Consider the following 57,671-nt stretch of genomic DNA (forward strand, 5'->3'; position numbering starts at 1 on the left):
AAAGTTAGTGTTTTAAGGGGTGGGAAACTTTAGTTATTTATTATAATCGTATCAAGACGAAGACTCCAATGAGCGTAGAAGTATTGGATACCGCTAAAGATATGATTTATCAGCTCCGGAACAGGCAACCTTCGCTGCGGGACTGTCCTGATTATCTGTTTGGTATCTTGAGTGGTGATAAAAAACGGAAGGATGAAGATGCTTATCGCGAATATCAGTCTGCTCTCCGAAAATTCAATAACCAGTTGAGAGGACTTGCAAAAGCTTTGCACCTGACCTCTCCTGTCACTTCGTATACGATTCGCCATTCATGGGCTACTACTGCGAAATATCGCGGAGTTCCTATTGAAATGATCAGCGAATCGTTAGGGCACAAATCAATCAAAACAACACAAATCTACCTTAAAGGCTTTGCTTTGAAAGAACGTACTGAAGTTAATAAAATGAATTTATCTTACGTAAAGAATTGCTTTGCAAAACGGAGTAATGATACAAAGTACTGATAACCAGTGTGTGTAAGTAGGAGTTACTTCTTAGGTAACGGAAATAATAATGACGCAAAGATAGACAAAAAAATAAATAACAAGCAAGTAAACTATCCTTTTTTTCTTTTTTGATTAAAAAATAAGATAAAAATAGTCCGGAATATGAAAGAACTCTTTTTTCATATTCTAAGATATTTACGTCCTATAATCAAAGAAATTTCACCCTACACCTAGGCTGAGCCTTCTTTGGTAGTCAGATATGTCCTTTTTTTCGTGTTTTTAGAGATTTTTCCCCTTTCCCTGCTTTTTCCGTTACCTAAGAAGTAACAGAAAAAAGAATGGTAAAAATAGAGGATTTATGAATTAAATTGGGGTAAGATCTCTATTTAGGAATACACATAGATAAAAAATGAAACAAATTGAAGCAATTTTGGGGGATATGCTATTTATTCCGTTAAAGGGTGTTGTATTAATTCTGATTCTAATCTTGACAACAAGCCAGATTCATGCACAATATGCTCTTGGGGCAACTGGGCAGATGATGATACCTACAGCCGAGATGCAGGAAACAGGAACCTTTATGGGAAGTGCAAACTTCCTTCCTGAAGAGGTTACACCCCATAAATTTAATTATCCTACCATGAACTATTCTGTTGATATGTCATTATTCTCTTTTGTAGAACTGACTTACCGTATGACATTACTCAAGATGCGAACGTATAATGGCAGAGTTGGTTATCATAATCAAGATCGCTCTAATACTATCCGTATCCGTCCATTGAAAGAAAGCCGTTATTTCCCTGCTGTGGTTATTGGTGCCGATGACCTTTTTACAGAAAAGGCGACTCAGTATTGGGGAGATTATTATGGTGTATTAACTAAGACATTCGGTTTCTGTAAAGGACATCAGTTGGCTGTTACGGCAGGCTGGTATTTTCATCAAGGCAATCAGCCTGCATTCAATAAAGGACCTTTTGGTGGTATCCGTTATACTCCCGCTTTTTGCCGTGAGTTAAAGCTTATGGCAGAATATGATACTCATGGCTGGAATCTTGGAGGAGCAATACGCCTTTGGAAACATTTGTCTATCCATGTGTTTACCCGCGAATTTACTTGTGTTTCTGCGGGCTTGCGTTATGAATGTACTTTAATACATTAAGAAGATGAAAAGAGTATTTAGTATATTATATATTATCTGTTGCTGCACATTGGAAAGTGTAAATGCACAGGCTGTACGGGTATCTGGAGTCTTGAAAGATTTGCAAATGGAAAATATCTCTGTAATACAGAAGCAGGATACGATTACGGCGGCATTTGAAACTTCCGTATATAGGGGATCTTATAATGGTATAGGTATCGCAATACGTCATTTGATAGCTGTTTCGGAGAATTCTACATTGCAGTTAGTTATATTGGATAATGCGCTGCCCCAACTTTGTATCACCTTACCTGCAAAACTGATCGAGGATTATCAATCGGGAAAGTGTGATTTGAATGAGGTGTATCGTACTATGCAGATGACTACTTCTACCCAAACTGCAATGGATGACTTGAAAGGGATAAAACGTGAGTCTACTACTTTTGGTAAGGTGGATTTAGTCGTTTATCCGGGGGTGATGTTGGTTAATAATGTTACTTACAAACTATATAAGGCTGCTTTTGAATTGCAACCGGCGGTAGAAATGCAACTTTGGAAGGGTGCTTCATTAAGGTTACAAGTTTGCTTGCCTGTCATTAACAATGAGCCGGGTAAATGGGATTGTATCCGACCGGGGTATTTGACATTGCGACAGGAATTTCGCTTGGATAATCATTGGAAAGGATACTTGACTGGTGGGAATTTCTCGGATGATCGCCAGGGGCTTGCTGCCGGTATCGGTTATTTCTCATCTGACGGTCGTTGGACAGTGGAAGGAGAAGGCGGTATAACCGGTTCCTCTCATTTATATGGCAGAGACTGGAGAATGAGTAAATGGAAGAGAGTCAATGGACAGTTTAGTGTGGGGTATTATATTCCACAAATGAATACACAGTTAAAGGTCAGTGGAGGCCGGTTTATATATGGAGATTATGGAGTATGCGGAACTCTTTCCCGCTATTTCGGTGAATATATTGTAGGGCTTTATGGTATGTACACAGATGGGGAAACAAATGCCGGATTTCATTTCTCGATTCCTTTGCCGGGCAAGAAGCGCAACCGTCATGCAGTACGTGTAATGCTTCCGGATCATTTTGCTTTTCAGTATGATATGCGTAGCGGGAATGAGTTTGCCCGCCGTGCTTTGGGAGTCAGCTATAGAACAGAACCGAAATCAGCCGAGAATAGCCGTTTCTGGCAACCGGATTATATTCGTTATTATTTGATTCGTACCAATGATAAGACAAAATTTAAATAAGAGTTGATATTAGTAATTTAAACAAAAAATGAACAATTATGAGAAATTTAAAATGGTTGTATGCATGCTCTTTGGCGATAGCCTTCGGTGTGCTGTCTTTCACTGCAGTTTCATGTCATGATGATGACGATGAACCCAAACAGGAACCGGGTGAAGAAATCGTAACTCCCGATCCGGTTGTTGAGTACTATATTATGGGTACTGTGACAGATGCTGGTAAAGGACTGTCTAATGTGGATGTGAAAATTGGTTCTGAAACAATTAAAACAGACAAAGATGGTAAGTTTTCTGTAACTGAGAAGAATACAGGCAAGTACTCAGTTGAAGTTGCCCCTAAAGGTTATCTTGCTCAGAATACATCTGTGGAAATTGCTGCTAATGCGGAGAACCGTAGTGTGGTAACAGTGGCTGTGGCTCTGACAAAGCAAAGTGAACCGAAAAAAGTGGAAGTTGGCGAAGAGGGTAATAAGGAAGATGTAAAAGTAGAGGATAAGAGTACTTCAAATCAGGACGTTAAGGACCCGGGTACAGTTGAACCGGAGGATGTGAAGGAAGATCTTCCTCTTGTAACACCTGAATTGGATATTCCGGCTGGAGCGATTCAGACAGAAGGCAATGAAGATGTTTTAAAAGACGGTAATGCTGAAGTCAGTGTAACGACCTATGTTCCTGCTCCTGAAGAGGTAACTACGGAAGTGAAGAAAGAAGAAGAAAATAAGGAAGTTGAAAAAACGATTCCTTTGGCAGCTGCCCATTTTGAACCTAGTGGTTTGCAATTTACAGAACCTGTGACTATTTCTATTCCTAATCCTATTCCGGGTGTAACTTTTGCTCAGGATATAGAACTTACTTATCTGAAAGATGGAAAGTGGGTTCCACAAACAGAGGACATAAACAAAGTTGTTTACGATGAAAAATCAGGTAGCTACACGACTAAGGTTAAACACTTCTCTTCTTATGCAATGGAAAATAAAGTGACTAGCAAAGTTAGCTCTGAAACTGTGGTGAAGAGTGAGATTCTGGGACAGGCTAGTCGTGACAATAGCGAAAACCCTAAAGCTGTGACCGGTATTGCGCTGACTTATAAAGAAAAGGCTGGTTGGGAATGTAAAGATGCTGATATTAAAGCAGCTGTAACTAAAGCCTTGTCGGGTGCAAAAAATGAGACAGTGAATGCTATGGTAGCTTTTTTCAAAACTCGTTTGTACTCGTTGATGGGATCTGCATCTGGTATTACAGAAACAACCCGTACTTATAATACCGTAAACGTAAACGGTTATACAACAATGAATTATACTTGCTATGCCAAGACTCGTACTACTACATTGTCAACTACAGTGAAGTATAATGGTAAAGATGTGAAAATCTCAGTAACAGCAACACGCTATACCGGAACTGATCATCAGTATAAGACAGTTACTACTAATCCTACTCATAGTGGTGGTAAGGGTGGAAGTAACTAATAAATAATTCAGATCATAAAAATAACCCTTTTTTAATAAAACCCTTTTTTATAAACCCTGTTGGGTGATAATCATATGGGATATGAGGAGGAGGAAGTCACTGTGAAGTGGTTTTCTCCTTTTCGTTTTCATGTCTATGGATGTTTGAAGAGCGTTCTTTTTAGACAGAATTCTACTAATATAAGTTAATGTTTATAATTATGATTTGTTTCATGTAAATAAAGCCTATCTTTATCACCCAATACAACATAGGACAAATAAAATGTCATGAGCATAATTATTAAGAACCTTAATAAGATTTATCCCAACGGAAATCATGCTTTGAAAGATATCAATCTGGAGATTCCTGCAGGGATGTTTGGCTTATTAGGACCCAATGGCGCCGGCAAATCTACTTTGATGCGTATTCTAGTAGCCCTCATGGAACCAACTTCCGGGCAAGTAGAAATTTGCGGTTATGATTTGATGAAACAGCGGAAAGAAATACGCGGTATTCTGGGGTATCTCCCTCAGGACTTTCGTTTCTTTGCCAAATACAAAACGTATGAGTTTCTTGATTATGCGGCACGCTTATCCGGAATGACTCATAGCAGGCAGAGGAAACAGGCGGTAGATGAAATGCTCGAAAACGTTGGCTTGTTTGATGTTCGTGAACGATATGCCAATAAATTATCGGGAGGTATGAAGCGGCGGTTAGGAATCGCACAAGCGCTGATACATCATCCTAAAGTAATCATTGTTGATGAACCTACTACCGGACTTGACCCCGAGGAACGTATCCGTTTCCGCAACCTTCTTTCGGAGGTCAGCGAGAATGATGTGACTATTATTTTGTCTACTCACATTGTCGGTGATATTTCCAGTACCTGTAACAATATGGCGTTAATGAATAGGGGACAAGTTTCCTTCAACGGTTCTCCCCAGGATATGTTGAAATTAGCCGAAGGTAAGGTGTGGAGAATCAGGGCTGCCGGTGACCAGTTACATGAAATCGATAAAAAATATCCGGTAATCTCTACTATTCCATCGGGGACAATCTGGGAGGTACAAGTGGTTGCCGATAAAGTGGAGGGATACGAAGCGGAACCATTTCCTCCTAATCTGGAACACGCCTATGTATATTACATGGAGAATCAATTAAACCTTTGGACAAACGACTAAACACGATATGCTGATATGACCTTTATATCTAATATACAATCGGTAGCAAAATATGAAAGCAAATTATTAATAAGAAGCTGGTTCTTCAGAGTATTCACGGTGCTCGCCGTAGCTATCATTACTTTTTTTAATTTCATGTTATTCGTATCGGAGGATAGCGGAGGTATTTGGATTGCAACAGCCATTCCATCCAATATTCCTTATCTAATCTTGTTATTGCTTAATACAGGACAGGCAGTTATAGCTATTTTTCTGGCCTCCGACTTTCTGAAAAGAGATAAAAAACTGGATACATCGGAAGTCTTTTATGTCCGTCCGTTGAGCAATGCTGAATATGTCATAGGTAAAATATGGGGAAACCTGCGTGTCTTTTTGCTGCTGAATCTTATTATTATGGCTATTACGGCAGCATTCAACCTGACATTGGGAGAAGTAGACTGGGTGGCTTATCTGCTTTATTTTTTCCTGATCAGTGTACCTACGTTGATTTTTATCATCGGATTGGCTATCTTTTTGATGCTGGTGCTTAAAAATCAGGCATTGACATTTGTATTGCTGCTGGGATATATCGGCTTGACGGTTTTCTATATTGAAGATAAGTTTTATTATCTTTTCGATTATATGGCCTATAGTCTTCCTTTGGTAAAGTCCAGTATTGTCGGCTTTTCCAACTGGGAAGTGATCTTGAATCATCGTGGCATTTACTTACTTGCCGGATTAGCGTTTGTCTTTTTCACTATTTCTCTGTTTCGGCGCCTTCCGAACTCATCGCGTAGTAATTATCCGTGGTTAGTTCTCTCTTTCTGTACTCTTATGTTAGCCTTCGTATGTGGTTACTGGCATATACATTCAATTTTGTATCAGAGTGATATACGGGCTACATATACGAAGATCAACAATCAATATGTTTCTACTCCGAAGATGTTCATTCATGAATATGATCTTTCAGTAGAACAGCATTCAGATGATTTTCTGTCGGAAGTAACAGTAAAAGGCGTGGCATTGGATTCATCTGCCGTATTCACTTTCTGTTTGAATCCGGGATTAACCGTGCATTCCGTCCGGTCGGGAGAACAACCGCTCAATTTTAAACGTGACAAGCAAATTGTGTTAGTGGATTTCGGAACAAACCTTGCCAAAGGAGATACGGTTTCTGTAACCTTCAGGTATGACGGGCAAATAGATAATTCATTCTGCTATCTGGATATTCCCCCCGAAGTATTGCAAGCCTCCAATAAGAAGTTTCTGTTTAACATAGACAAACAGTATAGTTTTCAGACAAAAGATTATCTGATGCTTACTCCTGAGACTTATTGGTATCCCCGTGCAGGAACAAGCTATAGTGACAAAAATCCTGATTGGCAACAAACTTATTTCAGTAATTATCGGTTGAAAGTCAAGCCTCTTCCGGGATTAGTGCCTATTTCCCAAGGTGAAGGAAAATGTGATGAGGAAGGAGTTTATTCGTTTAAAGGAGATTTTCCGTCTCAGACATTATCTTTATTAATAGGTGATTATCAGCAAAAAAGTGTCTATGCGGACAGTATTCTTTATAGTGTGTGGCACCTGAAGGATCACGACTATTTTACAGCGTCGTTCGATTCCATTCACGATACTATTCCCTGGCTTATACGTAATGTTAAAGATCAGTTGGCACGGCAATATAAACTGGATTATCCTTTTAAGCGATTCTCTATCATAGAAGTTCCGGTACAGTTTGCCAGCTATGAACGTGCCTGGTCTCAGGCCCAGGAAACGGTTCAGCCGGAAATGGTATTGTTCCCTGAAAAAGGAGCCATATTCTGGGAACTGGATGTAAAAAGGCAGGTTAAGAATCAGATCCGGTGGTCGGGAGAGAATGAGATCACTGTACAGGAAGCCCAGATGCGTACATTTAGTAATTTTGCCTGGATGTTTATGCGGACAGAAGGTGATTATAACTTTTCAACAGGTAGTAGGGGACGGGGAAATCTTTCGTCTGTGGCAAATCCTTATTTCCTTTTCCCGCAGATTTATAATTTCCGGTACAATATTTATTCCTCGGAATGGCCTGTAGCCAATCGTGCCATTGAGTTGTATCTGCAAAAGAAGTCAGAAAATGAAGGATGGGAGCGCCAGATAAATGGACTTAGTAATAACGAGAAGGCCAATCTTCTGCTGGAAAAACATACATTCAAGGAGTTGCTGGCTGATGTGGAACAGCGTAATCTGCAAAATAATATCGTAGGACTGGAGGCGAGCCGTATTTTCGCCCGATCAGAAATCAATATGGGGGTCGATGCTTTCAGAGATTCATTGTATGCGATGCTGAAGCGTAATACTTTTCTGAATATTAAGTTCGAAAATATGCTGGATACGCTAGGACAAATGAGTCGCACGGATATCTATTCCTCTTTGAAAGAATGGGAACAACTGACTCCTCTTCCTTTTTATTCGATCGGAGAGCCCGAGTTGACCAAAGTTGTCAATAAGGGGGGAGAAGAATTCTTTGTATTGAAAGTGCTGGTGAGCAATAACTCTGATTACGACGGAATAATACAGATGAATGTTCTTCAGAATGGCTGGTGGTACCAACCTCTGGAAGATCCCAGAGCCAGAAAAAAGGTTGAGATAGCTGCCCATACAACTAAAGAGTTTGTATCTGTCTGGGAAGAACAAATCCGTGAGGTAGAGGTCAACACGATGATTTCCGGAAATCTTCCTTATATGATCCGGCAATCCATAGGCAACGTAAAACAAGAACGAAATAAAATAGTCAAGGACAGTATCTATACACTACCGGAGTCGTCATTAGAAATGCCGGGAGAGATTATTGTGGATAATGAAGATTCTACTCTCTTTGTACTTTCTACTCCTCCTGTTGTAGGGCTTCTTCCTAAATGGCTGGATGAAGTAGAGGAAACTCCTTTTAAATATTCGGGTATATCCTGGTGGCGTGCGCCTTTACAATGGACGGCTACTACCAATGCTAAATATTATGGTAAATATATCCGTTCGGCTTATGTGATAAAGAGTGGAGACGGTAGTCAGACGGCTACATGGAAAATACCTGTGCCGGAAGCCGGTCAGTACGAACTCTATTATTATGTATTCAAGAACGATGAGCTGAGATGGAATGACCGCCTTCAAGGTGAATATCATTTTAGGGTGGCGTATGACAGTGAGGTAGAAGATGCCTATATCAACCTGAGAAAAGCCAATGAAGGTTGGGAACAGCTTGGTACTTATTATTTTAGTGCCGATACGGTTCGTGTCGTATTGACAGATGAATGTAAACTGCGGTCTGTGACGGCTGATGCAGTGAAAATAGTGAAACGATAATTATTAAAACAGCAAACTATATGCAAAGTGACTTACTACTATTTAAAAGAGTGCTGCTGACAATCGTAACTTTTACCGGGATTGCCCTGACATCGCAGGGGCAAATTCCCTTGACGATTGACAAGGCAATGGAGATTGCGCAGGAGAATAGTCCTTCTCTTCGCCGTTCCTATATGAATCTGGAGAGATATAAGCAGAATCTGCTGGCGCAGAAGGCTTCTTTAAAATCTCGATTTTCATTAAATTTGAATCCGGTGGACTATAACAAGAACAGGCGTTTTGATAATCGTTTGTCACAATGGTACACGAACGAAACATTCAACACCAGTGGAACTTTTCAGGTTGATCAGCCTATTTTATGGACAGACGGTACTATTTCTTTAATAAATCGTTTCGGATGGCAGGACAATAGTTCCATCATAGAAGGCGATAAGACCAGTAACCGTGCATTCAGCAATGACCTTTATCTGCAGTTGACTCAGCCTATTTTCACTTACAACAAGCGTAAAATGGAATTGAAGCAGATAGAGTATGATTATGAAAATGCCAATATTAGTTATGCTTTACAACAGCTGAATACGGAAAAAAGTATAACCGATCAGTTTTATTCGGTTTATATGGCACAAAGTAACCTGGAAATCAGTCGCGAAGAATTGGTCAATGCCCAGCAGAGTTATGATATTATAAAAAATAAAGTAGAAGCGGATTTGGCAGCTAAAGACGAACTCTTTCAGGCCGAACTGAATCTTGCTACGGCTCGTTCGTCTGTAGACGAAAGTCAGGTGAATCTGGAGAATGCGAAAGACAAACTCAAACAGACTCTCGGAATGAGGCTGGATGAAGATATTCTCGTATTTGCGGAAGTGGAGATTAAACCGATTCAGGTAAATCTGGACCAGGCCATATCGCATGGATTGGGTTCGCGTCTGGAACTTCGTCAACGTGAAATAGAGAGCAAGGAACTTGAGTTCGATATGATTAAGACAAAAGCGCTGAACGAGTTTAAAGGAGATGTATCTATCTCTTTCGGATTGATAGGAGATAATAGCCACCTGAATAAAGTTTATAATAATCCGACACAGAATCCGAGGGTTTCTATCAGCTTTGCTGTTCCTATTTTCGACTGGGGTGAAAAGAAAGCAAGGATTAAAGCACAAAAGATGGCCCAACGGATTAATGAACTCGAGTTTCAAGAGGATAAAGTGGATATCGAGCTGAATATTCGTCAGGTATGGCGTAACCTCGAAAACCTCCGGACTCAGATTAAAATCGCCGAGCAAAATGTACAGAATGCACAGTTGACCTATGATCTGAATCAGACTCGTTATCGGGAAGGTGACATAACCGGTATGGAAATGAGCCAGTTCCAGACTCAGCTTTCGAATAAGAAGATTACTTATACGCAGGCGTTGATTAATTACAGAATAGAATTACTTAATCTTAAAATCCTTTCATTGTATGATTTCGACAAGAATATCCCTCTTGTTCCTATGAAAGACATTATTGATAAAAAATAAGCAGACCATGAAACAGTATCAAATTTTTATTGCATCTTCTTTGTTAACAACCTTATTGTTAACCGGCTGTGGCAACAAACCACAAAACGCACCCAATAATATTGCAACTCCGGTATCTGTCGTGGAGCTGAAGAAAGGTTCTATCAGTAAATTAATAAATACAACAGGAACAGTGCAGCCGACTTACGGTGCATCTCAGAATGCGGAAATGAGCGGATTTTATAAACTTCAGACTAATCCGAGAACCGGAAAACCTTTCAAAATGGGAGACAGGGTAAGTAAGGGGGAACTGATAATCCGTCTGGAAGACAAGGAGTATGAAAACGGAATCGCTATTGACGCTAAAAAACTAAGTCTTGAAATTGCCGAACAGGAACAGTCAAAGCAGAAAGCTCTCTATGAAAAAGGAGGGGTGACGATGAGTGAAATGCGGAATACGGAAGTAAAAGTAACGAATGCCCGTTACGATTATGAAAACGCAAAACTCAATCTGGAGAAGATGAAAGTGAAAGCTCCGTTTGATGGTGTGATTGTTGATTTGCCTCACTATACGGCCGATACAAGAGTGGAACAGGGAAAGGCTATGGTGAGTCTGATGGCTTATGATAAAATGTATATGGATATCAATCTGCCGGAAAGCAGCATTCGTTATGTCAAGGAAGCGCAACCAGTATATATTACTCATTATACCATCCCCGGGGATACTTTAAAAGCGAGAGTCGGTGAGTTGTCTCCTGCAATCAGTACGGAGACACGTACTTTTAAAGGAAAGATTCTGATTGATAATGACCAACTGAAGTTGCGTCCGGGTATGTTCGCCAAAGCAGATATTATCGTTGACAGAGCTGATAGTTCTATCATTATACCTAAAGACGTAATCTTGTCCAATCGTCGCCGGAAATACGTATATATCGTCGAAAAGAATACGGCAAAGATACGCAATCTGCAAACAGGTCTGGAGGATGAATATAATATCGAAATTCTATCCGGACTTAATGTAAATGACAATTTGGTAGTGAAGGGTTTTGAAACACTGAAAGAAGACGCCAAAGTCAAAATCCAAAAGTAAATCATGGATGCGATATATGACCGCATCTTTTGAAAATAGGAAATACTTATGAAGAATATAATCAAATTTGCAGTAGGCAATCCGGTTACGATTTGTATGGTAGTATTTGCCCTCTTATTGCTGGGAAAAGTATCATACGATCAGTTGAGTGTGGATTTATTGCCCGATCTGAATAATCCCCGCCTGTTTATTGAATTAAAGGCGGGTGAACGCCCTCCCGAGGAGATCGAAAAGCAATTCGTTAAAAATATGGAGTCTATGGCGATCCGGCAGAGTGATGTTACTCAGGTCTCTTCTGTGATTAAAGCCGGGACGGCACGAATTACTGTAGAGTATACCTGGACAAAGGACATGGATGAGGCTTTTCTTGATTTGCAGAAAGCCATGAATCCGTTTGCCCAGAACAAGGATATCACTGAACTGAAGATTACGCAGCATGATGCGAACTTGTCTCCGGTAGTTTTGGTGGGAATGTCTCATCAGAGTATTACAGATATGGCGGAATTGAGGAAAATTGCCGAAAGCTATATCCGTAATGAGTTGATTCGTCTGGAAGGTGTGGCTGAAGTTACGCTTTCGGGAGAAGAAGTCAGCACTCTTACCATTCAGACTGATCCTTATAAACTGGATGCTTTTCAACTGAAAATAGAAGATATCGCTTCGCGCATCGAATCGAACAATCAAAGCATATCTGGGGGACGGGTCAGTGAACTGGGATTACAATATCTGGTGAAAAGTTCGAGCTTGTTTGCTTCAGAAGATGATTTTGAGAATCTGATTGTCGGATACAAAGCGATACAACAAGAGGAAGCATCTGGAAACAATGCTACGGGTACAGCAACCGCCAACAGTAATAAAGCTCCTGTTTTTTTGAAGGAAGTGGCTACTGTGCAGTTTTTGAACGCTCGTCCGGAGAACATTGTACGGATTAACGGGAAGCGTAGTATCGGACTGTCTATTTATAAGGAGATGCGTTTTAATACTGTAAAAGTGGTGGATGAGGTAACCCGCCAATTGGCAGTGATAGAGAATGCATTGCCCGGTTATCATTTTCAGGTGATTTCGAATCAGGGTACTTTTATAAAAAGTGCGATCGGAGAAGTAAAGAGCAGTGCTGTTTTGGGTGTTATCCTCGCTATTGTAGTCTTGTTTGTATTCCTTCGCCGGATGGGGACAACACTGATTGTCAGCCTTGCTATTCCAATCTCCATTGTAGCTACTTTCAATCTGATGTTCTTTAATGGGCTGACGCTGAATATTATGACATTAGGAGGACTGGCGCTCGGGGCGGGTATGCTGGTGGATAATGCGATTGTCGTCATAGAAAGTATCTTCCGAAATCAGGAAAAAGGATTGAGTATCAAAGAGGCTGCTATTAACGGGACAGCAGAAGTTGCCAATGCGGTAATTGCTTCTACTCTGACTACTATTGTCGTCTTCCTGCCGATTGTTTATCTTCACGGAGCTTCGGGCGAACTGTTTAAAGATCAGGCATGGACGGTAACTTTCTCACTGGTCTCTTCTTTGTTTGTGGCTATTCTGGTGATTCCGATGTTATATATCCAGCTTTCCGGCAAGAAGATTAAGCTGGAAGAAGTGAAGTCCATTCGTATTGCGGGATATAGCAGAGTGCTTCGCAGGCTGATTCAGCGACGTTGGCTGGTGATCGGTATGGCAGTGTTGCTTCTTATCGTGACTGGGTTACTGACTCCGTTTATCGGAACTGAGTTTATGCCCCGTGCGGAAAGCAAGACGTTTACGGCTGTAGTCAAAATGCCCGAAGGTACACAGATGGAACGTACTTCCGCTGCTGTAGGCAATTTGGAAGAATTGTTATATACCATTGTTGGCGGTGATTCTTTATGTACGGTATACAGCCATATCGGAGAGGGAAGTGGTTCGGAAAATGCGATATTTGAAGGAGAAAATACAGCAATGATGAAAGTGATCCTTTCACCGGAATGTACACTTTCACCGGAAAAGGTGATTGCGTCTTTCGTGGAATCGGCCAAGAATCCTGACGGACTGGAACTGACGATTCAGCAGGATGAGAATTCTCTGAGTTCACTGTTAGGAAGCGAAGGAGCTCCTATTGTTGTGGAGGTCAAAGGAGAGGAGTTGGATGAGATTGCTCAGTTGACTGAAGAGGTGAAGGAACGGATGATTGGCGTAAATGGAATCTATGATGTTATTACTTCCGTGGAAGACGGTGCTCCAGAAGTTGTGATCTCGATTGACCGTACGATAGCCGGTATCAATAATCTGAGTGTGGCTATGGTAATTGAACAACTGAAGCAGCAACTGAGTGGCAAGGAAGTCGGCAAAATGGAATATCGTGGTGAAATGCGTGATATTGTAATTAAAGTACCGGATATACCATTGAGTTCTCTAGGCTCTCTTGTGATCAAAAGTGGAACACAGGAATTTGTACTGCAGGAGATTGCTACTATTACTCATGGACAAGCTCCCAAAGAAATTCTGCGTCGCAATCAAAGCCGTATCGGTAAAGTGATGGCTAATATGGATACCGGAAAGTCATTGGATAAAGTAGCGGCCGAAGTGCGTGAAACGGTGAAAGGTATTGCATTGCCTGCTAACTACAGTATCACAGTGACAGGAGAAGAAGAAAAACGACAAGAATCAATGAACAGTCTGTTGTTTGCTCTGATGCTTTCTGTTGTACTTGTCTATATGGTGATGGCTTCCCAGTTTGAATCCTTGCTGCATCCGTTTACGATCTTGCTGACTATTCCTCTGGCTGTAGTAGGTGCTATCTTACTTTTCTTCATTACTGGAACCACTATCAATATGATGGGAGTCATCGGTATTGTCATGCTGGGAGGTATTGCCGTCAATAACTCTATCATTCTGGTAGACCGTATCAATCAGCTTAGTCAGGCGGGAATGGAGTTGACTGATGTCATTGTAGAAGCAGGGCAACAGCGTATCCGTCCGATCATCATGACTACTTTGACTACGATTCTGGCCATGCTTCCGATGACATTCAGTTTTGGTGAAGGTGCTTCTTTACGTTCACCAATGGCTATAGCTGTGATCGGAGGATTGATAACTTCTACTCTGATGAGTTTGATGGTTATTCCTTGTGTCTATTATGTGTTGGAGAATATCAAAAGACGTATAAATCGCCGAACTAAAAACAGCTGAAGATGAACTTTTTACTAAATAGGAGAATAACGATTTGTATGCTGTTTATTGCACTCAGCCTGCTGGGCTATGTGTCGTATAAACAACTTCCGGTGGAGTTGCTGCCCAACGCAGAACTTCCGGTTCTGTTTGTCCAGGTGTCGTCACAGCAGGATATGGACCCTTCGTATGTAGAGTCGGAAGTGATTATTCCACTCGAAGGAGCGGTCAGTGCGATAGGTGGAGTAGACAAACTGCAATCCTACATTGACAGGAGGCAGTCCAGCATACAGATTGACTTTAAAAAGAATATCAACTTCAAGATGACCAGTCTTAAACTGCAGGAGAAAGTGAATGAAATCGCAGCCTCCCTGCCGACCGGTTTTACTGTACAGGTACAGAAAGTGGATATTGCTCAGATGAATAATAACTTCATGGTGCTTCAAGTGCGTGGTACGGGAGGAACTGACCGTGTCCGGAGTCTGGTAGACGAGGATGTTCGTTCTGATCTGGAGAACATAGATGGAGTAGCTTCCGTCAATATCTACGGAGGACGGCAGAAAGCCATTGAAGTGCGTCTGAATCCGGAGGCTTGCAAAGCTCTGAACCTCACAGCTTCCAAAATAAGCGGTTTGCTTTCGCAGAATACCCAGGAAAAGACATTTGTAGGCTTCGCAGATGAACCCGACAGCAAGAATTTTGTCCATGTCAATGCGATGTATACCAAAGTCTCTGATTTGGAGAATATAGTTGTCGCTCCCGGTCCTATTCTGCTGAAAGACGTGGCAACCGTCTTTTTTGACTTGAAAGATGAAACCACTTATAGTCGTGTGAATGGAAAAGAAGCCGTCTCGGTTGCTTTGATCAATGATTCACAGGCTAATCTGATTGAACTTTCACACCGTGTATCCGATGTGATTGAAAAGCTGAATGAGAAACTGGCTCCGCTCGAACTGGAAATTGTCATTCAGGAGAACAAGGCTGAAACCATGGAAAATAATATCAACCAGATTATTAATCTGGCATTGGTAGGGGGATTATTGGCTGTGTTCGTTCTTTGGCTTTTCCTGAAGAATATGCGGCTGGTGTTTTTTATCGCACTTTCCATACCGATTTCTGTCTATACGGCTTTCAACTTCTTCTACGCTTTTGGTATTACTATCAATAGTCTTACCTTGGTAGGAATGGCGTTGGCCATCGGAATGCTGCTGGATAATAGTGTCGTGGTGCTTGAGAATATTTATCGTTTGTCGGGAAACGGCTATACGCCCGAACGTTCGGTAACGCAGGGAACAAAAGAAGTGTGGCGCTCCATTGTGGCGGCTACCCTGACTACCATTACTGTATTCCTGCCGTTCGTTTTTTCTGATAATTTCCTGATAAAACTGATCGGGCACCATATCGGAGTATCCATTATATCAACTTTGACGATCTCGCTGTTTGTAGCTTTACTTTTTATACCGATGATTACTTACCTTCTTTTGAAGAGTAAGAGTGGGAACAGTGTCGTTTATGAAAAAGTATCGATCGTTCAGCGTCCGATGCAGGTCTATCTGGTCTTATTGAAGACTTGTATGCGTAATCCGGGAGTGACAGTCTTTGGAGCTGTGATCTTGCTTTTTGCAACGTTGATTTTGTCATTGACCTTGAATGTGCAACAGATGAAAGAAGTTGCTTCAGACCGGTTCAACATCAGTGTCGTGATGCCTACCGGAAGTACGCTTGAAAATACGGATAAGATTGTAAAGGTACTGGAAGAACGTCTGGAGGATTTTCCGGAAAAGAAAGATCTGATTTGCCGTATTCGGGAAAAAGAGGCGACTCTGACACTCGTTTTGCAGGAAGATTACACAAAGATCGCCAAACGGAAAATAGCTGATATAAAAGCGGATGTGCAGACTAAAGTTGCCAATATCAATGGTGCGGAAATCTATGTTTCTGATGCTATGGGAGGCGGAGGAGATAACTCGGCTCTGAGCAGTCTGGGCGGATTCATGCGTTTGTTGGGCATAGGTGACAACAGTGAACGGGTGGTGATCAGGGGATCTGATTTCGAAATGATGCAGATGGTGGCAGAGGAAGTGCGTTATTTGTTGGACGAACAGGATTTTGTACAGCATACTCATGTTTCGTATACTCCCCGTCAGGCGGAAATAAATCTGAACTTTGACCCTATTCTGCTGACTGCCTATGATATTAACCGTGGCAATATTACCACCGGATTAACTGCGCTTAATAATGAATACTCTTCCGAAGCTACTTTCAAGGTGGGAGAGGATATTTATGATATTATTATCCGTGACGAAATACCGGAAAAGGAAACTGAAGAAGAGGCACAGGAAAAAGCTCAGAAAGAGAAAACTGTGGATGACTTGCGTGCTATCCGGATAGAAAATGCCAATGGCGGTATGCACAATCTAGAAGATATATCGTCTCTGAATTATGGACGTGGGCGTTCGCGCATCATCCGTGTCAATCAAGATAAGCAGATTGAGGTATACTATGCTTTTCCGAGAGATGTTCAGTCTTCGAAAGATTTATTGGGAGGATATCGTTCCGATATCGACCAGTTGATTGCCAGTTATAATCTTCCGTCCGGAGTCGCTGTGCAGGTATTCCATGAGGAGGATGAATTCGGGGATTTCAAATTCCTTATTCTGGCAGCTTTTCTTTTGATATTTATGATCCTTGCTTCAGTCTTCGAATCTGTAGTGACGCCTTTTGTGTTGCTTTTTACCATTCCGTTGGCTGCTATCGGTTCTTTGCTGGCATTATTGCTTTCGAGCAACAGTCTGATGAATGCGAATACACTGACAGGGTTCCTTATTCTGTTGGGAGTAGTTGTCAATAACGGAATCATTCTGATAGATTACGCCAACATTTTGCGTAAACGGGGATACCGCCGGAACAGGGCGTTGATGACTGCCGGTATGTCACGTATTCGTCCCATTCTGATTACTTCCATCACCACAATTGCTGCCATGCTTCCGTTGGCTATGGGAGATACGGAGTATGCAGGGGCTATCGGTGCACCTTTTGCCATTACAGTGATAGGCGGACTTTTCTTTTCCGCCATGCTGACGCTGATTTTAATTCCGACAGTTTGTATGGGACTGGAAAATGTGCTTCAGTGGTACCGTTCGTTATCCCGTAAACTATGGACCATTCACCTGATTCTTTTTGTGTCCGGTGTAATCTGTATCTGGCTATACACTGACGGAATCCTTTGGCAGTCAATCTATCTGGTAGTACTGATTGCAGGCATACCGGGGATGACATACTTTGCGCAAACCAGTCTTCGGAGAGCTAAGGCGGAGGTTATCAATCCGGATGAAGAAATTCGTATTTCTGTCCGCAATCTGGTTAAGATCTACGATTGGCCTGGACACATCAGCCGTCAGTGGAACAGTGGTTTGCAATTACGCAAACGTCTGGGATTGAGCAATGAATACCATTCTCTGAAGGACTTTATCAATGTGCTATGGCAGTTTGGTATCTTACTGTTTGCCATTTATTTCACCTATTTCTTCATTCATAACAGGCTTTGGATATTCCTGTTCTCGTTCGCTATTTATGCAGCGATACTGTATTTGTGGAGAAAGGTACGTTCCTATTTATATTATCGATACGGAGATAATCGGGTAACAAAGATCGTAAACCGGGTGATATTCTGGAGTCTTCCTCCCCTTATCCTGTTTCAGTTATTCCGGAAACTGGATAATAACGGGCTGGTCATCATGATCGGATTGTTATGGCTTGTGGGTATTGCCATCTATGTCACTTCCCAGTATCTGTATGATCATGATGTAAATATTGAGCGTGTCACCGGACGATTTGCAGGGCTTCGCCGTTCCTATTTCCGCATGGCGAAGAGTGTTCCTATGATTGGAAAACGACGCAAACCTTTCAAAGCATTGCGTGGGGTGTCATTCGAGATTCAGACAGGTATGTTCGGACTACTGGGACCCAATGGGGCAGGTAAATCGACCTTGATGCGTGTCATCTGTGGTATCTTTGAGCAGAGCTATGGTAGTATCTGGATCAATGGTCTGGATACACGTATCTACAGAGAAGAGCTACAGAGTCTGATAGGTTTCCTTCCACAGGAATTCGGAACTTATGAGAATATGACTTCGTGGGAGTTTCTGGATTATCAGGCTATACTGAAAGGGATTGTAGACGGTGAGTTACGAAAGGAGCGTCTGGATTATGTACTGAAAGCGGTACATATGTACGAGCGGAAAGACGAAAAGATAGGTTCTTTCTCGGGAGGTATGAAACAGCGTATTGGTATTGCGCTTATTCTGCTTCATTTACCGCGTATCCTGGTTGTGGATGAGCCTACAGCGGGACTCGACCCTCGCGAACGTATCCGTTTCCGTAATCTGCTGGTAGAGTTGAGTAAGGACCGTATCGTTATTTTCTCCACTCATATCATTGAGGATATATCCAGTTCCTGTAATCAGGTAGTGGTGATCAATAAGGGTGAACTGAAATATTTCGGTGATCCTTCGGACATGGTGGAAATGGCCAACGGGAAAGTATGGCAGTTTAATATAGATAAGACAGAATTTGAAAAAGTACTGGACAAATCGTTGGTAATACATCATATTCAGGAAGGCGATACGATTCGGGTGCGCTATCTTTCTGTCGGACAGCCTTATGAAGGGGCTGTAGAGGTAGAAGCTAATTTGGAAGACGCTTATCTCTGTCTGCTGAAGAATATGAATTAAAAAGAAAAGAAGGATATGACATTCAAACAATTGATACAACTGTTGCCTAAAGTAGTCAGGTATAACCTGAAGATTATATTTGCCGGGAAGTTTTTCTGGTTTCTGTTGGCTGCATTTGGCTTTTTTGCTCTTTTCATGTTTCAGAATGCCTGGAAACGGGAGGAGATTAACGAGGGACTCATCTATAGCATCCTGATGTTTCCGTCTATGTTGCTTATTTTCTACCCGGCTGTATTCGGCATTCAGAATGATGAAGATAGCCGGATATTGGAGATTCTTTTTGGAATCCCCGACTATAAGTATAAGGTTTGGGGCGTGCGGTTATTGATGATTTATGTGGCAATTTTTGTTATTCTGATTATCTTTTCATACATAGCCATTTTATTGCTGTATCCGGTCAATCCGCTTGAGATGGCATTACAGTTGATGTTCCCGATACTCTTTTTCGGAAATATGGCTTTTATGCTGTCTACCATTACGCGGAGTGGAAACGGAACTGCCGTATTTATGATTATTATAGGCATTGCATTGATGTTCTTAGGTAAGCCGGATTCTTTCTGGAACGTTCTGCTGAATCCTTTTCGTGTTCCCGATAATGTTCATCCGATCATTTGGGAGGGAATCCTTATCAAAAACCGCATTTTCCTTTTATCCGCCAGTTTAGTCTGGATGATGGTCGGATTACTTTATCTGCAGAAAAGGGAAAGGTTTGTATAACAGTAGATTAGGATGCTGAATATTCTCAAGTGTTCTTGCTGCGATGAGAAAAAATTCTCACTATGATGAGAAAAAAGTCTCATCGCAGTGAGAATTTTTTCTCATCATGGTAAGTATAGTCCTATGTATGCGGGAACGGAAATAGGGAATCAGAAGTAGTATCCCAGATTCACATAACAGCTTCCTTTATCAGTCTGATTGGAATATCCGAACGTAATCTCCAATGGACCGAAAATACTGTCCATACCATATCCGGCACTGATACCAAACAGTTGTTTCCCTTTCAGTATTTCGAAGAAGTGACTGTCCGTCAAGCCATAATTACCTGTCAGAGTGAGATAATGAATGCTTCCCATCCGTTGTCTGAGTTTCACGGATGCAATCATGATAGAATTGTTCATCAGTTCCATATTGGTCACACCGGCAAACGGCAGTTGCTGTGGAATGTAGAGTCCGTATACTTCGCCGCCAATGGCATTTTGCAAGGGATAGGCGATGTCTTTTCCAATCAGAACACGACCATAGATGAATGGAATGATAGAAAAACGTCGGGTTACGGGAACTACGCTGCCCCACGAACCGCTCAGTGCGGAGAACGGGGCGTGATCATTATACTGAGCCATATTATCGGTGTAGAGTGAATAGGCAGCTTTGAATTCGGTTCCTTTGGAAGGGAAATATCCCTTGTCGAATGTACTATAATGTACCTGAGCGAAATAACTCAGGAAATGTTCGGATTCTACATTCAGTCCAATGAGTTCCGGTTTCTTGAAAAGAAAATCTTTGTATTTATAATATTCGAAACGAAGTCCGAGTCCGAAGCGGAGGTTTTTGTACCAGACATCCGAAAAGCCAAATTCAGCTAAATGATACTTGTAAGTAGTGTTATAGGCACGTTCACCTTCATCATAGATATTGATGTCATTATATTGAAACATATATGAGAAATTGAAATTGCGTTGCTGCATCGGTTCGAGAGTGTAATCGATGCGTGCGGCATATCGCTTTCCTAATCGGCCGGTCAGGGATAATCGGGAAGGAACATGAGTTTTGAGATCCGCTGTGGCATTAATCAGCAGGGATGCTATTTCTTCCGAGTCGAAACGGATGCCCAGATTGATTCTTTTCTCATATTTTTCTTCTAACAAGAAATTAAGGTGGTACCCTTCGGGAGTGTCGGTAAGTGTGTAGCTGGCGCTTGAGTAAGAATGACTGCCACGCAACTGATACACAGCTTGTTCTATCTGCTGAGTGGTAATGTTACTGTTCTCTTTGAGATTACACTTCTTCATCAGCCATTTTTTGTCATTAGCCTCTACGCCGGAGAAAGATATATCTGTGACGTATACTGTCCGTGAATTGGAAAGAGAAGAGTACGGTCCGTGTTGTTTGGGGACATAATTGTCCGGTATACCGATTTCTTTTTTTAAGGCAATCAAGGAATTCCACTGTGCACGTGCGGCTTCTTCGCCTCGACGCATCAGGGAATCGATGGCTGCCGGAGTGAAGCTGGCGGAAGAAAATCCGTCTACATTTACCTTGATATAGGTATCAGTGAGTTCTACATTCTTTTCATGATTGGTCTGGCAAGTGAGATCAACAATCTGCCCCAATATGTCCGGAGCGCTGTTGAGCTTGTCGGCACTTTTCAGCGCATTCTGAACATCGACTCCGATAATAATATCGGCTCCCATTGCTTTGGCCACATCTGCCGGATAATTATTGACAATTCCACCGTCTACCAATATCATACTGTCTTTGCGCACCGGTGTGAATACACCGGGGATGGCCATACTGGCACGCATGGCAGTAGAGAGTACGCCATCATGGAATACGATCTGGTCTCCATTGACTACATTGGCCGATACACAGGCGAAGGGGATCGGTAACTTATTAAAATTGATCGAGTCATGGTAGCCCATTGTCAGATCAGAGAACAGATTGGCAAGATTCTGTCCTTTGATAATCCCTCCGGACATGGCAGCTTTCGGGCTCTTTGTAAAAGGAAGCGAAACAATGTATTTTGCAGAGCGTTCGCGTTCGGTGAGCGACATGGCACTGCGTTTGATACGATCGCTCAAAAGGAAAGTCCAGTCTTGCTTGCGTACCATACTGTCCAGTTGTTCCGGAGTATACCCGATGGCGTAAAGTCCACCGACTATAGATCCCATACTGGTGCCTACTATATAATCGATCGGAATGCCTGCTTCCTCGATGACTTTCAGTGCTTTGATATGTGCCACTCCTTTGGCACCGCCGCCACTGAGGACAACGCCGACCTTCTTCCGTTGTTCCTGAGAATAAACAGAAAAAGGTAATATCAGGCACATTGCAAAAACTAATGTTGAAAAGATTTGTTTTTTCATTAGGACATGTTATTGTGTTGATGTACAATATAACTACAAATGTAGGGGATAAATTGTTTAGTTGATGAAACAAGAACTATAAAAAATGTTCTAAAAGTCGGAAATGTGGATAAATTCTACACTTTAAGGATGTTTTCCACACTTCTGTCTTCAAGGGGAAAAACGTAATACGTTGATAATAAACAGATAAGATAAAACAGGATATTTTGGTATGTGTATTGCATAATAGAGTGTAGAACAAACATAAGTTAAATTAAATAATAAGATTCGATATGAGATTATTCTTTTCGAAACATGAGTTGAAACTGAGGAGAAAGAGAACCATTGCTGCTGTAGTATGTATGGTAATTGTGTTGGGAGTGTATTGGATACTGACACGACCTCAGAAGGCTGCACCGGAAATGCCGACAGTGATTGTTGAACCGGTTATAAAAGACGATGTAGAAATATTCGGAGAATATGTGGGGCGTATCCGTGCCCAGCAATTTGTCGAAGTACGTGCCAGGGTAGAAGGCTATCTGGAAAACATGCTTTTTGCCGAAGGCACTTATGTAAATAAGAATCAGGTCCTGTTTGTGATCAATCAGGACCAATATCGTGCGAAAGCCGACAAAGCGCGGGCTCAGTTGAAAAAGGACGAAGCACAGGCATTGAAAGCTGAACGTGACTTGAAACGTATCCGTCCGTTGTACGAACAAAATGCCGCTAGCCAGCTGGATCTGGATAATGCGGAAGCAGCTTATGAAAGCGCTGTTGCGACAGTAGCGATGAGTGAGGCGGACTTGGCGCAGGCTGAACTCGAGTTAGGCTATACTATCGTTCGTTCACCTCTTGCCGGTCATATCAGTGAAAGAAATGTGGATTTGGGAACGTTGGTTGGTCCCGGAGGAAAATCGTTGCTGGCTACAGTTGTAAAGAGTGATACCGTATTGGTCGATTTCAGTATGACGGCACTCGATTATCTGAAAAGTAAAGAACGGAATATTAACCTCGGACAACAGGATTCTACTCGTTCCTGGCAGCCAAATATTACTATTACTTTAGCAGATAATACCGTATACCCCTATAAAGGATATGTTGATTTTGCCGAGCCGCAAGTCGATCCTCAAACGGGTACTTTCTCCGTACGTGCAGAAATGCCTAATCCGAAACAGGTATTGCTTCCGGGACAGTTTACCAAAGTAAAATTGCTATTGGACGTGCGTGAAGGAGCCATCGTTGTTCCGATGAAAGCCGTTACCATTGAAAAAGGAGGCGCTTATATTTATACGATGCGTAAAGATGATACAGTAGAGAAACGCTTTATTGAGTTAGGACCGGAAGTAGGGAATAACGTGGTAGTGGAAAGAGGACTCGCTGTAGGAGAGACAATTGTTGTGGAAGGTTTCCATAAGTTGACACCGGGTATGAAAGTACGGGCAAGTCGGCTGGATAACGCAAAAGGAGAATAATCAATGAAAGTTAGTTTTTTTATAGATAGGCCGGTATTTTCGGCTGTTATCTCTATCGTGATTGTGATTGTCGGGATTATCGGGCTGACCATGCTTCCGGTAGATCAATACCCGCAGATTACACCTCCAGTGGTAAAGATCAGTGCGTCATATCCGGGCGCGAGCGCATTAACTTTGTCGCAGGCGGTAGCTACTCCGATTGAGCAGGAAATCAATGGTACCCCCGGTATGCTTTATATGGAATCAAACAGTTCTAACTCCGGTGGTTTCTCGGCAACGGTTACCTTTGATGTATCTGCCGATCCGGATTTAGCTGCAGTAGAAATTCAAAATCGTGTGAAACTGGCTGAATCCCGTCTTCCGGCGGAAGTGATTCAAAATGGCATTTCCGTGGAAAAACAGGCACCCAGTCAGTTAATGACACTCTGTCTGACTTCTACCGATCCTAAGTTTGATGAAATTTACTTAAGTAACTTTGCTACTATTAATGTACTTGATGTAATTCGCCGTATTCCGGGTGTGGGACGTGTTTCAAATATCGGTAGCCGTTACTATGCTATGCAGATATGGGCAGAGCCGGATAAGCTGGCTAACTTCGGATTAACCGTACAAGACTTGCAGAATGCCTTAAAAGACCAGAACCGTGAGTCGGCAGCCGGTGTGTTAGGACAGCAGCCGGTACAGGGACTGGATATAACGATCCCTATTACTACTCAGGGACGTCTTTCTACGGTAGGACAGTTTGAGGATATTGTAGTGCGTGCGAATGCCAATGGTTCTATCATTCGATTAAAGGATGTGGCACGTGTATCTCTGGAGGCTTCTTCTTACAATACTGAAAGTGGTATTAATGGTGAGAATGCCGCTGTACTTGGTATTTATATGTTGCCGGGTGCCAATGCGATGGAAGTGGCCGAGAATGTAAAAAAGGCGATGGAAGAGATCAGCGGGAACTTTCCTGAAGGATTGAGCTATGAAATTCCGTTTGATATGACGACGTATATCTCCGAGTCTATTCATGAGGTATATAAAACACTGTTTGAAGCATTGGTACTGGTTGTATTGGTCGTGTATCTGTCTTTGCAGAGTTGGCGTGCTACATTGATCCCGGTAGTAGCGGTGCCTATTTCTTTGATTGGTACTTTCGGATTCATGTTGATTTTTGGCTTCTCTATCAATATATTGACTTTGCTTGGCTTGATTCTTGCCATTGGTATCGTGGTCGATGATGCGATAGTGGTGGTGGAAGGAGTAGAGCATATTATGGAAACGGAGAAGCTAAGTCCTTATGAAGCGACTAAGAAAGCAATGAACGGATTATCAAGCGCGTTGATCGCTACTTCACTGGTATTGGCGGCTGTGTTTGTTCCGGTAAGTTTTTTGAGTGGAATTACGGGACAGTTGTACCGTCAGTTTACGGTGACCATTGTAGTATCTGTACTTATTTCTACCGTCGTTGCCCTGACGCTGAGTCCCGTGATGTGCTCGCTTATTTTAAAACCGGATAGTGGGAAGAAGAAAAATATAGTATTCAGAAAGATCAATGAATGGTTGGGAATTGGAAGCAATAAATATGTAGCTGCTGTCACTCGTACTATCAAACATCCGCGTCGGGTGTTAAGTGCTTTTGGTATGGTATTGATTGCTATTCTGTTGATTCACCGGATCATTCCGACCAGTTTTCTTCCGGTAGAAGATCAGGGATATTTTAAGATTGAACTAGAATTGCCGGAAGGAGCTACATTGGAACGTACCCGTGCTGTAACAGAGCGTGCGATTGCTTATCTGGATAAGAACCCCTACATAGAATATGTACAGAATGTGACGGGAAGCAGTCCGCGTGTGGGCAGTAATCAGGGGCGTGCCGAACTGACTGTCATCTTGAAACCTTGGGAAGAGAGAAAGAGTACCAGTATTGAGAAAATCATGGATACGGTAGAAAAACATTTGAAGGAATACCCGGAATGTAAAGTCTATCTGTCTACTCCTCCGGTCATACCGGGATTGGGTAGTTCCGGTGGTTTTGAAATGCAGTTGGAAGCTCGTGGGGAGGCTACTTTCGACAACTTGGTGGATGCAGCAGATACGTTGATGTATTATGCTTCCAAGCACAAGGAACTGACAGGTTTGTCTTCTTCTTTGCAGTCGGAGATTCCTCAACTTTACTTTGATGTGGACAGAGATAAAGTAAAGATGCTGGGAGTACCTTTGGCAGATGTGTTTTCTACGATGAAAGCTTATACAGGTTCGGTGTATGTGAATGACTTCAATATGTTCAACCGTATTTATAAGGTATACATTCAGGCGGAAGCTCCTTATCGTGAGCATAAAGACAATATCAACCTGTTCTTTGTAAAAGCCTCCAATGGAGCTATGGTACCGCTGACTTCTTTAGGTAATGCTTCTTATACAACAGGTCCGGGAAGTATCAAACGTTTCAATATGTTTACTACTGCTGTCATTCGGGGGGCTGCCGCACAGGGATATAGTTCCGGTCAGGCAATGGAGATTATGGAACAGATCGCCCGTGATCATCTTCCAGATAATATCGGATTGGAATGGAGCGGACTTTCTTATCAGGAAAAGCAGGCGGGCGGTCAGACCGGTATGGTCATGGCATTGGTATTCTTGTTTGTCTTTCTCTTCCTTGCCGCACAATATGAAAGTTGGACAGTGCCGATTGCCGTATTGCTGTCTTTGCCTGTAGCGGCTTTAGGAGCCTACCTGGGAGTCTGGGTATGCGGACTGGAGAACGATGTCTATTTCCAGATCGGACTGGTGATGCTTGTCGGGCTTGCCGCTAAGAATGCTATTCTGATTGTAGAGTTTGCTAAAGTACAGGTAGATAAAGGAGAGGACTTGATACAGTCTGCCATTTATGCGGCAAAATTACGTTTCCGTCCTATTCTGATGACTTCTTTAGCATTTGTACTGGGTATGCTTCCAATGGTATTGGCAAGTGGTCCGGGCTCGGCAAGCCGTCAGGCAATTGGTACGGGGGTATTCTTCGGGATGATATTTGCTATCGTGTTTGGTATTATTCTCGTGCCGTTCTTCTTTGTGATGGTATATAAAACAAAGTCGAAAATCTTAAAACATAAGAAATAATGAAACTGAATAAACTATATATTGCTATACTATTGTTTGCAGGAATACTGACTTCCTGCAAAGTAGGCAAGAGCTATGTACGTCCTGACCTTCATTTGCCCGATAGTCTGGCCCAACATCAGGATACGGTCAGCTTTGGAGATAAGGATTGGGAAGAAATCTATACGGATTCTACACTTCGCAGTCTGATAGACCGTGCGTTGGATCACAATAAAGACATGTTGATAGCGGCTGCCCGAATCAAAGAAATGGCGGCTCAGAAACGTATCTCCACCGCTGCACTGCTTCCTGATATCAAAGGAAAAGTGACTGCTGAACGTGAACTTGAGAATCACGGGGGAGATGCTTTTAAGAAATCGGAAACCTTTGAAGCTCAGTTCCTTGTTTCATGGGAACTCGATCTTTGGGGAAATCTGCGATGGGCGCGTTCGGCCAGTATTGCCGAATATTTGCAGTCGGTAGAGGCGCAACGTGCACTTCGGATGACGATTGTGGCGGAAGTGGCACAGGCTTATTATGAACTGGTTGCGCTGGATACGGAACTGGATATTGTCAAGCAGACTTTAAAAGCCCGTGAAGAAGGGGTGCGCCTGGCACGTATCCGTTTTGAAGGAGGATTGACTTCGGAGACTTCTTATCGTCAGGCTCAGGTGGAGCTGGCACGTACAGCCACTTTGGTTCCTGATTTAGAACGTAAAATCTCGCTGAAAGAGAATGACATTGCTTTTCTGGCCGGAGAATACCCTAATCGCATCGCCCGTTCCCGACTGCTTCAGGAATTCAATTTTCCGGAAACACTTCCGATAGGGATGCCATCTACTTTGTTGGAACGCCGTCCCGACATACGTCAGGCAGAGCAGAAGTTGATTGCTGCCAATGCCAAAGTAGGGGTAGCTTATACGAATATGTTTCCTCGTCTCGCCCTGACAGGTGGTTTCGGTACTGAGAGTACGTCTTTGTCCGAACTTTTAACATCTCCTTATGCTGTTATGGAAGGGGCTTTATTGACTCCTATTTTTGGCTGGGGAAAGAACCGTGCTGCATTGAAAGGCAAAAAGGCAGCTTATGAGGCGGAACTACATAGTTATGAGAAATCAGTTTTAACTGCTTTCAAGGAAACACGTAATGCGATTGTCAACTTTAATAAGATAAAAGAGGTGTATGCTCTTCGTGCCAATCTGGAACGTTCGGCTAAGAGTTATATGGACTTGGCTCAGTTGCAATACATTAATGGAGTAATCAATTATTTGGATGTTCTGGATGCCCAGCGTGGTTATTTTGATGCACAAATTGGTCTGAGTAACGCTATTCGTGATGAATTGATAACCATAGTGCAGCTTTATAAAGCACTGGGTGGTGGCTGGAAGCAATAGCATCTGTACCGGTGTCACGAAATAAAATGAGAGCTTCTCTTTCATAATTCGAGGAAAAATGCGAAATTTGCAACGCTTTTCAAGTTTGACAAGAAACTTACTAACACCTTTAAATAAAAATAAAGAAAATGACTAAAAGTGCATTGCAAATCGCAAGGGCTGCTTATCAGCCCAAACTTCCGAAAGCATTGGCAACAGGAGCCGTTAAAGCTGTAGCAGGTTCTGCTACTCAATCTGTAGCCGATCAGGAAGCTATCAAAGCATTATTCCCTAACACGTACGGAATGCCGTTGATTACATTCGAAGCAGGTGAAGCTGTTCAACTTCCTGCCATGAACGTAGGTGTAATCCTTTCCGGTGGACAGGCTCCGGGCGGACACAATGTAATCTCTGGTTTGTTCGACGGTATCAAAAAACTGAATCCGGAAAATAAGCTGTACGGCTTTATTTTGGGACCCGGCGGTCTGGTAGACCACAACTATATGGAACTGACTGCCGACATCATCGACGAATATCGTAATACAGGTGGTTTCGATATCATTGGTTCGGGACGTACAAAGCTGGAAACTGAAGCTCAATTTGAAAAGGGATTGGAGATTATCAAGGAACTGGGCATCAAAGCATTGGTAATCATCGGTGGTGATGACTCTAATACAAATGCCTGCGTATTGGCTGAGTATTACGCTGCTAAAAAGTACGGTGTGCAGGTAATCGGTTGTCCGAAAACGATCGACGGTGACTTGAAGAACGATATGATTGAAACTTCCTTCGGTTTTGATACAGCTTGCAAGACTTATGCGGAAGTGATTGGTAACATTCAACGTGACTGTAACTCAGCTCGTAAATACTGGCACTTTATTAAGTTGATGGGTCGCTCGGCTTCTCACATCGCATTGGAATGTGCTTTGCAGGTACAGCCTAACGTATGTATTGTTTCTGAAGAAGTAGAAGCAAAAGATATGTCTCTGGATGATGTAGTGACATCTATCGCTAAAGTGGTGGCCGACCGTGCTGCACAGGGAAATAACTTCGGTACAGTGCTGATCCCGGAAGGATTGGTTGAATTTATTCCGGCAATGAAGCGTCTGATTGCTGAGTTGAACGACTTCCTGGCTGCTAATGCAGAAGAGTTCTCTCAGATTAAGAAGTCTCACCAGCGTGATTATATCATCCGTAAGTTGTCTCCGGAAAACTCTGCTATCTATGCAAGTCTGCCGGAAGGTGTAGCTCGCCAGTTGACACTGGATCGTGACCCGCACGGAAACGTTCAGGTATCACTGATCGAAACAGAAAAACTGTTGTCTGAAATGGTAGCTACCAAATTGGCTGCATGGAAAGAAGATGGCAAATACGTAGGTAAGTTTGCTGCTCAGCACCACTTCTTCGGTTACGAAGGACGTTGCGCCGCTCCGTCAAACTTCGATGCTGATTACTGCTATTCTTTGGGTTACACAGCTTCTATGTTGATTGCCGACGGTAAGACTGGCTATATGTCTTCTGTACGTAACACAACTGCTCCTGCTGCTGAATGGATTGCCGGTGGTGTGCCTATCACGATGATGATGAATATGGAACGCCGTCACGGTGAAATGAAACCGGTTATCCAGAAGGCATTGGTGAAACTGGATGGTGCTCCTTTTAAAGCATTCGCTGCACAACGTGACCGTTGGGCTGTTGAAACGGATTATGTATATCCGGGTCCGATCCAGTACTTTGGTCCTACGGAAGTTTGCGACCAGGCAACTAAAACTTTGCAACTGGAACAAGCTAAATAAGTAAACTTCACAGAGTTGTTGTATCAAGCAACGTTGTGATGAAGAGTTATTCAGGCACGGATTACGCAGATTAACACGGTTTTAAGAAATAGTATGCTAAAACTGTGTAATCCGTGTAATCCGTGCCTATCTTTCATATATTTATTCATCAAAACAAATGCCGTCACGTAATAATCCGATTTCTGCTGTCCAAAAGAAAAGAACAGTTGCCACTACCAGAAAAAAGGGGACCGTTTCTTCTTCCAAACCTTCCCGTGCCCAGAAAAAGGCACCGATGAAGCATGGTTATTCGATGTCCGGCTGGCTTCGCAATTTATTGGCTGTGGTGATTATCGGTTGTTTCTCCGTCATTTTCTATTATTTCTTTCTTCGTCCTTATGCCTATCGGTGGAAACCTTGCAATGGCATGAAGGAATACGGAGTCTGCATTCCTTCCGGATATGACATTCATGGGATTGACATTTCTCATTATCAAGGAAAAATAGACTGGGGAAGACTTTTACAAAATAAGCAGACGGCTACTCCTTTGCATTTCATCTTTATGAAAGCGACTGAAGGAGGAGATCATAACGATACTACATTCGAAGCCAATTTTGTAAACGCACGTAATCATGGTTTTATTCGTGGCGCTTATCATTTCTATATTCCCGGTACAGATGCTTTGAAACAAGCGGATTTCTTTATCCGCACAGTTAAACTGGATTCCGGTGACCTGCCCCCGGTACTCGATGTGGAAGTGACCGGACGAAAAGAGAAAAAAGAATTGCAGCAAGGCATTAAGCGTTGGCTGGATCGTATAGAATCCCATTATGGAGTGAAGCCCATTCTTTATACTTCTTATAAATTCAAGACCCGTTATCTGGACGATTCTATTTTTAATGCTTATCCTTACTGGATTGCCCACTATTATGTCGATTCAGTGAAATATCAGGGTAAATGGCATTTCTGGCAACATACGGACGTTGGAAACGTACCGGGTATTAAAGAGGATGTAGACCTCAATGTATTCAACGGGACCTTAGAGGAACTCAAAAAGTTGACAATTAAGTAGCGGGTACGTTTCTTGTCATACAACTAATCTCTTCTTTCATTTGTTATAATCGTATTATTACTAAAAAGATACGATTATGAAATTTGATATAGCTATTATTGGTGGTGGCCCTGCTGGTTATACAGCTGCCGAAAGGGCGGGAGCTAACGGACTAAAAGCCGTTTTGTTTGAAAAAAAGGCAATAGGAGGAGTGTGTCTGAATGAAGGATGTATTCCTACTAAAACATTGCTATATTCTGCTAAAATACTGGATAGCATTAAGACTGCTTCCAAATATGGAATCTCAGCGGAGTCTCCTTCCTTTGACTTATCCAAAATCATGAGCCGGAAAGATAAAACAGTGAAGATGTTGACAGGTGGAGTGAAGATGACTGTTAATTCTTATGGTGTGACGATTGTAGAAAAAGAAGCGGTGATAGAAGGAGAATCCGGCGGACTGATTCGGATTGCTTGCGATGGAGAAAAGTACGAGGTCAAATATTTATTGGTTTGCACCGGTTCTGATACAGTAATTCCTCCGATACCCGGATTGTCAGAGGTTAGTTACTGGACTTCCCGAGAGGCACTGGAGATAAAAGAACTTCCCAAAACATTGGTGATTATTGGTGGCGGAGTAATCGGTATGGAGTTTGCCTCATTCTTTAACAGTATGGGGGTGAAGGTACATGTCGTTGAAATGATGCCGGAGATTTTGGGTGTAATGGATAAGGAAACCAGCGGTATGCTTCGCTCGGAATATGCAAAGCGCGGAGTCACTTTCTATTTGAATACTAAAGTGGTGGAAGTGAAGCTTGGTGGAGTTGTGATTGAAAAAGAAGGAAAGTCCTCAACGATTGAAGCGGAAAAGATATTGCTTAGCGTAGGGCGTAAGGCAAATTTGGACAAAGTCGGACTGGATAAACTGAATATAGAACTTTATCGGAATGGGGTAAAAGTTGATGAACATTTATTGACTTCTCACCCGAGGGTATACGCTTGTGGAGATATTACGGGGTATTCCTTGCTGGCACATACGGCAATTCGTGAAGCGGAAGTAGCTGTCAACCACATTTTAGGAGTGGAAGATCAGATGAACTATCATTGTGTTCCGGGAGTCGTTTATACAAATCCGGAAGTAGCCGGAGTGGGTAAGACGGAAGAGGAATTGATTCAATTGGGGCTACCTTATCGGGTTACTAAACTACCGATGGCATATTCCGGCCGGTTTGTTGCGGAGAATGAACAGGGGAATGGTATCTGCAAGTTGATTCAGGATGAGGAAGGGCATATCATAGGTTGTCATATAATCGGGAATCCTGCATCAGAACTGATTGTTATAGCCGGTATTGCTATCCAGAAGGGATATACAATCGAAGAATTCCAGAAGAGTGTATTTCCACATCCTACGGTTGGGGAGATTTACCATGAGCTACTCTTCTCATAAGTAATTCTTTTGAAAGAATAAGGAGTATACATTATGGTTCGTTGTATTCATAGTCCTTTCACCGATATTTACTTCCATTTGGCGGCAGAAGAATATCTGTTGAAGCAGGGAGCTGATGATGTTTTTATGCTTTGGCAGGATACGCCTTCTGTGGTGATGGGCAAACATCAACGTGTACAGTCGGAAGTGGACCGGGAGTGGGCGGAACTGCAACAGATTCATATTGCCCGTCGATTTTCGGGAGGAGGAACGGTATATCATGATTTGGGCAATGTCAATTTGACTTTTATTGAGACAGTGTCCCGTCTGCCTGATTTCAAGACATATCTTCATCGCGTATTGGAATTTTTCGTTTCAATTGGCTTAACTGCCGAAGGAGATGAACGACTGGGCATCTATCTGCATGGCTTGAAGATATCGGGGAGTGCTCAATGTGTATATAAAAATAGAGTTCTGTATCATTGTACTTTACTCTATGATACGGATATGACCATATTGAATAAGGTTTTAAATCCGGAAGGAAAAATAGAAGAAAAAGAATCAGTGCCTGTATATGCCGTTCCTTCTGTCCGAAGTGCGGTCACTAATATTTCCAACTACTTGCCTATGGAGACGATTGAGGATTTCAAAAAGACTGTTTTCCAATATTTTAGTAAGGGGCAATCGGCTGTTGCTTTCAATGAATGGGAGCTAGGGGTTATTGACAAACTTCGGAAAGAAAAATATATCCGGGACGAATGGATATTCAGCCGCTGAAGTCCGGTTAAAAATACTTTAACTTAAAACTTTCTATTTCAGCGGGTTGTTTTAATATATCAAGGTTGAATAATAAATTTACTGTCTATGTCAAGATTCGAAATAAAAATGCCCAAGTTGGGCGAGAGTATAACCGAAGGGACTATTGTTTCTTGGTCTGTAAAAGTGGGGGATATCATTCAGGAAGACGATGTTCTCTTCGAAGTAAATACTGCAAAAGTCAGTGCGGAAATTCCTTCTCCGGTAGCCGGGAAAGTAGTGGAAATTCTATTTAAAGAAGGTGATACGGTTGCTGTTGGTACTGTGGTTGCTGTTGTGGATATGGGAGGAGAGGAAGATGATTCTTCTCAGGAGAATGTTAGTGATTCTCATGAAAAAGTATTTGCAGAGTCTGAGATTCAGAAGGGAAATCAGGAATCTATTGAGACAAAAGAGGAACGCTGGTATTCTCCTGTTGTCATTCAGTTGGCACGGGAAGCTAAAATTCCGAAAGAGGAACTGGATTCCATACAAGGTACAGGATACGAAGGGCGGTTGAGTAAGAAAGATATCAAAGATTATATTGATAGAAAGAAAAGAGGACTTTCCGGAACGCCGGAGCCTGCACCGTCTGTGCCCTCTGCATCGTCTCCAAAAACGGCATCACCGGTAGGCAGTGCACCTGCTGTATCTGCAAGTGTTGCACCTGTAACAACAGCACCCGCTGCTGTTGTATCATTCGCGGCGTCCAACATTCCGGGAGTGGAGGTGAAAGAAATGGACCGGGTTCGCCGTATCATTGCAGATCATATGGTTATGTCAAAGAAAGTATCTCCGCACGTAACCAATGTTGTGGAGGTCGATGTTACTAAACTGGTTCGCTGGCGTGAAAAGAATAAAGATGCTTTCTTCCGCCGCGAAGGAGTGAAGTTGACATATATGCCTGTAATAACAGAGGCTGTAGCAAAAGCACTGTCCACCTATCCTCAGGTAAATGTATCGGTCGACGGCTACAATATCCTGTTTAAGAAGCATATTAATGTGGGCATTGCTGTTTCTTTGAATGATGGTAACTTGATTGTTCCTGTGGTACATGATGCCGATCATTTGAATCTTAACGGATTGGCTGTTGCCATCGATTCATTGGCAATCAAAGCGCGTGACAACAAATTAATGCCTGAAGATATTGATGGAGGTACATTTACTATTACCAATTTCGGTACTTTTAAGAGCCTTTTCGGCACACCGATCATAAATCAGCCTCAGGTAGCTATCTTGGGAGTGGGATACATTGAGAAGAAACCGGCTGTCATAGAGACACCGGAAGGAGATACAATTGCCATCCGTCATAAAATGTACCTGTCTCTTTCTTACGATCACCGTGTGGTAGATGGTATGCTGGGGGGCAACTTCCTGCATTTTATCGCCGATTATCTGGAGAACTGGGAAGGTTGATACTTGATTATTTTATTCATTAAGAATTGCATTAACCATGAAAAAGAAATATGATATAAAGACAACAGATGTAGAAACCCTGAAAAAATGGTATCATCTGATGACACTAGGGCGTGCTTTGGACGAAAAGGCACCATCTTATCTGTTACAATCACTAGGCTGGTCTTACCATGCTCCTTATGCCGGGCATGATGGAATCCAGCTGGCTATTGGTCAGGTTTTCACACTTGGAGAGGACTTTCTGTTTCCTTATTACCGTGATATGCTGACTGTACTTTCTGCCGGAATGACAGCCGAAGAGGTCATATTGAACGGTATTTCAAAAGCGACTGATCCGGGTAGTGGCGGTCGCCATATGTCCAATCACTTTGCCAAACCGGAGTGGCATATTGAGAACATTTCTTCTGCTACCGGCACACATGACCTGCATGCAGCTGGTGTAGCGAGAGCAATGGTATATTATGGTCACAAAGGAGTGGCAATAACTTCACACGGCGAATCCGCCACTTCCGAAGGATTTGTTTACGAAGCTATTAATGGAGCCAGTCTGGAACGTCTTCCGGTGATCTTTGTTATTCAGGATAACGGATATGGCATTTCCGTACCTAAATCGGAACAAACTGCCAACCGTAAAGTTGCCGAAAACTTTTCCGGCTTTAAGAATTTGAAAATCATCTACTGCAACGGAAAAGATGTTTTTGATTCTATGAATGCTATGAGCGAAGCTCGTGAATATGCGATCAACACCCGTAATCCAGTGATAGTACAAGCCAATTGTGTTCGTATCGGTTCTCACTCCAATTCAGATAAACATACCTTATACAGGGATGAAGATGAACTGGAATATGTGAAAGAGGCAGATCCTTTGATGAAATTCCGACGGATGTTATTACGTTACAAACGTTTGACGGAAGAGGAATTGCAACAAATTGAAGTCGAGGCTAAAAAAGAACTGTCTGCTGCCAATCGTAAAGCGTTGGCAGCTCCTGATCCCGATCCTAAGAGTATTTATGACTTTGTGATGCCCGAACCTTATCAACCTCAGAAGTATAAAGAGGGGACTCATCAGGAAGAAGGGGAGAAAACTTTCCTTGTAAATGCTATTAATGAAACTTTAAAAGCTGAGTTCCGACATAATCCGGATACCTTTATTTGGGGACAGGACGTAGCAAACAGAGAAAAAGGGGGAGTTTTTAATGTGACCAAAGGGATGCAGCAGGAGTTCGGTGAAGCACGTGTGTTCAGTGCACCTATTGCCGAAGATTATATTGTAGGTACGGCCAACGGAATGAGTCGCTTCGACCCTAAAATTCACGTGGTGATAGAAGGGGCGGAATTTGCCGACTACTTCTGGCCTGCTGTAGAACAATATGTAGAGTGTACACATGAATATTGGCGCAGCAATGGTAAGTTTGCACCGAATATTACTTTGCGACTGGCTTCCGGAGGATATATCGGTGGTGGATTATATCATTCTCAAAATATAGAAGGTGCACTGACTACCTTGCCAGGTGCACGTATCGTTTGTCCTTCTTTTGCTGATGATGCAGCCGGACTGTTGCGTACCAGTATGCGTTCTAAAGGATTTACGCTGTTTTTGGAACCGAAGGCATTATATAATTCGGTAGAAGCAGCTGCCGTTGTTCCCGAGGATTTTGAAGTTCCTTTCGGAAAGGCACGTGTTCGCCGTGAAGGAACAGATTTGAGTATTATAACTTATGGTAATACTACTCATTTTTGTCTACATGCGGCTGAACGGCTGGAAAAAGAAGGAGGATGGAAAGTTGAAGTCATCGATATCCGTTCGTTGATGCCATTAGATAAAGAGGCGATTTTTGAATCAGTGAAGAAGACTAGCAAGGCATTGGTTGTTCACGAAGATAAAGTGTTTTCAGGCTTTGGGGCAGAGCTGGCAGCCATGATTGGTTCGGAAATGTTCCGGTATTTGGATGGTCCGGTACAACGTGTCGGTTCTACTTTCACTCCGGTTGGCTTTAATCCTATTCTGGAGAAAGAAATTTTGCCGGATGAAGCGAAAATATATGAAGCTGCCAAAAAGGTGCTGGAATATTAATCGAATAAAATGGAGGTATAGTTTATGAAAAAGATTGGTTTGTTTTATGCCACCAAAGCTGATAAGACTACTTGGGTGGCAGAGAAGATTCAGAAAGAATTTGGAAAAGATAAGCTAGAGGTTGTTGCTATAGAACAGGCGTGGCAGAATGATTTTACAGCATATGATTGTTTTATAGTAGGCGCTTCTACCTGGTTTGATGGGGAACTCCCAACCTATTGGGATGAACTCTTGCCGGAACTTAGGACGCTGAATCTAAAAGGGAAAAAAGTTGCCATCTTCGGATTGGGTGATCAGATACGTTATCCCGAAAACTTTGCAGATGGCATCGGACTGCTTGCCGAGGTATTTGAAGGAGATGGGGCCACATTGGTCGGTTTTACTTCTTCCGAAGGATATACTTTTGAACGTTCCCGGGCACTGCGCGGAGATCGGTGGTGTGGCTTGGTGGTAGATCTGGATAATCAGTCTGAGCAGGCGGAAAAGAGAATCAGGGAATGGTGTGAACAGGTAAAGAAGGAATTTGAATGATGTTGCCTGTGCTATGTGATTGAAAAAATAATAAGATAGCTGCGGTGATATCGCTATACTCCTTTTTTAGTATTGAGGGACATATTGCAAGAGATGCTGATCTCGTGCAGTATCAGATGAACATCTCTTGTGTGACAAGATGGGTATGTGGTACTGTACAAAATCAGCATCTCCTGTATTTTATAGTCTGAGACTGATAAAAATGTCTTAAAGATAAATTGCAAATAGCTAACCTTTGCAGACGAACTTAACCTCTGCCCAGCGATTTTTCTCCTTATAATGGACGAAAACCAGCCCATTTTTTTCTGCCTCTTCTCGGATAGCATGAATATCATCTATGTAGAACCCACTCATATAGAGTTCGGACCCCGGATGCATACAGGCAATGTAGTGTCTCATGTCGTTCAGCAGAATGTTCCGGTTAATGTTAGCGATAATCACATCAAAAGGACCTTTACCGACAAGTGATGAAGCATCTCCTTGCGAAACTGCAATTTCGTTTACACCGTTCAGTTCGATGTTTTCAATAGAGTTGCGTACACACCATTCATCAATATCGATGGCAGTACAGGGACGGGCACCTCTCATGCGTGCAAGTATGGCAAGGATCGAAGTTCCGCAACCCATGTCCAGCAGGGATTTGTCTTTTAGTTCGCTGTCCAGCAACTCTTCGATGATGAGGCTTGTCGTTTCATGATGTCCTGTGCCGAAAGCCATTTGCGGGTTTATTACAATATCATATTCTGCTTTCGGAACATCATGGTGGAATGTACTGTGAATTACACACCGGTCTCCGATAACAATCGGTTGGAAGAAATTCTTTTCCCATTCTTCATTCCAGTCCTTGTCTTCTGCCTCAGTGTAAGTATAGGTGATTTCTGTATCGGGCAGTGGAAAGTCTGCGATAGCATTTTTAATACTTGTTTCGTCACACAAGGATTGTTGAATATATGCGGTAAGTCCGCCTTCACATTCCATAAAACTCTCAAATCCGGCTTCACCAAGGACGGCTGCCAATACATCGTTCACCGTTTCGGTGCAGGGATGTGTACGGAATACAAATTCAAAGTATTTCATAATCTTTCTTTATTCTGAATAATGTGCAAAGATACTCAAAAAACGAATTATTAGCTAAGTAATTGTGTTAAGTATATGCTGCTATTGTTTTTTTGTATCTTTGTGTGAACGGTCGATAGGCAGAACCTGTTTGATAAAGAAACATGAACAAAAGAACATTCGTATTATTATTGGGCTTGGCTACGTATTTATTTACGGGTTTAGGGAATGCTGTCAATGCCCAATCCATTCATAAACTACCTCATTTATTATCTCTCTCAAATCGTAATCTGATTTATTCCACTACTTCCGTATGGAAAGATTCTATCTTGGCATTATGTGCGGAGGTAGAACAGGAAGCTTGGGAGTCAGAAGATTGGAATACTGCATTCCTGGCGGCACAGATAAAAGTCAATGCTACCTGTCTGAAAGGAGGAACAGGCGAGGCGATTGTTCAGGCGCAGGAGATGTATGAAAAGGCTAAACTGTTAAATTCATCACGGGGAAGAGCCTTGTCATTGCAGGCTATTGGGGATACTTATATGCATACAGGGCTTTATGCATTGGCAGTTGAGACGTTTCTGTCAGCCGAAGCAGAATTACAAAATAATAATGATGCCTTTATAAAGCTTCGCTTAGTTATTCAGCAGATTTATGCTTATTTGAAAATGAATGAGGTGGAGAAGGCAATGGAGTATCTGGATATAGCCGAGAGGCTTCTCCCTCAAAATTTAATAGGGAAAGAAGACTTTGAATTCTATATCCAGTCGTATCGCACACTAGGATATATTCAGGTTGGAAATAAAGAATTGGTTGAGAAATATTGGGAAAAGGCGACGAACTTGCAAAGAACAAATGAGTACTTGTCCGAATTATCACTGGATTTATATATCAGCTATTATCTTTTTCAGAAAAACTATACGAAGGCAGTTACTTTATATGATTCCCTGATTGTAGCTACAAAAGAAAGAGGGAATCTATATGAATATAAGAATGCTTTGCAGTCGAAAGGAGCTTTGTTGCATATTTTAGAAGACTTGCAACAGGCCGCTGTGCTTTATCATGAGGTGAAGGAGTTGAATCGCTCTTTAGAAACGGAACGTTTTGCAGAAGCTTTGGATTCCATACGTTCAACGTATATAGCCGATCGTATGAAATTGGAGAATGCGGAGGTATATGACGGGCTGTTGGCACGGATCATATGTTATACTCTCATTGTGCTTGTTATCATCGGAATATTAATTGTAGTGATTAAAAGAAATAATAAGGAATTAGACAAGTCACGCGTAAGATTGTCTGAAGCAAATGAGAGAGCTAAGCGGTCTATTTTATCTAAAAGTATGTTCCTCTCAAACATGACGCATGAAATCCGGACACCGTTGAATGCTATTGTCGGGTTTTCGGAAGTTCTTTCGTCTATGGGAGATGCAATTGATGATGAGACAAGGCAAATGTGTGGAGATAGTATCAGGCAAAATGCACAATTATTGCATAAACTAATCAATGATGTGATGGAATTGTCCGAACAAGAGGAGAACAATATGTCATTTAACTTAGAACGGCACGAAGTTGTAGCCTTATGTCAAAGAACCATAGAAACGATTGAAAAAGTAAAGCGGACTTCAGCAGAAATTGTATTTCATACATCGTTGAATGAATTGGTTTTAAAAACAGATAGTACCCGTTTGCAGCAAGTTCTGATTAATCTGTTGATTAATGCTACGAAATTTACTCCGAAGGGACCATTGCCCTTTTGCTTGATATCGATACCGAAAAGCAAGAGGCTGTCTTTACTGTGGAGGATACGGGGTGTGGTATTCCTTTGGATAAGCAGCCTGCTATCTTTTCTCGTTTTGAAAAGTTACATGAGGGAATTCAGGGTAGTGGAATCGGACTTTCTCTTTGTCGGTTTATTGTGGAACACCTGAAAGGGAAAATCTGGATTGATCCGAAATATACCTCCGGTGCAAGATTTGTATTTACACATCCGTTAGAAAATGATAGCCATGAGAATGAATAAAATAATATTATTGTTATCTTGGATGTTCCTTGGGGGGGTGGCGTATGTATACGCAGGTGATAGCAGTGCGAAAGAAATATTGATGCAAAAGTTGGAATCAACGGGACATGATACTTTACGATTGAAAACGTTATGCGAACTGGTTGATGTTTGCAAACCGGAACCAATCGTTAGAAAACAATATGTTGACGAACTATTGAAAGAAGCCGAGTCTCAAAAGGATAATCTTTATAAATGTCGTGCCTACCTATATCATATTTATATATGCTTCAATGAGAATAATCGGGAAGAACTTCGAAAGTGGCTTGATTTATTGGTGCCTTTAGCTAAGAAAGAAAAGTATTACGATTTAGTCTTTTTGGGAGAACAATGTGACATTGATTTATTAGTATTGAATGAGAGTTTTGAAGAGCTTGAAGACCGAGCTACGGATATGTTGCACGAAGCTCAGGCATTGAAGAATAATAAAGGCATTGTATTGGCATACCAAAGTATAGCATGAGCTTATCGTGTGACCGGTAGAGTGAAACAAGCTGGTGATATGCTGGAAAAGGCTTATGCTCAATCTCTGGAATTTAATGATTATACAATATCTGCTGATATAAATAATAGCCTGATAATGGTATATAAACTGCTTAAAGATTATCCCGGTCTGTTGAAATGCATACAGGAACGGGAGAGAATCATTCAGAATGAGATTCGCAGGCAACCGGATATGGAGCAAATGTTGCATCTTGATTTTTTTTATTTATATGTATCTTATGCCGAATATTATTTTGCAATGGGAGATTTGCCAAATGCAAAGAAGTATATTCAGTTGACCGATAAATATTATTCTGACAGATATTTTGTTAATAAATTGAGATACTACGAGATAAATAAAGCCTATTATGCGGCAACGGAGCAATGGGATGAGGCGATAGCCTGTGTGGATTCTCTTATTATCGGTTATCGAAAAGTTGACTATTCTTATTATAATAATGCATTACTCGATAAAGCTGATATTTTTCTGGATATGGAAGATTACGAACGTGCCTTGCCGCTGTATGAAAAGGCATTAAAGGCTAATGATTCAATTTCTGTTTCGATATACAACAAGCAGGTCAATTTTATTCGGAATACCCATGCTACAGAGAAAATCCAGTTGCAGACTTTACGTTTCCGTTATTATATAAGCATGTCCGTATTAATTTTGATGGCGGTGATCATTATTGTTTTATTAATTTTTTCCATTCTTAAATATCGTATCAACAGAGAACTGCGCAAGTCAGAAAGAAAAATGCGACGAATAGCCCAGGAAGTAGAAAAGGTAAATAAGGTAAAGGAATCATTTATTTCTAATATGAATAATGCGATACGGGAACCGTTGACGGAAGTTGTGGACTGCTCTCTGGCATTGGCTTCTGATAAAGAATTCACTGATGAGCAGAAGAACCGCGCCGCAGGTGTTATATCTAAAACGGCTACAGAATTATCTCAATTAATAAATGATATACTCGATCTATCCCGTTTAGAAGCAGGTATGATGAAGTTTCAGACAGCGGAGTTGTATTTTAATACTTATCTGGAAGAAGCTATCGGGACGGCTTCTGTTAATAAAGAGTTACAGATAAATAATAAATTGGAACAAGGTGTTAATTACTTGATTCGTTATGATGGAAACTGGTTGTTCAGACTTATGAAGACAGTGTTTATTCCAGTTGATGAGGTACCACGTGAGCCATTGAGAATTCTGATAGAAACGAATATGGTTAAGAATGAGATTATGGTTACTGTATATAATTCTATTTTTATCACCACTTCTCCTGTACAGAACATTGTGATTCAAAGTGAAATGAATCGTATGCTTGTGGAGCATTTCGGAGGAGCCTGGATTGTAAATGAGGAATATGTACAGTTTACTATTCCATTTGTTTGATAGACTGATTGCGGCAGTCTTGATATAACAAAATAATCTTTCCCCTTCATAAAAGTCGTGAAAATAGGGATTTCCCTATAATCGTTTGGGGAAAATCTCCCCTAAGTGGTAAATCTCTTCCTTATCTTTGTAATGTGAATAAGTTTAAGTAATTACATAAACCGAGATGATATGAAAAAGATTGTTTATTTCTTGCTAATTGCTTTATGCCTCCCTATAGGCTTGATGGCACAAAGCGTTGATGACGACCTTTATTTCGTACCTTCTAAAGACAAGCAGGAGAAGAAAGAAACGACTCCAGTGAAGAAGGAACCGAAAAAGCAAGTCACGACCAACATCTATACATCACCGGGCACTACTGTTGTTGTTCAGGCCCGTAAGGGAAACACACGGGATGTAGATGAATATAACCGTCGTTATGATGCAAAGGATAATGAATTCGTATTGGATAACGATACCTTATACATAAAAGAGAAAGATCAGCCGGATTTGGATGGAGAATGGGTAACTGGTGAATTCAATGGTACACAGGATGACTATGAATATGCCGAACGCATAATCCGTTTCCGTAATTCGCGTTTTGCTATCAGCATTAGCAGTCCTCTATATTGGGATGTAGTTTACGGACCTAATTCATGGGACTGGAATGTATATACTGATGGCATGTATGCTTATGCTTTCCCGACATTCAGTAATCCTCTTTGGTGGGATTGGCGTTACAACTCTTACGGTTGGGGATGGAACTATGGTTGGGGATGGAATCGTCCTTACTATGGCTGGGGATATTACCCGGGTTCATGGGGCGGCTGGTATGGTGGCTACTGGGGTGGCTACTGGGGTGGCTTCTATGGCGGCGGTGGCTATTGGGGACATCATCACCACTGGGGTGGTGGTCCTAGCTGGGGCTGGGGCGGTGGAGGCGGCAGCCATTGGGCTGGCAACTCATATACAAATCGTCGTTCTTATGCTCCTAACAGATCAATCTCTACCTCTCGTCGTTCAGATTATAACCGTTCACAGACTCGTAGAGCAACAAGTGTAACTTCGGGCAATCGTACCAGTACGACAGGACGGGTAGTTTCAAGAAGAGAGTCTGCCGTACGTTCAGGAGTAAGTACTCGCTCAGACGCATCTTCTTCAAGAAGGAGTACCTATACACGCCCAAGTAGTACTCGGAGTAGTTCTACCTATAATAGTACACGAGGAAGTAGCAGTACACGTAGTTCGTCTACATATTCTCCTTCTTCTTCATCGAGAAGAACTAGTTCTTCTACTTATAATAGAGGAAGTTCTACATCACCTTCACGTACTTATTCAGGAGGAAGCAGTACACGTAGTAGTTCTTCATCTACTCGTAGCTATACTCCTAGCAGTAGTAGCAGTTCTCGCTCAAGTGGTAGCTATTCATCAGGAAGTTCTTCTTCCCGTTCCAGTGGCGGTAGCTATTCTTCTGGTGGTAGTTCATCTCGTTCTAGTAGTGGAAGTAGTGGCGGTGGCGGGTCTTCCAGCAGAAGTAGCAGACGATAAAGTTGAGTAATATTCAAATGAATAATTTAAGATTATGAAAAAGATAATAACATTAGCATGTGCTCTATCTTGTATAATAGGTGCTAGTGCGCAATCTATATATGATGCTGCAAAGTTAGCTGAAAAGGATTTGAATGGTACTGCCCGTTTCGTAGGAATGGGCGGAGCAATGGGAGCCTTAGGAGGTGACATTACTACAATGGGGACAAATCCTGCCGGTATTGGTATATATAGAAGTAACGATGTGATGACTTCATTTAGTTTCTCTGCTTATGGTGCAGAAAGTAAATATGACAGAGAAACTTTTAATAATGATAAGAATCGGTGGTCGTTTGATAACATTGGCTTTGTTTTCTCTACCAAAGTTGGTAATGAAACTCCATTGCGTTATGTGAATTTTGGTTTCAATTACAAACGTTCGAAGTCATTGTATAAGAATATGTCAATGGCTGGATTTATGGGCGTATATGGTGATAGACCTGTATCACAGGCTAACTACATGGCGCAACAGGCTACTGACGCTGCAAAGTATGTTTGGGATTCATATAGAGAACCTCTGGACTATAGTAACAGAAATATCTATAGTGATAATGAAGCGGGATGGCTAGGAGCAATAGGATTTCAAGGTGGAATGATAGAGAAGGATAGTAAAGATGAAAATTTATATCATCCGTTAAATTATGGAGAACCTTATTCAGTTTTCAATTCTAGAGAACAAGGCGGAGTTGGAGAATATGATTTTAATATTGCTTTTAATATTAGTGATCGTGTTTATTTAGGTGTGACTGTCGGAGCCTATGACGTTAATTATAAAAAGTACTCAGGCTATGATGAATCGTATGATAATGATGAAGGTTATTTACTGGATAGCTATAGCAAGATCAAAGGATCGGGATTTGATATAAAGCTGGGAGCGATCATTCGTCCCTTTGAGAATTCTTCTTTCCGAGTTGGTTTTGCCGTACATACACCGACTTTTTATAAGTTGACTTATGCAACAAGTGCTCGTATGACTACTGATTACAAAGCGTCAACAGGTGATTGGGATCGTATAATCGTAGATACTTATGATTATGTAGGCGATATGGAACGGGATTACCGCTTGAATACTCCATGGACATTTAATGTAAATATGGGATATACAGTTGGAAATTCTTTAGCTTTGGGTGCAGAATATGAATATGAAGATTATTCTACAATGAAGTTTAAGTATCCCGGTAATGAAGGAGGAGGAGATATGGAATTTGAGACAGCTGAAGCTAAGAACTGTCTGAAAGGTACACATACATTCCGTTTAGGAGCCGAATATAAAGTAATTCCTCAATTTGCATTCCGTTTAGGATATAACTATACGTCATCAGCTTTTAAAGATGAGGCTGTGAAATATCTTCCTTCCAATTCTATTATGACTGATACTGATTTCTCTAATAAAATGTCACAGAATGTATTTACATTGGGTATAGGGTATAGGGGAAGTATATTTTATGCGGATTTAGCATATAAGTTTTCTGCATATAAAGAAGACTTCTATCCTTTCTTTAATGAATTTCAGGATGCTAAGTCTGGCGAATGGGCTTTAGTAACGCCACAGGCAACCAAAGTAACCAATACACGTAGTCAAGTACTGATGACTTTAGGTTTCCGCTTTTAATTAGAAACTGTTTTCAATTTCAATAATAACTTTTGTGTGTTAGAGTCCCTGGAATGCTGAGTGTCTACAGCGGTTCCAGGGATTTCTTTTTTTATTTTTTATTTGCTGACAAAACAGATTGTCGATGTTTCGTATATCGTAATATTCTCAGTGGATATAATTATTCTTTTTGTTTAAAGAAAAAAAACTACTTATTTTCTTGTTATTTAAAATAATTTCATATTTTTGTATTTGTAGTCAGAACCAAACTATGAAATATTGACGTCCTCTCTACACACAAACTTATTTTTATTAACCTTAAAAGAGCAGTATTATGTTTAAACCACTCAGATCAGTAAGTGTGCTGTTGCTCTTGTGTGCCATGCCGGCAGCAATTTCCTATGCAGCCTCTGACAATGGAGCAACAAGTGTGAATGTCACACAGCAAAACGGTACGTGTAAAGGTGTAGTAAAAGACAAAACAGGTGAAGCGGTTATCGGAGCTTCAGTTGTAGTCAAAGGTACTACAAATGGTGTAATTACCGATCTTGACGGTAATTTTGTTCTATCCAATGTTCCTGATGGGGCAGTTATTCAAATCTCTTATGTAGGTTATAGCCCCCAAGAAGTTAAATATACGGGCAAACCTTTAGACATTATCTTACAGGAAGATACGCAGACACTCGATGAAGTTGTAGTAACAGCTTTGGGTATTAAACGTCAGAAAAGGTCTCTCGGTTATTCTACTACGACAGTAGGAGGAAAAGACTTCACCGAAGCCCGTACTACTAACATTGGTAATGCCCTTTCCGGTAAGATTGCCGGTGTTTCCGTTTCCGGAAATGCAACCGGTCCGGGTGGTAGTAGCCGTGTCGTTATTCGTGGTAATGCTTCATTGACAGGAAACAACCAGCCACTCTATGTTATTGATGGCGTTCCGTTTGATAATACCAATATCGGTAGTGCCGGTCAGTGGGGCGGTAAAGATATGGGTGACGGTTTGTCAAGCATCAATCCGGATGATATTGCTGATATTCAGGTGCTGAAAGGTGCTGCTGCATCTGCGCTTTATGGATATCGCGGTGGTAACGGTGCTATCTTGATTACCACTAAATCGGGTCAGAAAGGGAAACCGGTTTCTGTTGAATTCAATAATAACCTGGCTTTTGATGTGATTTATGATTACCGTGATTTCCAGGATACCTACGGGCAAGGAACGCAGGGCAATCGCCCGCTTTCTGCGGATGTGGCAAAATCAACTGAAACATCCAGCTGGGGTGAAATAATGGATGGAGGAAAGGCTGTAAACTTCTTGGGCAAGGAATATGCTTATTCTCCTGTTGATAACTGGAAGAACTTTTATCGTACAGGGATTAACAATACGACAACCTTGGCTGTGAGCGGTGCTTCCGATAAGATATCCTATCGTTTTGGTGTTTCCAATATGGCGGTAAAGGGTATACTTCCTAATTCCAGTATCAGTCAGCAAGGTATCAATATGAATACGACTTATGACATTTCCTCGAAAGTTCATTTGATGGTGAATGCTAATTATGTATTTGACAAGAATAAAGGTCGTTCAAATTTGTCTGATGGTAACAGTAATACAAATGCCGCACTTCTTTATCATGCTAATTCTTTTGATATCCGTTGGTTGGAACGCGAAAATCCGGATTGTGACTGGGGTACCGGTGCTGACGGTAAAGAACTGTTAGGTGGTACAAACGGTTATTTCAATAACCCGTATTGGTTGCAGTATAGAGTTACCAATGAAACAAACCGTAATCGTCTGACTGGTGGTATGACTTTGAAGTATGATATCTTTGATTGGTTATACATCCAGGGTGCCGTAACACGTGACGGTTATAATCTGGAATATTCTGAAGTGAAGCCAATCGGTTCTGCTTCTCCGGAAGACCCGCGTGGTTATATAAAGGAATATACTCAGAACTTCTCTGAAATGAACCTGAACTATTTGATCGGATTCAATAAGACATTTGGCGACTGGAGTGTCGGTGCTACTTTTGGTGGAAACCGTCAGAGGAACATTACAAAGAAATATGGTCTGGACGATAAGGCATCTTCCTTCTTTGTTCCAGATTTCTATTCAAGCAGTAACACAGCGAAGCATCTGTACAAGAAGGAATATACAGAATACCGGGTAAATTCAATTTATGGTACCGCAGATCTTGGTTACAAGAATCAGGTTTTCTTGAACTTAACAGGACGTAATGACTGGTTCTCCACTCTGGACCCGGATAATAATCATTATTTCTATCCTTCTATTGGTATGTCATGGGTATTTAGCGATACATTCAAGACTCCCGACTGGTTTACTTTCGGAAAGATTCGGGCATCTTATGCTGCTGCATCTAACGGAACAAAAGCATATCAGAACCTTCTTACCTATAAAGTAGATAACTACCAGTCTAACGGACAGCCTGTGGTGACGATCAATAACTCTACCGTACCCAATAAAGGCTTGAAACCTGTTCAAATCTCCGAATGGGAAATTGGTTTGAATCTTTCTTTCCTGGACAACCGTTTATCATTGGATGCTGCTTATTATAAGAAGACAACCAAAGATGATATCGTACAGGTGACCACCAGTGGTGCTTCCGGATTTGAATCAGCGATTCAGAACGTTGGAGAAATCAGAAATAGTGGTGTGGAAGTGATGGTGAATGCTGTTCCTATTCATACGAAAGACTTCAACTGGAATTCTACATTCAATATAGCTTATAACAGCAGTGATGTAAAATACTTGGGAAAAGACGGAACGGGAGAAAACATAAAGAGACTGACACTTGATGGAGCTACCTCACGTTTAGGAAATGTTTCTGTTCAGAATATATTGGGACATCCTTATGGTGAATTAGTAGGTTATGAGTACAAGCGTACTCCGGACGGTCAAGTTATTTTTGAAAACGGTCTTCCCGTACATTCTGATGAAGTTCAGGTATTAGGAAACGGTGTTTATAAAGTAACCGGTGGATGGCGCAATGAATTTACTTACAAGAATATAACTCTTGCTTTCTTGATTGACTTCAAGGCAGGTGCTAAATTATTCTCCGGAACTAATTTGTCTCTCTATAGCAATGGTTTGCATAAGAATACTTTGCAGGGACGTGGCGCTGACGGTAAGGGAACAATGGTAGGCGATGGTGTAATGTCTGACGGTAAAGGCGGATATGTGAAGAATACTGTAGCTGTTTCTGCACAAGACTATTGGCAGGCTATTACCAATCAGAATATTGCTGAAGAGTTTGTTTATAATGCAAGTTTCATAAAACTGCGTGAACTTTCAATCGGATATACTTTGCCGCAGGCATGGTTGAATAAGCAGACACTTATAAAAGGTGTGACTCTTTCTTTAGTAGGTCGTAACCTTTGGACTATTTTGAAGCATACAGATAATATTGATCCGGAATCTGCTTATAATAACGGTAATGCTCAAGGTTTGGAATTGAACGGATATCCGGCTACGAGAAATGTGGGATTCAATGTAAATGTTAAGTTCTAACATCTTAAATACTGTAACAATGAAAAAGTTTACCTTATATATTTTGACAGCTTTCAGTCTGATGGGATTGACGACGAGCTGTAATGATTTTGGGGATGTGAATAATGACCCTATGAACCTGAATCCCGGAGTAGTGGATTATAAGATGGAGTTTACTCAAGTACAGGCGCAGATATGTGGTTCCGACTGGGATGTGTGGCGTAATGGCTGTATCTACACAGCCAATATGATACAGCATACAGCTACGGTGGACTGGGTGTATGGATCTTTTTATACATGGAGTGATCAGTATAGTGGTGCTTATTGGACAGGATTCTATTCCGGTGGTCGTGCGGCTATTCGTAATATAATAGATGTGATGAATAATTGGGAAGGAAATCCCGCTTATGAAAATGAGTATCAGATGTGCCGTATTATGAAAGCATATATGTTCCAGAATATGACCGATCTTTACGGTGATGTTCCTTATTCTGAAGCAGGTCAGGGATATTCTACAAATCCGATTCCGTATCCTAAATATGACACGCAAGAATCAATCTATAATGATTTGCTGAAAGAACTTGATGAGGCACAAGCCGCATTGAGCACCTCTGCCAGTAATACAATAGGAGCTGCGGACGTTATCTACGGAGGTGATGCTACAAAGTGGAAGAAGTTTGCGAACTCACTGATGCTTCGGGTAGCAATGCGTTTGACCAAAGTTGCCCCTGATAAAGCGAAGACATGGGTGGCTAAAGCAGTAGCGAATGGTTTGTTTGTAAGTAACGATGATAATGCAATTGTCAGACATGCCAATGGTTCGCCGAGTGATGACTCTGCAGAACCTTATGGAAAAGTATTTTCCAGTCTGGATACTCAGGCATTTTTTATCAGTGAAACTTTTATAGAAATATTGAAAGACGATCCTCGCCTTCCTTTGATTGCTACGGTTTGTACTAAAGACCCGAAGCCAGGATGGGGTGATGCTGATTTTGATTTGGGAGATAATGCTTCTGATAAACAGAAAGGTATGCCGGTTGGATATGATTCAAAAGGAGGAGACTGGGATATCAGTAAAGCTCCTGGCTATCCGGGTGATGATTGGAGAAAAACTTATTCTGTTCCTAATCGCACAGTATATGCACGTCCGGATTCACCATCTATGCTTGTCACTCATGCCGGCAATCTGTTGTTATTGGCAGATGCGGTGAAACGTGGATTATATACAGGAGATGCAGAAAACCTTTATAAAGAGGGGGTGACTGCCGCCATGAAGCAATTCTCTTATTATGAAAAAGCCACTACTACAATTACGGATGCTGAGATAGCCGCCTATCTGGATGCTAATCCATTGAACGCTGATACGGAGAAGGCTTTGGAACAGATTAATACGGAATATTATATCCACACATTCTGTAATGAGTATGAAGCCTTTGCAAACTGGCGTCGTACCGGATATCCTAAGCTGACTCCGTCCCAAAATGCAGCCAGCTATCCTAATAATGTGACAAATGGAGAGATTCCTCGTCGTTTCATTTATCCGACAAGTGAAATAACAGCTAACCCTGTTAATTACAACGATGCCGTAAAGAGACTTAGCGGAGGGGATAAGATGACATCACGCGTATGGTGGGATAAACAATAAAATGTAATATATAAGCCAGCCGGTTCGCCTTGAACTAGCTGGCTTATTGTATAGTTTTTAGGTATAAACAAGAAAACGGGATTCGTGATGAGTCCCGTTCTTTTATGAATATAATCAGAAAGATTTCATTAATGTTATCTGTACAATGGAACATTACCATCGATAATACCGCCCCCGATTCTTCTTGACAGTCTGACAGAAAGTGTACTTCCTGCTTTTAAATCCAAATCTTCTACCGCACTGATTTTCTGAACTACTCCTCCGATAGTGATAGTACCGATTTCTTCTCCGGCATTGATCTTTTGCGGAAGCACATTGGTAACAGCACCTTCGGATACTTTCTTTACTTCGATATTCTCTGATAAAGCATTCTCGTTGACTTCAATAATACCGTTCAATAAATCCTGTGTACCTTCGTTCTTCAGGCTAAGTTCGACTTTAGCTTCCCCTTCATACGGATTATCATTTTCATCCAGTATAATAACCGGTACGGTCATTCGTTTGAATTTTAGGGATACATTCCGACTACCCGGAACGGCTTCTGCTGTTCCGAACAAATGTTCTTGTCCTCCTTTTAACAGGCGTTTGTTGCCACTTGATCTGGTAGCGGCTCCATCCGTCAGTGCAGGATAATGGGCGTAGAATGTAACTGTGCTTGTTGTAGCACTTATTTCACTCCAAGTACGGCTATCTTGGCCGACAATGAATGGGGTATAGTTCTGACCGGAAGCAGCCATAGAGATAACTTCTCCTGTGGTGATGCTGTTTTTGGCAGGAAACAGATCACTGCTGGTGCGGGTAAGCGGGTCAGAAAGAGCGTCGTCGATAGAGATTGAGAAGTTGGTTGCTTCTTTACTTGTTTCTTGCAGTTCATCCTGTTGCTGGCAACTGAACAAACATCCTGCGGCTAAAAGAACTAAAAAGTTTTTTCTTTTCATTTTACTAAGTATTAGTGAGTTTAAGTGAGATTTGGTGCTAATATTCTACTTTGTCTTCTTTAGACATCCAGGCTTCGAAGGCAGTAATGGCTTCGTTATGCAGCAGCACTTCGGAGGGAAGTTTTCTGTCGGCAGGCTTTAGAGCCAGTTCATCATAAATAAAGGAATCGTCGAAACCGATGTTCTTTGCATCCGTCTTATTATTACCATAATACATTTTGTCCAGTCTTGCCCAGTAAATGGCACCCAGACACATGGGGCAAGGTTCGCATGAAGTATAGATTTCGTATCCGCTGAGGTTGAATGTCCCCAATTTGGCGGCTGCGGCACGTATGGCACTTACCTCGGCATGAGCGGTGGGGTCACACGAAGAGGTTACTCTGTTGACTCCTGTAGCTATAATTTCCCCTTCTTTGGTTGCAATGACGGCTCCGAACGGGCCTCCACCATTAGCAACGTTTTCTTTGGAAAGCTCGATTGCTTTCCTCATTAGTTCTTCTTTGGTCATAGTTATAAAAAATAATATCGTTAGTTTTGCTTTTATTGCTACCTTTCGCAAATATAAAGAAAACTAACGATAGAATATAGTGATTAAATTATTTTAAGAAACAAACAAGGGCAGGCTTCTTCTTAAAGCTTCCCTAATATTTTGTCCATTACCCAGTTAGTCAAGGTAGCACTTTCTCCGTTGCAGGAACAAACGGACTTACCCAGCAGATGATCTACTACTGCCTGTATAAGTGGCTGTTGTACATGTTCGGGATTGCCGATGCAAATTTCTTCACGTCCTCGTTCGGTGTGCAGACCGATCGGTTCGTAAGTAAACACAGAGAAGCAGATCATTCCTTTATCTCCGATGATTTCGATACGGTCCTCACGGGCAGAATCATGGGCAACAAAGCACCAGGAGCCGCTGCCAACCAATCCGTTATCAAACTGAAAGCAAGCGCTCAGTGTATCTTCGGCGGGGTAAAGCCCTCCGCGGTTGCTTTTATATCCGCTGGCTTCGAGGATGCAGCCGAACATGTCTTGCAGCAAATCAATCTGGTGCGGGGCAAGATCATAAAAGTAACCGCCTCCTGCAATATCAGCCTGTACGCGCCAGGGGAGGTTTTCACGGTTGTAATCCAAATCACGTGGCGGCTGGGCAAAACGGACTTGTACGTTGATGACATTACCGATAGAGCCATTCTCCACCATTTCTTTCACTTTCTGGAAGTAGGGAAGATAGCGGCGGTAATAGGCTACGAAGCAGGGAACCCCTGTTTCCTGAGAAATACGGTTGATGCGTGTACACTCCTCATAAGTGACAGCCATTGGTTTTTCAATATAGGCAGGTTTTCCTGCTTTCATTGCCATAATGGCGTAGGTAGCGTGTGAAGAAGGAGGAGTAGCGATATAAATGGCGTTTACTTCCGGATCGTCAATCAGTTCCTGGGCGTCATCATACCATTTCTTGATTCCTCTTTCTTTCGCATAAGCCTTTGCTTTGGCGCCGTCGCGGCTCATTACAGCTACTACTTCAGAATGTTCTACCTTTTGAAAGGCGGGGCCACTTTTGGTTTTGGTTACTTCTCCGCAACCGATGAAGCCCCATTTAATCATCTTTTCATTCATAATATACCTATTGTGCTTGTTTTAACAACTCCCAAAGATAAAGCTATTTTTTATGAAGAACAACTTTATTGATTGTTAACTGTCAGAAATAGGTAAGGGGATGAGTTTTACTTTACCAGTACCAGCATACTCCGAAAGAGAAGGGATAAAGTTCGGGACCTTTGTTCTTCTCAAAAAGCCCGTATGTAGAGTAACGCATATATACACCCAGATCTGCATAACCGGCTTGCGCAAGTAAATTGATACCCAATGGACGTCCGTTCAGTCCCTTGTCAATCGTCTTCTTTGACCCGTTAACTTTTGCTTTCGATCTGAATCCGTGACGGATTTCAGCTTCGGGACCTACAGCAAAGAACAGAGGGCCTTTGCCATTGAGCCGGGTTTGCCACTCGATAGAGAGCGGAATACGGAAGTAGAAATAACGCAGACGACTTTTACTGTACTCTGTAGGTTCTTCTGCCTCTTCCCCGGAATAGATTTCGGTCACTCCGTCTATTTCACGGAATGCATAATTGCCATCCAGACGCATACTGCGGTATCCCCATCCCAATCCGATGGTAATTCCCCAGTTATAGGTAGGCGCAAAGGCGTGCGAACCGGTAAACAGATTACCGCCTATTTCCCACGAATGGCTGGAATTGAGATCGGCACCACTCGACGGATTGAATGAGAGAAAGTCATTGGACAGTCGGGTGTAGCCGATATAGAATCCGCCGGCATGAGGTTCAAATCTGTTTTTCTTGTTGTTCTTTTTGGAGAAGGGGAGGGCGCTCAGTACGGTGCGGCTTTCCGTACTCTGTCCGTTCAGGTAGACTCCTTCGAAGATTTGCGCGTTCGTTATCGTATCTCCGCCGGATGCGCGTTCGTAGAGTTTCACTTTGATCTTGTCACCTTGTTCCTTGATAACGATCTTTCGTCCGTTGACGTAAAGTGTTGTATCCTGCGGAGTGCTTTCATTTTGTGCCATGCCGCTCATTGGAGCCATCATGAGCCATAGTAATAATAGTTTTTTCATATTTGTATTTCTTAATCTGTTTTTATTCTTTCTTCATGAATAGCATGGTAATCAGGTCGTCGGCATCCAGTTCCCCTTCGATATAGATCAGGGTAGCCGAATCTTTCTTTCCGGTTTTGAAGAGGATAAACCGGTTCACATCCTCCTTAAGTTGGGGAAGCTGGTAATAACCGGATTTGATTTGCCCGTTGGAAACAACTTCTTTCACTTTCTTCGCTTTCTTCTTATCGGCTTCCAGGCAACGGAGAATAGTGGGAAGTGCATTGTTGACATCCTTGAAAACCAGACTTTTATAGAGAGTCATCTGGTAAGTTTCCAGCATTTCATTGGATAGCTCTACCATAGTCACCCCTTTTTGCTTTCCGTACTTCTGAAAGACGGTGGCAATCTGTAGTCCCTGTTGGGCGGCTGCATGGGCAGCGAATGTAAGTAACAGGGCGATTAGTGTGGTACGAATGATTTTATTCATCATAATTATATGCTGTTTTTATATTATTCATCAAATAAAGTAGCGAATATTTCTTCCTCGCTGAGGCTGACGTCACGGAAAGCGACCATCGCCTGTTCGCGGATCAAATGAACGTCCGTATATTCCTTGCCGTCAATGATCACATAGTTTGCCGGTGCAGGGGATATATGGCGGTAGATGCCCGATATGCCCAGTAATAACAGGAGGGCGGCAGCGGCAGCACCGAGGCTGTAAGTCAGATACTTTCTGACCGTTTTTGTCTTTTTCTCGAATATGGCAAGTTCAGGCATTTCGCCGGCATTACATTGACCGGAGACTTCCGTAAGTTCCTCCTGCTCTGCTTCGAAGAAGGCAAACATCGGGCGATATACCTCCAGGTGTTCCGGTACAAGGCCTTCGGCAAAGAAACGTCGTAGTCTGCGTTCTTCCTCGCAGGTGGTTTCTCCCTCGAAATATTTGTTGAGCAAGGTTTCTATATCTTTCATGCTTTGTTCCTCCTTTTTCGTTCTTGTATTGTTTGCAAATAGACTTCTCTTACTTTCTTGCGGGCTCTTGACAGATTGCTGCGAATGGCTTCTGCATTGCATCCGGTGATTTCGGCAATTTCTTCCGTTTCGTACTCTTCGATGTCTTTCATGCGGATGATTGTTCGTTGCAGCGTAGGCAAGGAGTCGATAATCTCCCGCATCAGTCTGAACTCATCTTTCTCTTCCAGCAATCGCTCCGGAGTAGCCGAAGGGGTGGGAGCCTGTACCCGGTCGAGTGATAAAGTGTCCGGTCGCTTGGCACGCCACAAGTCCATGCAAAGATGATGCGTCATGGTCATGGCTACAGCTTCGATGCTTCTGTACTCGTCCAGTTTCTGACGCAGATTCCATAGCTTCAGCATGACTTCCTGTACGGCATCTTCCGCATCCGAAGGATCATCAGTCATCCTCCGGGCATAGTTCAGTAGCTTATCTCGAAGGGGCACAACGGTTATTTTAAATTGTTTCAGTTCCATTTACACTGATAAGACGGTGCCAGATTAAAAACGTGACATCAAAAAGAGATTTTTTTCAAAAGTAGAGCAATTTTTTGTCAAGAGTAACTTTATTGATTGTTAACTCTTTGGGGGACAGAGCTTCTGTTTATAGAGAATAAAGCATACTACATTCAAATACGAAAGTCAAGTCCTCGGGGGGGATCTTCACTTATTTAGTATAGTATTTCCGGTAAATTTTTTGATACTCTTTTTCTTTCTGGAATTTGTCCAGCCATGTATTCAGGCTATCGAGCAATGCGGGTGATTGTTTGCTGACTGCCCATGAATAGAACTGGGTAAAGCTGATTGCAGTATTGATGTCCAGCTGTGGCAATGAATCAGTCACTGCGCGGGCTATGCTTTCGTCGCAGACCGCATAATCGATATCTCCGTGAGCAACTAACGAAATCAGTTGCTCTGAACCGTATTTTTCTATTTCCTTTATATAAATGGTATCTCCGATTTCATTACCCAGATTATGAATACGCAGAATAGAAGGTGAGCCTTTTACCACATGAAGTGTCTTCTTGGCAAGGTCTAATTGGCTCCGGATATAAAGTGAATCATTTTCTCCGTTCGCTTTTCGCTGTACCAATACCTGCTTGTTGAGTATAATGGGAGAGGTGAGGAGCAGTGAATCCTTCAGCTCACTGGTTGCCAGTATTCCGTAAGCTATCACGTCGTAACGTCCGTCGCTCAATCCTTCCAGCCGTTCGTCGAAACTCATGACAGGAGTGATTTCAGTTTTCAGTCCCTTATCACGTGCGAACGCTTCTATCAGTTCATAGTGGAATCCGGACACAGTATCACTGTCTACATAGAAACTGATTGAATTATATTCGGTAGCTACACGTAAGATACCTTCTTTGGCAATAGCTGCATAATCGCGCGGATGTCCCGAAGGCTTTTCCTGCTTACCGCAATAGCGGACAGAGAAGATGAGTGCCAATACAATGACTACCGGCAACAGATATCTGAATAGTCTCAATTTCGGGCGCGTTTTCATAAGCCATAGAGATTTTGTTAATCATAGAAGTTCCATGAAAGTCCGAATTTCAGTACACGTGGATTGATGGGGTAATGAGGAGCCAGAAAATAATTGGGTTTGCTCATTCCCTGGTTGACGTGATACATCATCACATAAAAACGGGTACGTTTCAAGTGTAGGTTAGCATAAACATTCACTATCGGATAGCCGCCTATCTCTACTTTGCCTTCTTCCGGTTGCAGGTAGAACTGCTGTGTAGCAGGCATATAGGCAGGAGCGTCATACTTGGTGAAATAACGTACATCGGCACCTAACTGTACGCTCAATACTTTCTTCGCCAGTTTAAACTGCATATAGAAATTATGATACAGTGAGAGTTCCGGCAATGGCAGTACAGCCTGGTCACTGGATTTCTGCCAGATTACTTCATTGTCCAGATGAAAGATTCCCACCTTGAAATCCTGATTGAAGCAAGCCGACAAAACCTGCAAACTACCGCCTTTCTGTGTCGGCAAAGCCTGCTGGTTGAAGTAAGTATAGTTCTTTATATTTTCAACTCCGGCTCTCAGGCGTGTCCCCCAATTGGCTATGTTTAGTTCACCTTCGATGCGGGTGCGGAATTCCTTATCCATATCATCGTCCCACCAAAAATGTTTGGAATGATAATGGCGCATGTAGAATGGCGCAAGTTTATTACTGATTTCTCCGCGTGCAATTACACTCACTGTATCTTTCCATAAAGGGATATTTAAGTCGATATCTCCTTTTACATTAAACTGACCAATCGCTTTTCCTGCCATGCCCACTTCACCAATCGCGTGATAATGAAGAACGTTTCCTTGCTTTTTAGTCAGTTCACCGCCTATATAGATTTCCGTCTCGTTGTATTTATCCTGTCTTAGCGGGTCCAGGCTCATCAGCGAATATTTGCTCAGCTTATGGGAGGCAAAGGCTGTCAGTCCTGCTTTTGCATA

The 57,671-nt window shown here is 42.1% G+C and carries 38 protein-coding genes and 2 pseudogenes (1 of these 40 running past the window's edge); 29 read left to right on the forward strand and 11 right to left on the reverse strand.

Features of this window, described 5'->3' with window-relative positions:
• Positions 1–32: 32 nt before the first annotated feature.
• From HMPREF2794_RS00190 to HMPREF2794_RS00240, 11 genes and pseudogenes are all read left to right on the forward strand, one after another.
• Positions 33–503, forward strand: a pseudogene (locus tag HMPREF2794_RS00190) (tyrosine-type DNA invertase cluster 3b); the annotation flags it as partial.
• 391 nt (positions 504–894) lie between these two features.
• Positions 895–1,644 (forward strand): YjbH domain-containing protein, encoded by a 750-nt coding sequence (locus tag HMPREF2794_RS00195; RefSeq protein ID WP_010537563.1) that lies wholly within the window; start codon positions 895–897, stop codon positions 1,642–1,644.
• A 4-nt stretch (positions 1,645–1,648) separates the two neighbouring features.
• A complete protein-coding gene (locus tag HMPREF2794_RS00200) occupies positions 1,649–2,881 on the forward strand; it encodes a YjbH domain-containing protein (protein WP_055269192.1) in 1,233 nt (410 codons plus the stop codon).
• A 38-nt stretch (positions 2,882–2,919) separates the two neighbouring features.
• Positions 2,920–4,344, forward strand: coding sequence for a carboxypeptidase-like regulatory domain-containing protein (locus HMPREF2794_RS00205; RefSeq protein WP_055269191.1), 1,425 nt, complete (start codon positions 2,920–2,922; stop codon positions 4,342–4,344).
• Positions 4,345–4,611: 267 nt separating this feature from the next.
• Positions 4,612–5,505, forward strand: coding sequence for an ABC transporter ATP-binding protein (locus HMPREF2794_RS00210; protein WP_010537566.1), 894 nt, complete (start codon positions 4,612–4,614; stop codon positions 5,503–5,505).
• A gap of 15 nt (positions 5,506–5,520) precedes the next feature.
• Entirely contained in the window at positions 5,521–8,826 is a 3,306-nt protein-coding gene (locus HMPREF2794_RS00215; protein WP_010537567.1) for a golvesin C-terminal-like domain-containing protein, read from the forward strand.
• Positions 8,827–8,846: 20 nt separating this feature from the next.
• On the forward strand, positions 8,847–10,343 hold the full coding sequence (locus HMPREF2794_RS00220; RefSeq protein WP_010537568.1) for a TolC family protein: 1,497 nt from the start codon (positions 8,847–8,849) through the stop codon (positions 10,341–10,343).
• A gap of 7 nt (positions 10,344–10,350) precedes the next feature.
• Complete coding sequence (locus HMPREF2794_RS00225) at positions 10,351–11,412, forward strand: efflux RND transporter periplasmic adaptor subunit (RefSeq protein ID WP_008760595.1); 1,062 nt, start codon at positions 10,351–10,353, stop codon at positions 11,410–11,412.
• 48 nt (positions 11,413–11,460) lie between these two features.
• Entirely contained in the window at positions 11,461–14,577 is a 3,117-nt protein-coding gene (locus tag HMPREF2794_RS00230) for an efflux RND transporter permease subunit (protein WP_070750490.1), read from the forward strand.
• A gap of 2 nt (positions 14,578–14,579) precedes the next feature.
• Complete coding sequence (locus HMPREF2794_RS00235; protein ID WP_070750492.1) at positions 14,580–19,289, forward strand: efflux RND transporter permease subunit; 4,710 nt, start codon at positions 14,580–14,582, stop codon at positions 19,287–19,289.
• 15 nt (positions 19,290–19,304) lie between these two features.
• Entirely contained in the window at positions 19,305–20,006 is a 702-nt protein-coding gene (locus HMPREF2794_RS00240; RefSeq protein ID WP_070750494.1) for a hypothetical protein, read from the forward strand.
• Between the two features lie 149 nt (positions 20,007–20,155).
• Here HMPREF2794_RS00240 and HMPREF2794_RS00245 read toward each other — a convergent pair whose 3' ends face one another.
• On the reverse strand, positions 20,156–22,372 hold the full coding sequence (locus tag HMPREF2794_RS00245) for a patatin-like phospholipase family protein (protein ID WP_070750496.1): 2,217 nt from the start codon (positions 22,370–22,372) through the stop codon (positions 20,156–20,158).
• 272 nt (positions 22,373–22,644) lie between these two features.
• Here HMPREF2794_RS00245 and HMPREF2794_RS00250 point away from each other — a divergent pair, with 272 nt between their 5' ends.
• The 10 genes from HMPREF2794_RS00250 to HMPREF2794_RS00295 all read left to right on the forward strand — a co-directional run bounded on the left by HMPREF2794_RS00250 (position 22,645) and on the right by HMPREF2794_RS00295 (position 37,348).
• The gene (locus tag HMPREF2794_RS00250; protein WP_010537574.1) at positions 22,645–23,823 is read left to right on the forward strand and encodes an efflux RND transporter periplasmic adaptor subunit; all 1,179 of its coding nucleotides are present in this window, start codon (positions 22,645–22,647) and stop codon (positions 23,821–23,823) included.
• Between the two features lie 3 nt (positions 23,824–23,826).
• Positions 23,827–26,931: an efflux RND transporter permease subunit gene (locus HMPREF2794_RS00255; RefSeq protein WP_070750498.1), complete on the forward strand. Its 3,105-nt coding sequence runs from the start codon at positions 23,827–23,829 to the stop codon at positions 26,929–26,931.
• Complete coding sequence (locus tag HMPREF2794_RS00260) at positions 26,931–28,304, forward strand: efflux transporter outer membrane subunit (protein ID WP_070750500.1); 1,374 nt, start codon at positions 26,931–26,933, stop codon at positions 28,302–28,304. Before HMPREF2794_RS00255 ends, HMPREF2794_RS00260 begins: the two co-directional genes overlap by 1 nt.
• 128 nt (positions 28,305–28,432) lie before the next feature.
• The gene (locus tag HMPREF2794_RS00265; RefSeq protein ID WP_010537577.1) at positions 28,433–30,079 is read left to right on the forward strand and encodes a diphosphate--fructose-6-phosphate 1-phosphotransferase; all 1,647 of its coding nucleotides are present in this window, start codon (positions 28,433–28,435) and stop codon (positions 30,077–30,079) included.
• A gap of 157 nt (positions 30,080–30,236) precedes the next feature.
• Positions 30,237–31,130: a glycoside hydrolase family 25 protein gene (locus HMPREF2794_RS00270; RefSeq protein WP_070750502.1), complete on the forward strand. Its 894-nt coding sequence runs from the start codon at positions 30,237–30,239 to the stop codon at positions 31,128–31,130.
• Between the two features lie 76 nt (positions 31,131–31,206).
• Positions 31,207–32,553 (forward strand): dihydrolipoyl dehydrogenase, encoded by a 1,347-nt coding sequence (gene lpdA, locus HMPREF2794_RS00275; RefSeq protein ID WP_010537579.1) that lies wholly within the window; start codon positions 31,207–31,209, stop codon positions 32,551–32,553.
• Between the two features lie 33 nt (positions 32,554–32,586).
• Positions 32,587–33,309: a lipoate--protein ligase family protein gene (locus HMPREF2794_RS00280; RefSeq protein WP_022302272.1), complete on the forward strand. Its 723-nt coding sequence runs from the start codon at positions 32,587–32,589 to the stop codon at positions 33,307–33,309.
• A gap of 87 nt (positions 33,310–33,396) precedes the next feature.
• Positions 33,397–34,743: a dihydrolipoamide acetyltransferase family protein gene (locus HMPREF2794_RS00285; protein ID WP_022302271.1), complete on the forward strand. Its 1,347-nt coding sequence runs from the start codon at positions 33,397–33,399 to the stop codon at positions 34,741–34,743.
• A 37-nt stretch (positions 34,744–34,780) separates the two neighbouring features.
• On the forward strand, positions 34,781–36,817 hold the full coding sequence (locus HMPREF2794_RS00290) for an alpha-ketoacid dehydrogenase subunit alpha/beta (RefSeq protein WP_010537582.1): 2,037 nt from the start codon (positions 34,781–34,783) through the stop codon (positions 36,815–36,817).
• 24 nt (positions 36,818–36,841) lie between these two features.
• Entirely contained in the window at positions 36,842–37,348 is a 507-nt protein-coding gene (locus HMPREF2794_RS00295) for a flavodoxin (RefSeq protein WP_010537583.1), read from the forward strand.
• Between the two features lie 228 nt (positions 37,349–37,576).
• On the opposite strand, the gene prmA is transcribed toward HMPREF2794_RS00295, so the two are convergent.
• Positions 37,577–38,425, reverse strand: a complete 849-nt coding sequence (gene prmA, locus HMPREF2794_RS00300; RefSeq protein ID WP_010537584.1) for a 50S ribosomal protein L11 methyltransferase — start codon at positions 38,423–38,425, stop codon at positions 37,577–37,579.
• Between the two features lie 1,319 nt (positions 38,426–39,744).
• Between prmA and HMPREF2794_RS29875 the strand changes: the two are divergent.
• From HMPREF2794_RS29875 to HMPREF2794_RS00335, 8 genes and pseudogenes are all read left to right on the forward strand, one after another.
• A pseudogene (locus tag HMPREF2794_RS29875) lies at positions 39,745–39,927 on the forward strand (histidine kinase dimerization/phospho-acceptor domain-containing protein); the annotation flags it as partial.
• 272 nt (positions 39,928–40,199) lie between these two features.
• Entirely contained in the window at positions 40,200–40,424 is a 225-nt protein-coding gene (locus HMPREF2794_RS29880; RefSeq protein WP_157998588.1) for a sensor histidine kinase, read from the forward strand.
• Positions 40,411–40,926, forward strand: a complete 516-nt coding sequence (locus HMPREF2794_RS00310; RefSeq protein ID WP_139147216.1) for a hypothetical protein — start codon at positions 40,411–40,413, stop codon at positions 40,924–40,926. Before HMPREF2794_RS29880 ends, HMPREF2794_RS00310 begins: the two co-directional genes overlap by 14 nt.
• Positions 40,927–40,935: 9 nt before the next feature.
• The gene (locus tag HMPREF2794_RS00315; protein ID WP_139147217.1) at positions 40,936–42,342 is read left to right on the forward strand and encodes a histidine kinase dimerization/phospho-acceptor domain-containing protein; all 1,407 of its coding nucleotides are present in this window, start codon (positions 40,936–40,938) and stop codon (positions 42,340–42,342) included.
• Between the two features lie 171 nt (positions 42,343–42,513).
• Positions 42,514–43,869 carry a hypothetical protein gene (locus HMPREF2794_RS00320; protein ID WP_070750505.1) on the forward strand — a complete coding sequence of 452 codons (1,356 nt, stop codon included), beginning with the start codon at positions 42,514–42,516 and terminating at the stop codon, positions 43,867–43,869.
• A 34-nt stretch (positions 43,870–43,903) separates the two neighbouring features.
• Entirely contained in the window at positions 43,904–45,520 is a 1,617-nt protein-coding gene (locus HMPREF2794_RS00325) for an OmpP1/FadL family transporter (protein WP_010537589.1), read from the forward strand.
• Positions 45,521–45,833: 313 nt separating this feature from the next.
• Positions 45,834–49,022 (forward strand): SusC/RagA family TonB-linked outer membrane protein, encoded by a 3,189-nt coding sequence (locus HMPREF2794_RS00330; RefSeq protein ID WP_055269183.1) that lies wholly within the window; start codon positions 45,834–45,836, stop codon positions 49,020–49,022.
• A gap of 19 nt (positions 49,023–49,041) precedes the next feature.
• Positions 49,042–50,646, forward strand: a complete 1,605-nt coding sequence (locus HMPREF2794_RS00335) for a SusD/RagB family nutrient-binding outer membrane lipoprotein (protein WP_055269235.1) — start codon at positions 49,042–49,044, stop codon at positions 50,644–50,646.
• A gap of 134 nt (positions 50,647–50,780) precedes the next feature.
• Here the strand turns inward: HMPREF2794_RS00335 and HMPREF2794_RS00340 are convergent, their stop codons facing one another.
• From HMPREF2794_RS00340 to HMPREF2794_RS00380, 9 genes are all read right to left on the reverse strand, one after another.
• Positions 50,781–51,584 (reverse strand): fimbrillin family protein, encoded by an 804-nt coding sequence (locus HMPREF2794_RS00340; protein ID WP_055269182.1) that lies wholly within the window; start codon positions 51,582–51,584, stop codon positions 50,781–50,783.
• Between the two features lie 37 nt (positions 51,585–51,621).
• A complete protein-coding gene (locus tag HMPREF2794_RS00345) occupies positions 51,622–52,092 on the reverse strand; it encodes a nucleoside deaminase (protein ID WP_008760614.1) in 471 nt (156 codons plus the stop codon).
• A 122-nt stretch (positions 52,093–52,214) separates the two neighbouring features.
• Positions 52,215–53,201 carry a Gfo/Idh/MocA family protein gene (locus tag HMPREF2794_RS00350; RefSeq protein WP_010537594.1) on the reverse strand — a complete coding sequence of 329 codons (987 nt, stop codon included), beginning with the start codon at positions 53,199–53,201 and terminating at the stop codon, positions 52,215–52,217.
• A 112-nt stretch (positions 53,202–53,313) separates the two neighbouring features.
• Positions 53,314–54,216, reverse strand: a complete 903-nt coding sequence (locus HMPREF2794_RS00355; protein WP_022302265.1) for a hypothetical protein — start codon at positions 54,214–54,216, stop codon at positions 53,314–53,316.
• Between the two features lie 22 nt (positions 54,217–54,238).
• The gene (locus tag HMPREF2794_RS00360) at positions 54,239–54,685 is read right to left on the reverse strand and encodes a DUF6108 family protein (protein ID WP_029425486.1); all 447 of its coding nucleotides are present in this window, start codon (positions 54,683–54,685) and stop codon (positions 54,239–54,241) included.
• A 23-nt stretch (positions 54,686–54,708) separates the two neighbouring features.
• The gene (locus HMPREF2794_RS00365; RefSeq protein ID WP_010537597.1) at positions 54,709–55,170 is read right to left on the reverse strand and encodes a hypothetical protein; all 462 of its coding nucleotides are present in this window, start codon (positions 55,168–55,170) and stop codon (positions 54,709–54,711) included.
• On the reverse strand, positions 55,167–55,688 hold the full coding sequence (locus tag HMPREF2794_RS00370; RefSeq protein ID WP_029425487.1) for an RNA polymerase sigma factor: 522 nt from the start codon (positions 55,686–55,688) through the stop codon (positions 55,167–55,169). Before HMPREF2794_RS00370 ends, HMPREF2794_RS00365 begins: the two co-directional genes overlap by 4 nt.
• Before the next feature lie 190 nt (positions 55,689–55,878).
• Positions 55,879–56,715, reverse strand: a complete 837-nt coding sequence (locus HMPREF2794_RS00375; protein ID WP_010537599.1) for a transporter substrate-binding domain-containing protein — start codon at positions 56,713–56,715, stop codon at positions 55,879–55,881.
• A gap of 17 nt (positions 56,716–56,732) precedes the next feature.
• On the reverse strand, positions 56,733–57,671 hold the final stretch of the coding sequence (locus HMPREF2794_RS00380) for a putative porin (RefSeq protein ID WP_022302264.1). 1,104 nt of this gene lie beyond the right edge of the window; 939 of the gene's 2,043 nt are visible here — the last part of the coding sequence; its start codon lies off the right edge, out of view; it ends in the stop codon at positions 56,733–56,735.

The sequence above is a fragment of the Bacteroides sp. HMSC067B03 genome (assembly GCF_001811315.1).
In the GTDB taxonomy this organism is placed as follows: Bacteria; Bacteroidota; Bacteroidia; order Bacteroidales; family Bacteroidaceae; genus Bacteroides; species Bacteroides faecis.

Coding starts and splice junctions, on each gene's coding strand:
- HMPREF2794_RS00270 (WP_070750502.1), top strand. CDS start 30,237: ATGCCGTCACGTAATAATCCGATTTCTGCTGTCCAAAAGAAAAGAACA.
- lpdA (WP_010537579.1), top strand. CDS start 31,207: ATGAAATTTGATATAGCTATTATTGGTGGTGGCCCTGCTGGTTATACA.
- HMPREF2794_RS00360 (WP_029425486.1), bottom strand. CDS start 54,685: ATGAATAAAATCATTCGTACCACACTAATCGCCCTGTTACTTACATTC.
- HMPREF2794_RS00320 (WP_070750505.1), top strand. CDS start 42,514: ATGAAAAAGATTGTTTATTTCTTGCTAATTGCTTTATGCCTCCCTATA.
- HMPREF2794_RS00215 (WP_010537567.1), top strand. CDS start 5,521: ATGACCTTTATATCTAATATACAATCGGTAGCAAAATATGAAAGCAAA.
- HMPREF2794_RS00195 (WP_010537563.1), top strand. CDS start 895: ATGAAACAAATTGAAGCAATTTTGGGGGATATGCTATTTATTCCGTTA.
- HMPREF2794_RS00325 (WP_010537589.1), top strand. CDS start 43,904: ATGAAAAAGATAATAACATTAGCATGTGCTCTATCTTGTATAATAGGT.
- HMPREF2794_RS00255 (WP_070750498.1), top strand. CDS start 23,827: ATGAAAGTTAGTTTTTTTATAGATAGGCCGGTATTTTCGGCTGTTATC.
- HMPREF2794_RS00355 (WP_022302265.1), bottom strand. CDS start 54,216: ATGAAAAAACTATTATTACTATGGCTCATGATGGCTCCAATGAGCGGC.
- HMPREF2794_RS00200 (WP_055269192.1), top strand. CDS start 1,649: ATGAAAAGAGTATTTAGTATATTATATATTATCTGTTGCTGCACATTG.
- HMPREF2794_RS00235 (WP_070750492.1), top strand. CDS start 14,580: ATGAACTTTTTACTAAATAGGAGAATAACGATTTGTATGCTGTTTATT.
- HMPREF2794_RS00365 (WP_010537597.1), bottom strand. CDS start 55,170: ATGAAAGATATAGAAACCTTGCTCAACAAATATTTCGAGGGAGAAACC.
- HMPREF2794_RS00265 (WP_010537577.1), top strand. CDS start 28,433: ATGACTAAAAGTGCATTGCAAATCGCAAGGGCTGCTTATCAGCCCAAA.
- HMPREF2794_RS00245 (WP_070750496.1), bottom strand. CDS start 22,372: ATGAAAAAACAAATCTTTTCAACATTAGTTTTTGCAATGTGCCTGATA.
- HMPREF2794_RS00295 (WP_010537583.1), top strand. CDS start 36,842: ATGAAAAAGATTGGTTTGTTTTATGCCACCAAAGCTGATAAGACTACT.
- HMPREF2794_RS00330 (WP_055269183.1), top strand. CDS start 45,834: ATGTTTAAACCACTCAGATCAGTAAGTGTGCTGTTGCTCTTGTGTGCC.
- HMPREF2794_RS00345 (WP_008760614.1), bottom strand. CDS start 52,092: ATGACCAAAGAAGAACTAATGAGGAAAGCAATCGAGCTTTCCAAAGAA.
- HMPREF2794_RS00220 (WP_010537568.1), top strand. CDS start 8,847: ATGCAAAGTGACTTACTACTATTTAAAAGAGTGCTGCTGACAATCGTA.
- HMPREF2794_RS00350 (WP_010537594.1), bottom strand. CDS start 53,201: ATGAATGAAAAGATGATTAAATGGGGCTTCATCGGTTGCGGAGAAGTA.
- prmA (WP_010537584.1), bottom strand. CDS start 38,425: ATGAAATACTTTGAATTTGTATTCCGTACACATCCCTGCACCGAAACG.
- HMPREF2794_RS00290 (WP_010537582.1), top strand. CDS start 34,781: ATGAAAAAGAAATATGATATAAAGACAACAGATGTAGAAACCCTGAAA.
- HMPREF2794_RS00225 (WP_008760595.1), top strand. CDS start 10,351: ATGAAACAGTATCAAATTTTTATTGCATCTTCTTTGTTAACAACCTTA.
- HMPREF2794_RS00280 (WP_022302272.1), top strand. CDS start 32,587: ATGGTTCGTTGTATTCATAGTCCTTTCACCGATATTTACTTCCATTTG.
- HMPREF2794_RS00310 (WP_139147216.1), top strand. CDS start 40,411: ATGAGAATGAATAAAATAATATTATTGTTATCTTGGATGTTCCTTGGG.
- HMPREF2794_RS00260 (WP_070750500.1), top strand. CDS start 26,931: ATGAAACTGAATAAACTATATATTGCTATACTATTGTTTGCAGGAATA.
- HMPREF2794_RS00370 (WP_029425487.1), bottom strand. CDS start 55,688: ATGGAACTGAAACAATTTAAAATAACCGTTGTGCCCCTTCGAGATAAG.
- HMPREF2794_RS00340 (WP_055269182.1), bottom strand. CDS start 51,584: ATGAAAAGAAAAAACTTTTTAGTTCTTTTAGCCGCAGGATGTTTGTTC.
- HMPREF2794_RS00335 (WP_055269235.1), top strand. CDS start 49,042: ATGAAAAAGTTTACCTTATATATTTTGACAGCTTTCAGTCTGATGGGA.
- HMPREF2794_RS00240 (WP_070750494.1), top strand. CDS start 19,305: ATGACATTCAAACAATTGATACAACTGTTGCCTAAAGTAGTCAGGTAT.
- HMPREF2794_RS00250 (WP_010537574.1), top strand. CDS start 22,645: ATGAGATTATTCTTTTCGAAACATGAGTTGAAACTGAGGAGAAAGAGA.
- HMPREF2794_RS00210 (WP_010537566.1), top strand. CDS start 4,612: ATGAGCATAATTATTAAGAACCTTAATAAGATTTATCCCAACGGAAAT.
- HMPREF2794_RS00205 (WP_055269191.1), top strand. CDS start 2,920: ATGAGAAATTTAAAATGGTTGTATGCATGCTCTTTGGCGATAGCCTTC.
- HMPREF2794_RS00230 (WP_070750490.1), top strand. CDS start 11,461: ATGAAGAATATAATCAAATTTGCAGTAGGCAATCCGGTTACGATTTGT.
- HMPREF2794_RS00285 (WP_022302271.1), top strand. CDS start 33,397: ATGTCAAGATTCGAAATAAAAATGCCCAAGTTGGGCGAGAGTATAACC.
- HMPREF2794_RS00375 (WP_010537599.1), bottom strand. CDS start 56,715: ATGAAAACGCGCCCGAAATTGAGACTATTCAGATATCTGTTGCCGGTA.